Genomic DNA, 55,573 nt, shown 5'->3' with positions numbered 1-55,573 from the left:
GTGATCCTCGACCACGACGACTTGCATGCCATTGGACAGCTCGAAACTGGTGACCATATCCGAGGTGGCCCTGGTTTCCGTCGCCAGCGCCGGCAGCGCCAGGGTGCCGGCAAATGCCCCCGCCAGGGCGATTTTTCTGAACATGCGATACCCTCCAGTCGTCCGCGCAAAGTCACGTCACCGCGGACAACCTACGCCCGGAGGGGCAGGGTTCAAGCGGTGTATCGGAAATGTGAGCCGACCGGAGCCCGGTTTGCGCGAGGGAAGCCGGGATCTGACAGAGGCTGCCGCGCCGGGCGGCGCCCGGTCAGGGTTTTTCGGGCGGCGAGCTGGGCGTATCCGCCCCGGACGCGCGATAGGTCGCGGTGGTGGGGAAGGGATCGAGCGCCTGGCGGCGATAGGCCTGTTCGTAGCGGTCGACCCGGAACAGGCGCAAACGGGTCATGCGCGACTGGCGCTTGCGGAATTTGGCGTCCACTTCGGCCAGTTCCTGGCGCACGTTGGGATCGACCCCATTGCGGCTGGCGGCGGTGATCAGGGTCGCGTCCGAGGCGGGAATGCCATCGATGCTGCGGCCGCCAAGCGCGGCCATCGCATCGCCGGTGGGGGTGGGATCGACAAGGTTCTTGCCGCCGGGCGTCGGGGCCGGCAGTTCGGAGTAATTCTGCGGGGCGGTCAGCGGTTTGACCGGCAGAATCATGAATTCGTCCGGACCGGGACCCGCGCTGCGCAGCTGGCGCAATCCCTTGTTCGAGCATCCGGCGACTGCAACGGTCGCCAGCATCAGAATGATCATACCCAGAGGGCGCCGCATGGCCACCGTCTCCCGCCTGTTTCGGGCGCTTTTAGCGCATTTGCCCGCCGAGGTCACGGGGCCTTTTTCCGACGCGCGCCGCTCCGCCCCTCGAACAGGATCAGCCCGGCGGCGCCGACGAAGATGAAGATGTCGCCGACATTGAAGACGAAGGGGTTGTTGAAGCCGCAGCAGGACATGTTGAGAAAGTCCAGCACATAGCCGTAGAGCAGGCGGTCGATCACGTTCCCCAGCGCGCCGCCGACCAGCAGGCCGGCGGAGAGCTGCATCCAGCGCGCCGGCTGGGCACGCATCACCCAGGTTAGCACGATCAGGCAGACCAGGACGGAAAAGCCGATCAGCAGCCAGCGCGACAGATCGGCCCCGTTGTCCAGCAACCCGAAGTTGATGCCGCGATTCTCGCCATAGCGGAAGTTCAGCAGCGGCGGCAGCACGTCGATGCTGCGCAGCCGTGCCAGGCCCATCCAGTGGACGACCAGGTACTTGCTGGCCTGATCCAGCAGAAAGGCCCAGAAACCGGCCCAGAACAGGAGCGAGAAGCGCATCGGCGGCTCAGTGGCGGAAGTGGCGCATGCCGGTGAAGACCATGGCCAGCCCGGCCTCGTCCGCCGCGGCGATCACCTCGTTGTCGCGCATCGATCCACCCGGCTGGATGACGCAGGTGGCGCCGGCGGCGGCGGCCTCCATCAGCCCGTCGGGGAAGGGGAAGAAGGCGTCGGAGGCCACGGCCGACCCGATGGTCAGCGGCTGCGGCAGACCCAGCGCCTCAGCCATGCGTTCGGCCTTCTTGGCGGCGATCAGCGCGCTGTCCACCCGGCTCATCTGGCCGGCGCCGACCCCGACGGTGGCCTGATCCTTGACGTAGACGATGGCGTTCGACTTGACGTGTTTCGCGACTTTCCAGGCGAACAGAAGATCGCGCATCTGCTCTTCGGTCGGGGCGATCTTGGTCACCACCTTCAGATCGTCCATGCCGATAAAGCCGTTGTCCTTGTCCTGCAGCAGGAAGCCGCCGGCGACCTGGCGGAAGGTCTGGCCGCCGGCCATCACGTCGGGCAGCCCGTCGGTGGTCAGCAGGCGCAGGTTCTTCTTCTTGGCGAAGATTTCCTTGGCCTCCTCCGAGGCGCCGGGCGCGATCACCACTTCGGTGAAGATGCCGGTGATTTCCTCGGCGGTTTCGGCATCGAGCGGTTTGTTCAGCGCCACGATGCCGCCGAAGGCGGAGGTGCGGTCGCAGTCGAAGGCGGCCTTATAGGCCTCCAGCAGGGTCGCGCCCTTGGCCACGCCGCAGGGGTTGGCGTGTTTGATGATGGCGCAGGCCGCGGTGTCCTCGGGGTCGAATTCCGCCACCAGCTCGAAGGCCGCGTCGGTATCGTTGATGTTGTTGTAGCTCAGTTCCTTGCCCTGATGCTGCACCGCGGTGGCCACGCCCGGGCGGTTGCTGCCGTCGGTGTAGAAGGCGGCCTTCTGATGCGGGTTCTCGCCATAGCGCAGGGTCTGGGCCAGCTCGCCGGCAAAGGCGCGGCGGCGCGGCGCTTCCTCCTGCAGGGCGCCGGCCATCCAGGTCGAGACGGCAGCATCATAGGCGGCGGTGCGGGCATAGGCGGTCAGCGCCAGTTTCTGGCGGAAGCCATAGGTGGTCTGGCCGTCGTTGGCATCCAGCTCGGCCAGCAGCGCATCGTAATCCTGAACGTCCACCACGACGTTGACGAAGAGGTGGTTCTTGGACGCGGCGCGGATCATCGCCGGACCGCCGATGTCGATATTCTCGATGCAGGTGGCGTAATCGGCGCCCTTGGCGACGGTTTCCTCGAACGGGTAGAGGTTGACGACCAGCAGGTCGATTGGCGCGATCAGATGGGTTTCCATCGCCGCCACATGGGCGGCATCGTCGCGCAGCGCCAGCAGACCGCCATGCACCATCGGGTGCAGCGTTTTGACGCGGCCGTCCATCATTTCCGGGAAACCGGTGATCTCGGAGACATCGCGAACCTCCAGCCCGGCATCGCGCAGGGTGCGCGCGGTGCCGCCGGTGCTGATCAGTTCGACCCCGCGCTCGGCCAGTGCGCGGCCCAGGTCGATCAGGCCGGTTTTGTCGGACACGGAAAGCAGGGCACGGCGAACGGGGTACAGGTCGGTCATGAGTCAATCCTTGATCTCGGTGAGTTCCTGAGCGCGGCATAATCCATAACCCGGCGGGATAGAACCACCCGAATGCGCCAGAACACGCTGTTTTGCGGGGCTGAACGCGGTTTTTCGCGGCGAATCGGTGGTGTGGCGCGGTTTGCGGGGGGCCGGCTCAGTTGAAATAATCTGTCTCGTTGCGGTGCAGGTCGCGCACCGCGATGGCGGTATCCTGGGCCTTGCTCAGCGACCAGCGCACCCGGGTATGATAGCTGAGCGCCCGGCCGGAGAGGACGATCTGCTGGCTGGCGCGCGGTTTCAGGCGGCCCTTTTCCAGATAGACGCTGGGTTCCAGCGCCAGGCTGCAGCTGCCGTCATGGCGGAACACCCAGATCTCGCCGCTCTTCAGCGCCATCGACACCGCCGCACCGCCCAGATCGACGGTGGCGTCGACCTCGGGGTGGAGATGCAGGCGGATGTCGAAGCCGATGCCGGAGAGCACGGTGGCGTCCATTGCCTTGTCGAACCGCCGCTTGTCGGGGTCCTCGACCGCCAGCAACATGTCCTCGGCGGCCAGTCCGCGGCCATCGAAGGTCAGTTCGAGGCTGCGGGCATGGGTCAGGCCGAAGCCGCGCAGATAGCCGTCGTGACCGCCCTGGAACCGGATGCCATCGTCCATCTCGGAGATCTCGATCGGCACCCGCACCGGCTCGTCGACCAGGGATTCGCGCGCCGATCCGCGTTCCGGATCGCCGAGCCGGGCACTGGAATAGCCATCGAGGCAGAGCGTCGAATGCGATGGCGTCGCCCGCCCGGCGCGGCGCCATTCCACCCCGAAGGAGGCGCCGGAGCCGCAGTTGACCACCAGCGGTCGGCGGCCCGAGGTCAGCTCGAACGCCAGCGTCGAGGCATGGGCGTTATAGGAGGCCGCGCCCTTCGGCGGCGCACTGGCATCGACGATCAGCGTGGTGCGGCCGCCGGTCAGCCGGGCATAACCCATCGCCAGCCCATCGGAATGGCGCGGCTTGACGTGACTTGCGGCCAGCGCGTGATCCAGCCGGCCCTCCATCCCGCGGCCGCCGCCGTGAAACCGTGCCAGTCCGCCATCGGCGTGGCGCAGGGTGCGCAGCGTGGGGGCGATGCGCTCGATCGCCGCCTGATGCGGCACCGGTACCCCGCGCCCGGCATCGTGCAGCACGGCGGCGGCCCAGGTCAGCAGGGTGAAGACCTCCAGCAGCTCTTCGGGGTTGCGGGTGGGTAGCCCGCCCTGATGGTCGATCTGGCTGTCGCATTCGCGGGCCAGCGCCCGTACCGCCGGATCGGCCAGGCTTTCCTGCCCCTCCAGCGACAGGCCGGCATAGATCAGCCCGGTCAGCGCCTCGAACCTGGGCAGGCCGGGGGCGGCGCCCTGCCAGCGTTTCGACAGAAACCAGCTCTGGGCCGCGAGCGCGCGATAAAACCGGTCGCTGGCGGCCCGGTCCTGGCCGCGCAGCAGGAACAGCGCGTGGTTGATCCAGCGGATCACCCGGCGGCCCGCCAGATCCGGGGTCCAGCCGGGGCCGCGGCCATCGCCATGGGTGTCGATCCAGCCCCAGAGCCAGGCCTGCGCCCGGGCCCGTGCCGGCAGATCGCCGACGGCGGCCAGATCGTCCAGCCAGGCGAAACCGTGACGCTCGGCATCGAAGGCTGCATTCGGCGCCTCGACATCCCAGAGCGCGGTTTCGCGCGATTCGATCAGGTAACCAGCGAAGAGCAGGTTGCCGGCGATGAGCTGACGGCCGCGTGCGAAGGAGCCGATGGTGCGCGGTTCGGGCTGCGACACGAAGCCGGTCGCGGCCTTCTGCCGCCGGCTCAGCCGGGCATAGAGCCGGTTGAGGACACGTGTCCCGCGGCCGGCGAAACTGTCTGGACTCGACATGCGCGCTGCCTCTCACGCTCTCTGGCGTTTGCGCGGAGCATAGCGGCGGGCGAGGCGCAAGTCACTTATGAAACCCGGGGTCAGGGGGTTTTGCGCAGGCAAGCGATGTAAAATCCATCCATGCCGCCGCGCTCGGGCCAGTAATCGGGCCTGAGCCGCAGGCCGCCCTCCTCGGTGATCCACTCCGGATCGACGCCGGGCAGGCGCAGCGCATCGCGGTCGATCCGGGCGTCGGGGAGGATATCCAACGCCTCCTCGATCTGGACCTCGCCCTCGTCGGGCAGCAGCGAACAGGTGCAATAGACCAGCCGCCCGCCGGGTTTCAGCTGCGCCCAGGCATGCAGCAGCATTTGCGTCTGCAGTTCGATCAGCCCGCCGAAGTCGGAACCGTCCTTGGCGAAGGGCAGGTCGGGGTGGCGGCGGATGGTGCCGGTGGCCGAACAGGGCGCATCCAGCAGGATGGCATCGTAGTGCCCGGCATGCTCCAGCGCGTCCGAGACCACGACCCTGGCCTGCAGCCCGGTGCGCGACAGGTTCTCGCGCAGCCGGTTCAGCCGCGCGTCGGAGATGTCGAGCGCGGTGACATCGGCGCCGGCGGCGGCCAATTGCAGTGTCTTGCCGCCGGGGGCCGCGCACATGTCGAGGATGGTTTCGCCGGGCGCCGGCGCCAGCACCCGGGCGGGCAGGGCGGCGGCGGCATCCTGCACCCACCAGGTGCCCTGATCATAGCCCGGCAGGGTCGAGACCTGACCGGCATCGACCAGCCGGAGCGAGCCGGTCGGCAGCGCCTCGGCCTGTGGCAGGGCGGTCTCGGCACCCTCGGCACCGGGGCGCGGGGTGATGTCGAGCGGCGCGCCGGCCAGATGCGCGGTCTCCATCGCGGCGACGGCGGGGCCACCCCAGGCGGCGACCAGCGGGCTGCGCAGCCATTTTGGCAGCCGTGGCGCCCGCAGCGCTGCCCAAGCCTCGGGTCCGTCGGCGGCGATCTTGCGCAGCACCGCATTGACCAGCCCCTTGAGATGCGACAACCTACGGTTGCGGCCGACGATTTCGACCATCGCATTGACCACCCCATGGGCGGCGGCGCCATGGCAGAGCTCCATAGTGCCGAGCCTGAGCGCGTTGCGCACGGTCAGCGGCGGCATCCGTTTCAGGTGTTTCGCCAGCAGTCGGTCGGAACGTTCCAGCCCGCGCAGTGTGTCCAGCGCCAGCCGTTGGGCGCGGGCGCGGTCTGCGGGCTCCAGCCGGTCCAGCGCGCCGGCGGCCAGGCATTCGGACAGCAGCCGTTCCTCGCCCAGCACCTGATCAAGCAGATAGATCGCGCTGCGCCGCGCCGCTGTCGCGCTGTCGTCCATAATCGTTCCCATCAGGTTGCGCCGCCCGGCTTGTCCCCCGGCGACAGGGGCGTATATCACAGGCAGAGCACAAAGGAACCCGCCATGAGTGAACGCGACGATATCCCCGCCGACCTGCCCCCCGCCGCGCAGCGGGCGCTGGCCGAAGCGGCCGAGCGGCGCCGGAAGGCCGAGGCCGAGGCGAAGGCCAATCCGATGCCGAAGGAACTGGGCGGGCGCGACGGCCCCGAGCCGGTGCGCTACGGCGATTGGGAGAAAAAGGGCATCGCCATCGACTTCTGAGCCGGCGAATCAGCTCCGGGTCAGGGCCGTGGCGGCGCCGGGTCAGACTGGCCCGGGCCATCATGCCGGTCGGCGGCACCCGGAACCCGAGGCCGATCCGCCGCGCGTGGCGGCGGGGTCCGGCGGGCGGTTACAGCCCCAGCACATCCACCATGTCGTATTGGCCCGGGCCCTGTCCCTGTCCCCAGAGCGCGGCCTTGAGCGCGCCGCGGGCAAAGATTGCCCGGTCCGTCGCCACATGGCGCAGCACGATCCGCTCGCCATCCGCGGCGAAAAGCACGTCGTGTTCGCCGACGATATCGCCGCCACGGATCGCCGAGAACCCGATGTGTCCGCGTTCGCGCGCGCCGGTGATGCCGTCGCGGCCCCGGTCGGCCACTTCGCTCAGGGCGACGCCACGGCCTTCGGCGGCAGCTTCGCCCAGCATCAGCGCGGTGCCCGAGGGGGCGTCGACCTTATGGCGGTGGTGCGCCTCGATCACCTCGATATCGAAATCCTCGTCCAGCGCCGCGGCCACCCGTTTCGTCAATTGAACCAGCAGGTTGACCCCCAGGCTCATGTTGCCGGCGCGGATGATCGCCGCGTGGCGTGCCGCCGGTTCCAGCCGGGCGATCTGCGCCTCGGTCATGCCGGTGGTGCCGATCACATGCACGGCGCGGGCCTGGGCGGCAAGGGCGGCGAATTCCAGCGTCGCGTCCGGTGTGGTGAAATCGATCACCGCCTGGGCCTGGGCGAAGGCCTCCAGCGGCTGGTCGGTGACGGTGACGCCGAGCGGCGCGCCGCCCATCGCCTCGCCGACATCGCGGCCGACCCAGGAATGCCCGGCGCGTTCCACCGCGCCGACCAGATGCGCCTTGTCGCTGTCGCTGACGGTCCGGATCAGCATCTGCCCCATCCGGCCCGATGCCCCGGTCACCACGATCCCCGGCTTGAATGTCATCTCGGCGCCCTTTCGTTGCAAATCACCGGCAAATCCCTAACGCTTAAGGCGCCGCTTGGCAAAGCCTCGCCAAGCGCCTAGATCGGAACCATGGCAAAGAACAAATTCCACGATGGTGCAGGCCCCTCGCAGCGGCAATTGCGGGTGAGCGAGCTGATCCGGCGCACGTTGGCCGAGGTGCTGGCGCGCGGCGATATCCATGACCCGGACCTGAACCGCATGTCGGTGACCGTGGGCGAGGTGCGAATCTCTCCCGATCTGAAGATCGCCACCGCCTATGTGCTGCCGCTGGGCGGTCAGGGGCAGGACGACGTGCTGAAGCTGCTGGCCCGCAACAAGGGCGAGCTGCGGCGCATCATCGGCAAAAAGACCGGGCTGAAATACGCCCCCGATCTGCGGTTCCAGCTGGACCAGACCTTCGATCAGATGGACGACACCCGCCGGATGCTGTCGCAGGAGGCGGTGCGCCGGGACCTGGATACGTGATCCGCGCCGCGCTGATCCTGCTGGGGCTGAGCATTGCCTCTGCGGCCGGCGCGGTCGAGTGCCGGGACACCCGCTTTGAGGGCAATCTCTATACGCTCTGCGAAGTGGATGCCGCGCAGGAGGATCTGCGGCTGTTCCTGCGGGACGAGGCTGGCGAGATCCTCGGCCAGTTCGGCGCGGTGAACGATCGGTTGGCGGCGGCCGGCAAAAAGCTGGTCTTCGCGATGAACGCCGGCATGTATCATCAGGACCGCTCCCCCGTTGGCCATTATGTCGAGAACGGCGAGGAACTGATGCGGGTGATCCCCAATGCGGGGCCCGGAAATTTCGGCCTGCTGCCCAATGGCGTCTTCTGCATCCGGCCGGGGCGGGCGGATGTGTTCGAAACCCGCCGCTTCATCGAGGAAAAGCCCGCCTGCCGCGATGCCACGCAATCGGGGCCGATGCTGGTGATCGACGGGGAGCTGCACCCGCGGTTCCTGCCCGACAGTACATCGCATTACGTGCGCAACGGGGTCGGCACCAGCGCCGACGGCCGCCGTGCGGTGTTCGTCCTGTCGCGCAGCGCGGTGACCTTTTACGATTTCGGGCGGTTCTTCCGCGATGCGCTGCAGCTGCCGCAGGCGCTCTATTTCGATGGCAATGTCTCGCGGCTCTATGCGCCGGGGATCGGGCGCAACGATCCGGGGTTCGATCTGGGGCCGATCGTCGGCGTGGTGGAACCGGCGGGCTGAACGCCGGCATGCCGCAATTGCGAAATTGACAGCCGGCAGACCATGGGCTAGGCCCCCGGCCTCATCTTCAGGGGCTCGAACGGGGACGACATGGCACGCAAACGCAAGGGGCGCGATATTTCCGGCTGGCTGGTGGTGGACAAGCCTGCGGGCATGACCTCGACCGCCGTTGTGAACAAGGTACGCTGGGCGCTCGAGGCGAAGAAGGCGGGTCACGCCGGTACGCTTGACCCGGAGGCGACCGGGGTTCTGGCGGTGGCGCTGGGGGAGGCGACCAAGACGGTGCCCTATATCACCGATGCGCTGAAGGCCTATCGGTTCATCGTGCGGCTGGGGCAGGCGACCAACACTGACGATGCCGAGGGCGAGGTGATCGCGGAGAGCGATGCGCGCCCTTCGGACGAGGAGATCAAGGCGGCGCTCGGCGGGTTCATCGGCGATATCATGCAGGTGCCGCCGAAATTCTCGGCGGTGAAGATCGACGGCCAGCGCGCCTATAAGCTCGCCCGCGAGGGGGAGGATTTCGAGGTCGAGGCGCGGCCGCTCTGGGTCGAGGAGCTGGTGATGACGGATCGCCCCGATGCCGATCACGTCGAGCTGGAGATGACCTGCGGCAAGGGCGGCTATGTCCGCTCTATCGCCCGCGATCTGGGCGAGGCCCTGGGCTGTCATGGCCATGTGGTGCGGCTGCGCCGGATCTGGTCCGGGCCCTTCGAGGCCGAGGACGGCATCAGTATCGATCAGGTCGACGAACTGGCCCGGACCCCGGCGCTGGACGATCATCTGCTGCCGCTGGAACAGGGGTTGGCCGATCTGCCCGAGGTGAAATGCACCGCCGACGGCGCGGCCCGGCTGCGAAACGGCAACCCGGGAATCGTGATGCCGGGAGAGGTCGAATACGGTGACGAATGCTGGGCCTCTTATCAGGGCAAGGCTGTCGCGGTCGGCATCTTCAAGGCCGGAGAACTGCACCCCAGCCGGGTTTTCCTGACCTGAGCCGGCAGGCCCCGGGGCGGCGAGGGCGGCATCGCGTCGCTCCCCCGGGAATGTGATATATTCGATCTTGCGAATTCGTCTCTTTGGCGCGAGGCTCCGCGGCGCAGCGGGGCCTTTCCCCGCGTGAAAGGAGACTCACATGAAACCCGTGGATTTCGTCGCTACGCTGTTTGACGGCACCTCCAACCCGAACAAGATCACGGTTGCCTTCACCATGGCGCTGAACGCACTGAACAAGGGCCACAGCGCGATGGTGCTGCTGATGGTCGAAGCGGTGGAACTGGGCAAGCCCGGGATGCTGGACGGCATCGACATCGGCAAGCCGTTTTCGCCGGCGGGCGAGTTGCTGGAGCAGTTCCTGGCCGCTGGCGGCCGGATCGGGGTCTGCGGCTCCTGCATGATCCACAACGGCTTCACCGCCGAGGAGATGGTCCCGAGTTACGAGATCATCACCGCCCCCGATGTGGTCGATCTGCTGATGGAGGCCAAGGGCTCCCTGCAGATCACCTGAGCCTTTTCGCCGGGACGGGGGCCGGTTCCGGCTCGCCCGCCCCGGCGGAACTCACAACGCGCGCAGGTGCTTCTTGTAGGGGAAGGGATCCATGTCGACGACATCTATGCTGATGCTGTCGATTTCGGGGAACCGCTCTGCCAGCGCCGCGCGCAGGCCGATCGCCAGCTGTTCCTTCTGCTCCGGCGTGCGGCCGGAGAGCAGTTTGGCGGTCAGGTGCAGATAGCTCTGGCGCCCGTCCAGCATCAGAAAATCCGCCGTATCGCAAATCCGCAGCTTGATGTCGGAGGCCTCGATGAAATCGCAGGCGCCGCCCACCTCGCCGGCGATGCGCATCGCATCGGTGCGGGCCTCTGGGGTGGTCAGGGCGTTGCCCTGTTCGAGAATGAAATGCGGCATGGCCGTCTTGCCTCCGGGATCGTTGCGTTTCGTGCCTAGTCCGGCGCCGGGGCGGCGGCAAGGGCAACGGCCCTCAGCGCAGGATCAGCCGGCGCTCCGCCTCGCTCAGGTCTTCGGTCCGGGCGGGATTCAGCGCGCCGGTGCGGAACAGCCGGACAACGTGAATCTGGGCGTCCTGCAGATGCTCGCGCAGCTCTTCGCGCAGCCGGTCGACATCGCGGGCGCGCAGCGCGTCGATGATCGGATCGTGGGTGCGGGCAATCTCTGACGGATCGCTGTAGAGCTGGCCGACCAGCGCGATGCCTGCGCGCATCTCGGCGGCGATCTGATCGAACAGCCGCAGGATGCGGGAATTGCCGCCCAGTTCGCAGAGCATGCGGTGAAAGGCGAAATCCTGCACCACCTGTTCCTGGGTCTGCCCTTCGGTGGCCAGATCGTGCAGCAGCTTCACCTGCGCGGCGAGCCGGTCCAGATCCGCCGGGGTCATCCGGCTCATCGCCGCCTCTGCGGCGTGCAGCTCCAGGCATTCGCGCAGGTCGTAGACTTCCTTCAGCTCATCTGCATCGTAGGAATGCACGAAAAACCCGCGCCGGGGATGCGAAACGATCAGTCCCTGACTTTCCAGCAGGCGCAGGCCTTCCCGCACCGGGGCGCGGGAGATTCCCAGTTCCTTCGCCAGTCTTGCGTCCGCTACCTTGTCACCGGGACGCAGGCGGCCGTCGCCGATCGCGTCGAGCACTTCATCGGCAACCCGGGTTGCCAGATCGGCGGGTTGCAGGGCGTCGAACAACTGGCGGCCGGAGGGGCGCTGATCATGCATGGCGGTCGGTACTCCTCTCGCTCGGGTCAGTGGCGGGACCTCCTGCCGCCGATCCGTACTGATACTAAATGGCGCTGCCCGTTTTGGGGACAATATGTGCCTATTCACGGAAATTCCAGTGAAACTTCCAAACCGTCGATTGTCGACAGTTGAAATATAAAACATCGCATCGTAGCCTCATCATTAAGGACACTATGCCGCAGTCCTGAGCGTCCGCGGCAATGAAGGAGACACGAATGGGATTGCAAGAGCGACTCGCGACCGCTCATCCGACCGAACGGGTGGAACTGGCTGCCGCCTACCGGTTGATTGCCGAATTCGGCATGGACGACAGTATTTTCACGCATATTTCGGCCAAGGCCCCGAAATCCGAGGGCGAGCATGCCTTCCTGATCAACCCCTACGGCCTGCGCTTCGACGAGGTGACCGCCAGCACCCTGGTGACCATCAATATCGAGGGCGAGGTCCTGAACGACCCCTATGGTGCGGGGATCAATAAAGCCGGCTTCACCATCCATTCGGCGATCCATGCCGCCCGCCCGGAAATCGCCTGCGTGCTGCACACCCATACGGTGGCCGGCGTCGCGGTCGCCTCGATGAAGGAAGGGTTGCTGCCGCTGAACCAGTGGTCGGCGCCGTTCTTCAATCGACTCGCCTATCACGACTATGAGGGCATCGCGCTGAACCTTGAGGAGCGCGAACGGATCGTTGCCGACCTGGGCGACAAGCGGGCGATGATCCTGCGCAACCACGGGCTGCTGACCTGCGGTCGGACCGTGGGCGAGGCCTTCCGCACCATGATCGACCTCGACCGCGCCTGTCGGGCGCAGATCGCGGTGATGAGCAGCAGCCAGACCCCGAATGTCCTGTCCGACGAGCTGGCCGAGTTCACCGCCGCGCAGGAGGAGCACTGGATCGAGGCGCATCAGGCCGCCGGCAAGCCGGATTCGGAATGGGCCGCCTATCTGCGGATGTGCAAGAAACGCCATCCGGATTTCGATCAATGACCGACATGTCCGGGCGTTTCCCGATTCCGGTGGTGGCGCTCTCTTCGGTGTTCGATCTGGCGGGCCGGCTCGGCGAGGCGGATCATCCCGAAATTCGCCTGCTGCGCCCCGAGGAAATCGACGATCCCGCGTCGATTGAGGTGGCCTTGGCCTGGGCGCCGACCGAGAACGCCTTTGCCGCCTATCCCAACCTCCGGCTGGTCTCGTCCATCGCCGCGGGGGTGGATTCGATCCTGGCCTGCCCGTCGCTGCCGCAGGACGCGGTGGTGGTGCGTATCCGCGACGAGGAACAGGCGCTGATGATGGCCGGTTTCGCGGCCTGGAGCGTGGTCTGGTGCCACCGGCACATGGGCACCTATGTGGAGAACCAGAAGACCCGCAGCTGGGATCGCGAATTCCGCCCGGTGCTGCCGTCGCAGGTGACGGTCGGGGTTCTTGGCTTTGGCCTGATGGGGCGGGCCTGCGCCCGAGCCATCGCGGCGATGGGCTATCGCGTGGTGGCGGCGCGGCGCTCCGACGGGGCGGGCGAGCCTGGGGTCGAGCTGATCTCGGGGCCGGACGCGCCGCAGCGGGTGGCCGCCCAGTCGCAGATCGTGGTCAACGTGCTGCCGCTGACCGAAGAGACCCGCGACCTGCTGGACCGCGATTTCTTCGCGCTGATGCCCGAGGGCGCCTCGTTGGTGCAGATCGGCCGGGGGGAGCATCTGGTCGAGGCCGATTTCCTGGCCGCATTGGACGAGGGACGCATCGCCTCTGCGGTGATGGACGTGTTTCGGCAGGAGCCGCTGCCCGAGGATCACCCGTTCTGGGGACGGCCGGAGATCCTGATCACCCCGCATAAGGCCTCTGACACCACCCGGTCGGAAATCCTGCGCCAGTTGGCCGAGAATTTTGCCGCGCTGACCGAGGGGATGGCACCGCCCGGCGCCGTCGACCGCGGCGCCGGTTACTGAACGGCGCCGTCATGACCCCGGCCCATCCGACAAGCTTCCATTGAAAGGTTCGCAAATGACCACCCCCACCCGCATTCTCACCAACGGCAAGATCTGGTGTGGCCTGAAGGAGGGCTTCGCCGAGGCGATCGCCTTCGACGGCGACAAGGTGCTGGCGACCGGGTCCGCCGAGGAGATCGGTGCCCTGGCCGGGGCCGAGACCGATGTGATCGACCTGACCGGCAAATTTGCCGTGCCGGGACTGAACGATGCGCATCTTCACCTCTATCTCTACGGCCAGAACCTGCTGCAGGTCGATCTGCGCCCGGTTATCGGGGTGCGCAGCATCGACGCCATCCTGGCGCGGGTGAAAGCGGCGGCGGAACAGTTGCCTCCGGGGGCCTGGATCATCGGTCGCGGTTATGATCACGACAAGTTGGCCGAGCTGCGCCACCCCCACAAGGCCGAGCTGGACGCCGCCGCGCCGAACAATCCGGTGATGCTGTCGCGGGCCTGTGGCCATGCCGCTGTCGCCAACACCTTGGCGCTGCAGGCCGGCGGGCTGGGGCACAACACCCCCGATCCCTACGGCGGCCATATCGGCCGCGACGACGACAGCCAGCTGAGTGGCCTGCTGCTGGAAAACGCCCGCGTGCCGGTGATGCAGGCGCAGCCGCAGCCGACCGTCGACGATCTGGTCGACGCCATCGAGCGTGGCGGCAAGGAGCTGCTGAAACTCGGCGTCACCTCGGTGATGGAGGCCGCCATCGGCATGGGCATCGGCGAAGGCGAACTCGACGCCTATCTCAAGGCGAATGAAACCGGCCGCCTGCCAGTGCGTGTCGCCGGGACGCTGATGGGCGATCTGGAACGCAACATCCTGGATTACGCCTATGGCAAGGGGCTGGTGACCGGCGCCGGCGATAACATGTTCCGCATCGGGCCGGTGAAGATTTTCACCGACGGCTCGATCGGCGGCTACTCCGCCTGGATGAGCGAGCCCTATTACAAGCAACCCGACAATTACGGCGTGCCCTGCCTGAACCAGGAGCAGACCGACGAGCTGGTGATGAAGGCTCACAAGATGGGTTATCAGATGGCGCCGCATGCCATCGGCGATGCCGCCATCGGCATGGTGCTGTCGGCCTATGAAAAGGCCTATGCCGCCGAACCGGCCGAGGACCGTCGCCACCGGATCGAACATTGCGGCTGGCACACGCCGGAGCAGCTGGAACAGATGAAGGCGATGAAGGTGATCCCCGCCGGTCAGCCGTCGTTCCTGTATTTCTTCGGTGACGGCTATTTCATGTGCATGGGGCCGGACAAGCCGAAGAAGAGCTATCCGTTCAAGACCTGGTACGACTCCGGCCTGCACCCCTCCGGCTCCACCGATTGCCCGGTCACCGATCCCAACCCGCTCAGCTCGCTCTACGGGATGATCGCGCGCAAGTCCGACACCGGCCAGTCGATGGGCGAGGAGGAGCGTCTGAGCGTCGCCGAGGCGCTGCACTGCTACACCTACGAGAGCGCCTATGGCGTCCACGACGAAGAGATCAAGGGCCGCCTGATCCCCGGGCAGCTGGCCGATGTCTCGGTCTTCGACACCGATTTCTTCGAGGTCGCGCCGGAGGCGCTGCTGGACGCCAAATGCGAGATGACCATTCTGGGCGGTGAAGTCGTCTACAGCCGTGAGGGTGCGGCCTGATGGGACGCGCCATCATCGACCGACTGCTGCTGTCGATCCCGGTTCTGATCGGGGTGCTGCTGTTCGGCTTCCTGTTGCTGCAACTGGTCCCGGGCGATCCAGCCCGGGTGGTCGCGGGCCCCACCGCAACGCCCGAGGTCGTGGCCCAGATCCGCGAGGAGATGGGGCTCGACCGGCCGGTTCTGGTCCAGTTCTGGTCCTATCTGGAACGGATGGCGGTGGGCGACATGGGACGGTCGATGATTTCAAACAAGGCCGTCACCGAAGAGCTGGGCGCCGCCATCGGCCCGACGGTGGAGCTGATGCTGGCCAGCCTGATCTGGTCGGTGCCGATGGGCGTCGCGATGGGGACGCTGGCGGCAGTGCTGCGCGGTTCCATCGCCGACCGTGTCGTGATGGGGCTGTCGGTGGCCGGCGTGTCGCTGCCGATCTTCTTCATCAGCCTGCTGCTGATCCAGTATCTGGGCGTGGTCTGGCCGATCTTCCCCTTCATCGGCAGGCCGGGGCCCTGGTACACGCCTGAGGGCTTCATGGCGCTGTTCCTGCCGGCGCTGTCGCTGGGGCTGATCCTAATCGGCCCGGTGGCACGGATGACGCGGTCCTCGGTGCTGGAGGTTCTCAAGCTCGATCATGTGCGCACGGCGCGGGCCAAGGGGCTGTCCGAAATCCACGTGGTGCTGAAACACGGGCTGCGGAACGCGCTGATCCCGGTGGTCACCCTGATCGGCCTGCAGGCCGGCTATCTGCTGGGTGGCGCCGTGGTGACCGAGTCGATCTTTTCCTGGCCCGGGCTGGGGCGTCTGGCGGTGGGGGCGATCCTGTCCTCCGACTTCACCGTCGCGCAGGGCACCGTCCTGCTGTTCGCCCTGGGCTTCATCACCATCAACCTGATCGTCGATATTCTCTATTCGATCCTTGACCCGAGGGTACGCAAGTGACTTTGGCAGCAACCGACCCCGAAGAGATTACCGCCGCCACCGAGGACGGCACCGCCAGCGCTGCGCCGCCGGCCCGGGCCCACTGGTTCCGCCGCCTGCTGCGCGACCGCGCCGCCGCGCTGGCGCTGCTGGTGCTGGCGCTGATCATCCTCGGCGCGCTGCTGGCGCCCTGGATCGCGCCCTTCGATCCGGCGCTGAACTCGCGGTCGGTGATGACGCCGCCGGCCTGGAGCGCGATGGGGGAATCGCAGTATCTGCTGGGCACCGACGGGCAGGGACGGGATATCCTGTCGCGGCTGCTCTACGGATCGCGGCTGACGCTGCTGATCGGTTTCATCTCGGTCGGGCTGGGCGGTGCCATCGGATCGCTGATCGGGCTGTTGTCGGCCTTCTATGCCAAGCTGGACCCCTGGGTGATGCGCGGCGTCGACATCCTGCTATCCTTCCCGGCGATCCTGCTGGGTCTGGCGCTGGTGGCGGTGATGGGTCAGGGCATCGTGCCGGTGATCATCGCGCTGGCGGTGTCCTCGGTGCCCGACTGCGCCCGGATCGCCCGCGGCATCGCGGTGGGCGTGATGAAGCAGGAGTTCATCGAGGCCGGTCGCGCCGTCGGCCTGTCGGATCTGACGCTGTTCAGCCGCTACCTGCTGCGCAACTGCATTTCCTCGATCATGATCTTCATCTCGCTGCGCTTCGGCCAGGTGGTGCTGATCGGGGCGACGCTGTCCTTCCTCGGCCTCGGCGCCCGTCCGCCCACCGCCGAGCTTGGCATGATGGCCTCTCAGGGGCGGGAGTTCCTGCTCTTCGCGCCGCATATCGCGGTGATCCCCTCGGTCTTGATTTTCGTCATCGTCCTTTCCGCGAATGTGGCGGGCGATGCTCTGCGGGATGTGCTCGACCCGCGCCTTCAGGCCTGATCCGCGGATGCGGGCAGCCAAACGATAACATCCGAGCGACCCAACAAGGAGATCCTTCCACAATGACCCTTTCCCGCCTCCCCTCCCTCAGGACGCGCCTGCGTCTCGGGCTTGCCGCCATGGCGACGGCCGTCGCCCTGCCGGCCACGGCCCAGGAACTGACCATCATCCGCGAGATCGACTCGAACCACTACGACGCGCCGCGCACCGCCGCGCTGGCCGCCTCCGAAGTGCTGTTCATGCTGGCCGATACCATCGTCGGCCTGGCCGAGGACATGAAGACCATCGAACCGCTGCTGGCGGAAAGCTGGACGGTGTCCGAGGACGGCCTGACCTATACCTTCAAAATCCGGGACGATGTCACCTTCTGCGACGGCAAGAAGATGACCGCCGATGATGTCGCTTATTCGCTGAACCGCTGGCAGGACCCGGAGACCAAATCGCCGGTGCGCTGGCGGATGGGCGATGTGAAATCGATCACCGCACCCGATGCCACCACCGTCGTCTACGAGCTGAACGCGCCGCATTCGGAACTGCTCTACCAGCTGGCGCAGAGCTTCGGCTCGATCGTCGACAAGGACACGGTCGAGAAACTGGGCAAGGACTTCGGGGTGACCGGCTTCAACGGCACCGGCCCGTTCTGCTGGGAAAGCTGGACCCCGCGCGACAAGCTGGTGATGACCCGGCACGACGATTACACTTGGGGCCCGGCGAACTACGAAAATCGGGGCCCGGCGCAGGTGGAGAAGGTGACCTGGCAGGTCGTGCCCGAGGCCGCGACCCGCACCGTCGCGCTGCTGACCGGCCAGGCGCAGGTCAGCCCCTATGTGCCCTTCATCGGCGTCGACAAGCTGCGCAAGGCGCCGATGGTCGATGTCGTCCGCTCGGACGAGGCGTTCTGGACCAACTTCATCGGCTTCAAGATCGACAAGGACATGGTTGATGACGTGAAGGTCCGCGAAGCGATCAACCTGGCGGTCAATCAGGAGGCCATGGCCGAGGATCTGTTCTTCGGTGAGGTCGAGCCGGCCTATTCCTACATCTCGTCGGGCGCGCTGGACTACAACCCCGAGATCGACTCGATCCTGCTGAAGTACGATCCCGAGAAGGCCGCCGCCCTGCTGGACGAAGCCGGCTGGACCCTGAATGCCGACGGCAAGCGTGAAAAGGACGGCAAGCTGCTGCAGCCGATCGCCTATTCCTTCACCGGCTCGTGGCAGCAGGTGGTCGAGGCGGTGCAGGCGGACCTGCTGAAGGTCGGTATCGACCTGCAGATCCAGGCCTTCGATGCCACCGTTGCCTGGGGCAAGCTGGCGACGCAGGAATTCGACCTGTTCACCATGGGCTTCCCCTATATCTCGGCCGGGGATGCGCTGAACCTCTACTTCCGGTCGGCCAACATGCCGTCGCCGAACCGGATGAACTGGAACGATCCGGAAACCGACACGCTGCTTTATGAAGGCTCCACCGCCGTCAGTGCCGCCGAGCGAGCCGAGGACTACGGCAAGGTCCTGAAGAAGGTGCACGAAGCCGCCGTCTGGCTGCCGATCTATCACAAGCCGATGCAGATCGCCTATGTGAACAAGCTCAAGCCGTTCGAGGCGCACAACATCTACGGTGCCGGTCTCTATAAGGGCCTGCAGCTGGCCTACAAGTGATCGCCGGTCTTCCCCGGGCGCGGTGATGCGTCCGGGGAAGCAGCGATCCCCGGCGGGGCCGCTCCGGCCCTGCCTTTCCCCGCCTGACGAAACGCTCCGAGGACGCCGCCGCGCATGACCGAGACGCCCACGCCCGCCACCGTGATCCGCAACGCCGCCTTTATCGTGGCCTGGGACGAGACCACGGGACACCATCGGCTGATCGAAGGGCAGGACCTGGCCTTCGCCGGCGACCGCATCCTGCAGGTCGGCGGCCATTGGGACGGGCCCGTCGCCGAGGAGATCGACGGCCGCGACCGGCTGGTCTGCCCCGGTCTGGTGGATATCCATTCGCATCCCTCCTCCGAGCCGATGAACAAGGGGATGCTGGACGAACTCGGCTCTCCCGGGCTGAGGATGTCGTCGCTTTACGAATTCATGCCGCTCTTCCGCCCGGATTTGAAGGGCACGCTGGCCGCCTCGAAAGTGGCCTTCAGCGAACTGGCCCTGTCCGGGGTCACCACCATCGTCGATCTGACGGTCGCCTATGACGGCTGGGTCGATCTGCTGGCCGCATCGGGGCTGCGCGCGGTGGCGGCGCCGATGTATCGCTCTGCCCGCTGGTTCACCGGCACCGGCCATTCGGTGGAGTATGACTGGGCCGAGGATGACGGCCGCACCGCCATGGCCGAGGCGCTGGATGTGATCGACGCCGCCACCGCCCATCCCTCCGGCCGGTTGTCGGGGATGATTGCGCCGGCGCAGATCGACACCTGCTCGGCCGAGCTGATCCGCGACAGTTTCGCCGAGGCGCAGGCCCGTGGCATCAAGATGCAGATCCATGCCGCCCAGAGCATGGTGGAATTCAACGAGATCACCGCGCGCCATGGCCGTACCCCGATCGAATGGCTGGACGATCTGGGGGTGCTGACCGACGGGCTGATCATCGGCCACGGCATCTTTCTGAACGATCACCCCTGGGCCGGCTGGCCGGGGTCGCAGGATTTCGACCGGCTCGTCGCCTCGGGCGCGGCGGTGGCTCATTGTCCCACGGTGTTCCAGCGCCGAGGCGTGGCGATGCGCAGCTTCGGCCGCTATCTGCGCGCCGGCATCCCGATGGGCATCGGCACCGACACCTATCCCCACAACATGCTGGAAGAGATCCGTCACGCGCTGATCAATTCGCGGCTGATGACCGGCGACGTCTATGACATCCGCGCTGCGGACGCCTTCGATGCCGCGACCATCGGCGGCGCCAAGGTGCTGGGCATGCCCGATATCGGCCGGCTCGCCCCGGGGATGAAGGCCGATCTGTTCCTGGCCGACATCAAACACCGGGCGATGCGTCCGCTGCGCGATCCGCTGAATTCGCTGATCTATGTCGCCGGCGAACGGGCGGTGACCGATACCTTCGTCGACGGCCGCGCCGTGGTGCGCGACGGCGTGGCGCTCGCCTTCGATCTCGACACCGAACTGGAGGCGCTGGAAGCGGCGCAGCGCCGGGCCGAGGCACAGTTCCGCGAGCTGGATTTCCGCCACCGCAGCCATGAAGAGGCCGCCCCCATCACCTATGCAGACCGGAGAGACGACGCATGAGCCCCGATAGCCAGGCCACCGACGCCCCGCTCCTGGAGGTGAAAGACCTCCAGATCGAATTCAAGACCGAGGGCGGCGTGTTCCGCGCCGTCGACGGCGTCAGCTTTTCTCTGAAGCGGGGGGCGACGCTGGGGGTGGTGGGCGAATCCGGCTGCGGCAAGTCGGTGACCTCGCTGGGTATCATGGGGCTGATCCCGACACCGCCGGGCCGCTATGCCGGGGGCGAGGTGCTGTTCGAGGGGCGCAATCTGCTGACCATGTCGGCGCGGGAACGCCGGGCGTTGCGCGGTGGCCGCATGGGGATGATCTTTCAGGAACCGATGACCTCGCTGAACCCGGTCTACACCATCGGCGATCAGATCATCGAAAGCCTGCGCGCCCATGGTGAGCGCAACCGCAAGGCGGCGCGCGACCGGGCGATCGAGCTGCTCGATCTGGTGCGGCTGCCATCTCCGTCGAAACGGGTCGACGATTTTCCGCACCAGCTTTCAGGCGGGCAGCGGCAGCGGGTGATGATCGCGCTGGCGCTGGCCAACGATCCCGAACTGCTGATCGCGGATGAGCCGACCACCGCGCTGGACGTGACGATCCAGGCCCAGATCCTCGATCTGATGCGCGATCTGTCCGATCGCACCGGCGCGGCGATCATGCTGATCACCCACGATCTGGGCGTGGTGGCGGAGACCTGCGACGAGGTGGTGGTGATGTATGCCGGCAAGGTGGTCGAGCGCGCCTCTGCCCGCGATCTCTTTGAGGCGCCGATGCATCCCTATACGCTGGGGCTGATGGCGGCGGTGCCGCGGCTGGATGAAAAGGGCTCGCGGCTGGAAACCATCCCCGGATCGGTGCCGCCGCCCTGGGCAATGCCGAAAGGTTGCCGCTTCGCCTCGCGCTGCCCGCTGGCCACCCAGCAATGCCGGATGGAACAACCGCCCCTGCGCCAGATCGGCGACGACCGGCTGGTCGCCTGCTGGCGCGCGCCCATCGAGGAGATCGCGGCATGAAACCCCTGGTTCTCGAAGTCGAGTCGCTGACCAAGCATTTCCCCCTGGGCGGCGGCATGTTCCGTAAGGTGAAGAATGTGGTGCAGGCGGTCTCTGATGTCTCCTTCACCGTCGCAGCCGGCGAGACGCTGGCCATCGTCGGCGAATCCGGCTGCGGCAAGTCCACCACCGGCCGCGCCATCATGCGGTTGCTGGAGCCGACGGCAGGGTCGGTCAAGCTCGACGGCGAAGAGATCACCGAGATGTCGCCGGGCAAGCTGCAGGCGGCCCGGCGCAACATGCAGATGGTGTTTCAGGATCCCTTCGGATCGCTGAACCCCCGGATGACGGTGCGCGAAACCCTGATGGAGCCGATCCTGCTGCATGGCGTCGCCTCGGGCGAGCGGGCGCAGAAATGGGTGACCGACCTGCTGAAGACGGTGGGCCTGTCAGAGCATCACGCCGACCGTTACCCGCACGAGTTCTCCGGCGGTCAGCGGCAGCGGATCTGCATCGCCCGGGCGCTGTCGACCCGGCCGCGGCTGATCGTCTGCGACGAACCGGTCTCGGCGCTTGACGTGTCGGTGCAGGCGCAGATCGTGAACCTGCTGCAGGATCTGCAGCAGAAGCTCGGGCTGGCCTATGTCTTCATCAGCCACGACCTGTCGGTGGTGCGCCATATCGCTGACCGCGTGGCGGTGATGTATCTGGGCCGGATCGTTGAGCAGGCACCGGCCGAACAGCTGTTCGCCGATCCGCGCCACCCCTATACCCGGGCGCTGATCTCGGCGGCGCCGCGGCCGGTGCCGGGCCTGCGGACCGCGGTCGAGGCGGCCGAAGGGGATGCCCCCTCGGCGTTGAACCCGCCGTCGGGCTGCGCCTTCCACCCGCGTTGTCCGCTGGCCACCGCCGAATGCAGCCAGGCCCGGCCGGAGCTGCGCCAGGTCGGCGACGGTGGCGCGCTGGTCGCCTGTCATCACGCGGATGAGCCTGCGCCGGTGGTTCTGGAAACCGCGCCACCGGCCTCCGCCACGCTGAGCGCACGGTTGGGGGTGCTCGCTGCGGCGCGCGCGGCGGCGGCAGAAACGGCAAAGGCCTGAGGCGTATCGTCCTCAGGCCCCCGGCCAGACTTTCGATCAGCTCTCAGGAGCTTTGGGATCAGGCGGCGGCCTTGGCTGCCGCGCCGCGATCCAGGACCAGGTTGACGTAGATATTCGCCCCCACCGGCAGCATCGCATCGTCGATGAAGAACCCGGGGTTGTGCAGCTGCACATCGCCGCCGTGGCCGACGGTGCAATAGGCGCCCGGCACCACCCGCAGCATGTCGGCGAAATCTTCCGATCCCATAACCAGTTCGTCGCTCAGCGCGGCCTTGTCGCTGCCCACCACCGGGGCGGCGGCGGCGACCACCGCATCGGCCAGTGTCGCGTCGTTCTCCAGCACGTCGAAGACATTGCGGATCTGGACATCGACCTCGACCTCATAGCCCTTGGCGATGCCGGCGCAGAGCGCGCGGATCCGCTCCGAGATCAGCTCGCCGACCTCGCGGTGGAAGAACCGGATGGTGCCACCCAGCGTGGCGCTGTTGGGGATCACGTTATAGGCGGCGCCGGCGTTGATCTTGGTGACCGAGATCACTGCCGGTTTGGTCGGCGGTACATTGCGCGACACGATCGACTGAATCTGCTGCACCAGCGTGGTGGCGATGACGATGGGGTCGCGGCTGCCCTCGGGGCGGGCGCCATGGCTGCCCCGGCCGGTAATGGTGATGTCGAAGAAATCCGAACCGGCCATCGCCTTGCCCTTCTTCACCCCGACGATGCCGGCGTCGTGATGCGGCGCGTTATGCATGCCGTAGATCTCGTCGCAGGGGAATTTCTCGAACAACCCGTCGGCCAGCATCGCGCGGGCGCCGCCCAGACCTTCTTCCGCCGGTTGGAAGATGAAGACGGCGGTGCCGGCGAAATCGCGATGCTCGCTGAGGTATTTGGCGGCCCCCAGCAGCATGGTGGTGTGGGCGTCGTGGCCGCAGGCATGCATCACCCCGGGCGTTTTCGAGGAGAAGGGCAGGTTGGTTTCCTCGTGGATCGGCAGCGCATCCATATCGGCGCGCAGGCCGATGGTCTTGCCGGGCCGCTCGCCCTTCAGCACGCCGACGACGCCGGTCTTGCCGATGCCGGTGGTGACCTCGATGCCCCAGCTCCTCAGTTTCTCGGCGACGATGCCGGAGGTCCGCACCTCTTCGAACCCGAGCTCGGGGTGTTCGTGGAAATCGTGGCGGATGTCGTTCAGCTCTCCGGCGAAGGCGGCGATATCGTCGAGGACGGGCATGGTCGGGCTCCTTGTTCTGTTGCGCGAAGTGTTGCGGATTTTGCCCGGAAGACAAGCGCTTTGGCGGTTTTCGCGGGGCTGCCGGTGCGGCGGAGACGCGGCCTGCATCCGATCGGGCAGAGCGCGTCGGATGGGGAGGGGCATGGTCAAATCCACCGCAGTCCGTGAAAACGCACCTTTCGCTGAGCAGAATTAATTTGCGCTATGCGAGAACTGTCATAAAACTGTTACAAATGGAACCTGTCGCACATATTCCGGCCCCCGGGCGGCCCGGGCCGGGCCCCGCGCCCTTCCGGCCCCGCGCGAGGGATCTTTCTCCCCCCGCAAACCTCTCAGACAAAGCGCAGTTTTGTCACATTCAGTTAACAGCGACACCCTATGCAGCGGCCACGCTCTGCCAATGAGGATTACCTAATGACCATGTTTCGCACCACCGTCCTGACGGCGCTTCTGACGTCCGCCGCGCTGGCCTCCCCGGCGCTGGCCGCCGGCACCCTGCGCATCGGCACCCAGCAGGAGCCGACGGTTCTGGACCCGACCAGCGATGCGACCGCCTCGATTTCCGGCATGTTGGCCCATAACGTCTATGAGGCGCTGACCACCGTTGACGAAAGCGGTGCGGTGCAGCCGAACCTGGCGAAAAGCTGGACGATTTCCGACGACGGGCTGACCTATACCTTCAGCTTGGTCGAAGGGGCGCAGTTTCATGACGGCACCGGCTTCGACGCCGAGGACGTGAAATTCAGCTTCGACCGCGCGATGGCGGAGGACTCGGTCAATCCGACCAAGAAGATCTTCGAACCGATCGAAAGCGTCACCGTGATCGACCCGCTGACGGTCGAGATGAAGCTGAAGCGCAAGGACGCCTTCTTCCTGTTCAACATCGCCCAGGGCGCGGCCTCGATCGTGGCGCCGGAAAGTGCCGCCGACGATGTGACCCATCCGGTCGGCACCGGCCCCTTCGCCTTTGCCGGCTGGACCCGCGGCGATCGCCTGACGCTGGAGAAATTCGCCGGCTACCGCGACGCGGACTCGGTTTCGCTGGACAAGGTGGAGTTCCGCTTCATCTCCGACCCGGCGGCCGCCACTGCCGCGCTGATGGCCGAGGAACTGGATGCCTTCCCCGGCTTCCCGGCGCCGGAGCTGCTGGAACAGTTCGAGATGGACCCGCGGTTCAAGGTCGTCGTCGGGTCGACCGAGGGTGAGGTGATCCTGGCGCTGAACAACGGCAAGCCGCCGTTCAACGATCTGAACGCCCGGCGCGGGGTCTCCTATGCCATCGATCGCAACGAGATCATCGAGGGCGCGATGTACGGCCGCGCGGTGCCGATCGGTTCGTTCTACCCGCCGCATGGCCCGGCCTATGTCGATCTGACCGGCATGTACCCGCACGATACCGCGAAGGCGAAGGAACTGTTCACCGAATCCGGCCTGGAAGGCGGCGAAGTCACCCTGCGGGTGCCGCCCTTCCCCTATGCCACCCGCTCGGCCGAGATCGTGCAGGCGGAACTGGCCCGGGCCGGCGTCACCGTGAAGGTGGAGAATGTCGAATGGGGCTTCTGGATCGACGAGGTCTACAAGAAGCAGAACTACGACATGACCATCATCGCCCATACCTCGCCCAACGACCTGAGCAACTTTGCCCGCGGGCCGAAGTACTTCTACGGGTATCAGTCGGATGCCTTCGACAACCTCTGGGACGAGATCAAGACCGAGGCCGACCCGGCCAAACGCCATGAACTGGAAAAGCAGGCGCAGACCTATCTGGCCGAAAACGCCGTGCATGCCTTCCTGTTCCAGCTGCCGAAGCTGGGGGTCTATCGTGACGGCGTCGACGGCTTCTGGGCCTCTTCGCCGGTGCTGTTCCAGCCGCTGGCCGGCGTCAGCATCCAGTAAGTCCCGTTCCTGAAACCTGTGCCGGGGGTGATTGCCCCCGGCGCTTTGGCGTTTTTGCATGCAAGTATTCCTTCTCAGACGTACGCTGGGGTTTCTGGCCACCATCCTGGCGATCTCGGTCATTGTGTTCCTGGTGATGAACGTTCTTCCCGGCGATCCGTCCGTGACCATCCTCGGCATCGATTCCACCGAGGATGCCCGCGCCGCGCTCAGGGCGCAGCTCGGCCTCGATGACCCGATCTGGCTGCGCTATCTGCATTGGATCTGGGGCGCGGTCCGGGGCGATTTCGGAACTAGCTACTTCTTCCGGGTACCGGTCTCGGACCTGATCCTGGAGCGGCTGCCGCTGACCCTGTCGCTGGCCGCCTTCGGCACGCTGGCCACCGTGACCCTGGGCATCCTGCTGGGGGTGATCGCGGCGGCCAACCACGGCCGGGCCGGCGACTGGCTGATCATGCTGGTCAGCCAGCTGGGCATCGCGGTGCCGGCCTTCTGGCTGTCGATGCTGCTGGTGCTGCTCTTTGCGGTGAAACTGCGCTGGCTGCCGCCCGGCGGCTTTCCCGGCTGGGACGATCCGGTGGCGGCGCTGAGGTCGCTGATCCTGCCGACCACGGCGCTGGCGCTGGTGCAATCGGCGGTGCTGGCCCGGGTGACGCGGTCCTCTGCGCTGGAGGTGATGCGGCTGGATTTCGTCCGCACCGCCCGCGCCTCCGGCATGACGCGGGGCCGTATCCTCGGCCGTCACATCCTGCCCAACGCGCTGGTGCCCATCGTCACCATCGTCGGCATGCAGGTGGCGGGCGTGGTGACCGGCACCATCGTGATCGAGAACGTCTTTTACCTGCCCGGGCTGGGACGGCTGGTGTTCCAGTCGATCGCCAACCGGGACCTGTTCACCGTGCAGGCGCTGGTGGTGCTGTTCGCCGCCATCGTGGTGACCACGAACTTCCTGGTCGATATCGCCTATGTGCTGATCGACCCGCGCCTGAAAGGACGGCTGTCATGACGACCCGGGCGATCAACCTGCGGATCGGGGCCTTTCTGGTCATCGTGCTGAGCGCGGTGGCCCTGCTGTCGCTGGTCTGGACCCCCTATGATCACACCATGCTGAGCGTGACGGAGAAGTTCCGCCCCACCTCGGCGGCGCATTGGCTGGGCACCGATCAGCTGGGCCGCGACGTGCTGAGCCTGCTGATGGCGGCTTCGGTCAACTCCCTGGCGGTAGCCTTCATCGCGGTCGGGGTCGGCGGCGCCATCGGCACAGCGCTGGGGCTGACCGCCTCTGCCTGCGGCGGCTGGGTGGAAACCGCGATCATGCGGCTGGCGGATCTGGGCTTCGCGTTTCCGGCGCTGCTGTTCGCGATCATGCTGGCGGCGGCCTTCGGCCCGTCGCTGTCGAATGCGATCCTGGCGATCGCTTTCATCAACGTGCCGATCTTCGCACGGGTGGCGCGGGGGGCGGCGAACCAGATCTGGACCCGCGATTACGTGCTGGCGGGCCGGGCGGCCGGCGCCAGCCAGTTCAGTCTGACCGTGGAACATGTGCTGCCCAACATCTCTGCCGCGCTGATCGTGCAGGCGACCATCGAATTCGCCGTCGCCATCCTGGCCGAGGCGGCGCTGAGCTATCTGGGCCTTGGTGCGCAGCCGCCGATGCCCTCCTGGGGGCGGATGCTGAACGAGGCGCAGACGCTGATGTATCTGGCGCCGCAGCTGGCGATCTATCCGGGGCTTTGCATCATCGCGGCGGTGCTGGGCTTCGGTCTTCTGGGCGACGGGCTGCGCGATGTCTCCGATCCCCGGCTGGCACGGGGGCGCGCATGATCGAGGTTCAGGACCTTTCCGTCCGCTTCGGCGAGGCCGAGGCGCTGCGCCGGATCAGCCTGACGCTGACGCCCGGCGAACGGCTGGGGCTGGTCGGCGAAAGCGGCTCGGGCAAGTCGATGCTGGGGCTGGCACTGATGGGCATGCTGCCGGAGCAGGCGGCGATGAGCGGCCGGCTGACGATCGACGCGCACGACCTGTCCGGCGCCGCCGACCGCGAGTGGCGCGAGATGCGCGCGCGCAAGGTGGCGATGATCTTTCAGGAGCCGATGATGGCGCTCAATCCGCTGCGGCGGGTGGGCGACACGGTGATGGAGCCGCTGCGGCTGCATCTGGGCCTGAGCAAATCCGACGCTCGCCGCCGGGCGCTGGAGTTGTTCGAGGAGACCGGCATCCAGGACCCGGAGGAGAAGCTGCGGCAGTATCCGCACGAGCTGTCCGGCGGACAACGGCAGCGGGTGCTGATCGCGCTGGCGCTGGCCTGCGATCCCGGCATCCTGATCGCGGATGAACCGACCACCGCGCTTGATGCGCATGTCGCGCTCAGGATCACCGATCTGCTGACCCGGCTGGCACGGGATCGGGGCATGATGCTTGTCTTCATCAGCCACGACCTGGCCGCCGTCGCCCGCACCGCGGAGACGGTGGCGGTGATGTATGGCGGCGAGATCGTCGAGATGGGGCCGGTGGGGCAGGTGCTCTCCGACCCGAAACACCCCTATACCAAGGGATTGCTGCATGCCCGCCCGACCATCACCGGCGGTGAGCTGCGCAAGCGGCTGCCGATGATCCCGGGCAATGTGCCGGCGCTGGCCGATCTGCCGCCGGGCTGCCGCTTTTCCGGCCGCTGCGCGGTGGAGCTGCCGCATTGCGCCGGGACGCGCCCGGCGATCCATGCGGTGGGTGGATCCCGGAGTTGTGCCTGCCACCGGGTGCCCGAAGTGATGGATGGGGCGATGGAATGAGCGTTCTTCTCGATATCCGTGGCGTCACCCGCCGCTATCCGCGCCCGCGCAAGCGACTGTTTCAGGAGGAAGCGCCGCTGGTGGCGGTCGATAACGTCTCGGTTCAGATCGCGCAGGGGCGGACCCTGGGCATTGTCGGCGAAAGCGGGTCTGGCAAATCGACGCTGGCGCGGATGGTGATGGCCTTCGAGGCGCCGGACGCGGGCGAGGTGCTGTTCGAGGGCAAGAACATCCACGCGCTGACCCGGCGCGAGCTGCAGGCGCTGCGGCCCGAGTTCCAGATGATTTTTCAGGACCCCTTCGGATCGCTGGACCCACGCCGCTCGGTTGGCTGGTCGGTGGCGCAGCCGCTGCGCGCCGCGGGGCGTACGGCCGATCCGGCGCTGATCGCCCGCACGCTGGAGCAGGTGGGGCTGCGGGCGGCGGATGTCGACCGCTTCCCGCATCAGTTCTCAGGCGGGCAGCGGCAGCGGATCGCGATCGCCCGGGCCATCGTCACCCGGCCGAAGCTTCTGGTCGCGGATGAGGCGGTCTCGGCGCTGGATGTCTCGGTGCGGGCGCAGATCCTGAACCTGCTGATGGACCTGCAGGAGGAAATGGGGCTCGGCATCCTTTTCATCAGCCACGATCTGGCGGTGGTCTCCAGCCTCTGCGACGATCTTCTGGTGTTGAGAAATGGTGTGGTCGTCGAACAGGGATCGGCGGCGGGAATCCTCAATGCACCGGGGCACGAATACACCCATACCCTGCTGACGGCGGCGCGGCTGGAGCTGCAGGGCGAGGGCGCGGCATGACCCGGATCCTGCATCTGACCGATATCCACCTGACCGCGCCGGAGACCGAGGACAGCCATCAGTATGCCGATACCGTCGCCACGCTGGAGCGGATGGTGGGCATTATCGCGGCGATGACTCCGGCGCCCGATGCGGTGGTGGCCTCCGGCGATCTGACCAATATCGGCGATCCGGCCTCCTACCGGTTGCTGGCACGGATGATGGCCGGGCTGAAGATGCCGGTCCTTTATACACTGGGCAATCATGACCGGCGGGAGGCGTTTTTCACCACCTTCCCGGATCACCCGGCCGGGCCGGAGGCGACGGTCGATCATGACGCGGTGATCGGCGATCTGCATCTGGTGCTGCTGGACAGCCTGCAGCCCGGGCAGGTCAGCGGCGGGCTCAGCCCGGCGCAGCTGGACTATGCGGAGGAGATGCTGGCGCGGCACCCGGATCTGCCGAAGATTGTGGCGATCCACCATCCGCCACGGCTCGATCCCGACGCACCCTATGCCTGGGAAACCCTCGATGCCGGCACCACCGCGCGGCTGGGCGATCTGCTGGCCGGGCGCGGCGTAGCGGCGGTGCTGACCGGCCATATCCACACCAACCGGGTGACGCTGTGGCGCGGCATCCCGGTGGTCTCCACCATCGGCCAGCAATCCGGCGTCGACGAGACCCGGGCGCGCGGCATGACGATCCTGGAGGATGGCGGTTTCGCCATCTGCGACCTGCTGCCTGAGGGGGTTCAGGTCACCTTCTCCTCGCTGCGGCCGCGTTCGCTGATCCGGGAGCTGCCCGACGATCTGCTGAGCGGGTTTTCCTGACCGGGAAGGAGCGGGGCCACGGGCTCCGTTCGCGGTGCGCCGGGCTCAGTGCGCCGGGGCGGGAGGGGAATCGCCGGCATGGTCCGGCGGTGTTTCCGGGCGCTCCGGCGGCCCGTTGTGCAGGCGGTCGGCAGCAAATCCGGCGGTGGCCGGGCTCGTTAAAGTTATATCAAAATAGTTTTGAAACGTCTGAAACCCTGTGGAAATCCCGTAGATCGCGCGCCGGTTACTGACCCCGCAGGCCGAGGCGGGGAAATGTATGCAACTTGAGGTGGTATTTTTCCGACTTGGGTTTTCACGGCCTCGGGCCTAGCCTGCGGCAGGATCAGGAAGGGAGCGCGACATGCGGCATGGCTGGGCTGACAGGCGGAGAGCAGGAGGCACAGTTGGCTGTGCGCTGGCGCTGGCCGTGGCGGGGGCGATGCCCGTGGCCGCTGCCGGGGCAGGTGACCCGCCAACGCCGCTGGGGGCCAGCCCCTTGCCTGAACAGGCAGAAATGCGGTTCTGCTTTTTCTCGGGTCTGGCCTATTCCGCCGGGGCGCTGGTGACGGTCGAGGTGCCGGTTCGGCCGGATGTGGTGACCGACCGGCCGCGCCGGCTGATGCGCTGCGTCTCCGACGGTGGCCCCGACGGGCTGTTCTACTGGCTGGACCTGGACCCCGACGCGGGGGACCCGTTCCGCAACTGACGCGGGAACCGGTGCGGGCGGCGCGGTTCGTCCAGGGGTGGGCTGCCTTCGGCCCGCGCGGGTTTTCTGCAGATGCGAAGCTTCCGTGACGGCAATCGCAACTGATCCCAAAGTCGGTCAAATTTGCGCCATATTCTTCCCCCCTTATGCAACCTTAAGCGTAGAGCTGAGCTACCTCACCGGTCGAATCGAGCCATATAAGTGAGGGCCAATGGGAACACGGGCGCAGAAGCGCCGAGCGAGACGTAACTGCCGGGTCACAAGCGGCGGAACGACTGGAGAGCGATATGAAAATCCTTGCTGTCGATGACGACGAACTGATCCGTGAACTCCTCCTCGCCACGCTCGAAGCACATGGGTACAGCGATGTCGTCCTCGCCGAGAGCGGCGAAGACGCGCTGCGCAAGATCGCTTCCGCCGGGGTGCCCTTCGACGCGTTCATGTTCGATATCCAGATGCCGGGGATGGATGGGATCGAACTGACCCGCCGGGTCCGCGACATGGAAATCTATCGCAGTGCGCCGGTGGTGATGATCACCGCGATGAACCAGAAGGATTATATCGACCGGGCGTTCCTGGCCGGGGCCACCGATTATGTGACCAAGCCCTTCGACACCACAGAGCTGATGACGCGCATTCGCCTGGCCGACCGGCTACAGGCCGAAACCCGCCGCGCCGCCGCCGCTCTGGCGCCGCGGCCGGAAAAGCCGCAGGCCGCCTTCACGCATCCGATCACCATCGAGGAAATCAAGGGCTACGTATCGAATGGCGTGCTCAAGAACTACGTGATGATCATGAAGGAGCAGAAGCAGTTCGCCATCGGCGCCTTCGCGATCCGGGTGCCGGAGCTGGAGCAGGTGCATGCCGGGTCCACCGCCGAGGAATTCGCCTATGTCGTCACCGATGTGGCCGAGGTGATCTCGGACGTGTTGGTCGGCAGCCAGGCCTTCGTGACCTATATCGGCGATGGAGTCTTCCTCTGCGTCGGGCCGAAACGGTCGCTGCCGCAGATGGAAACGGTGCAGGATCAGCTGATCTCCATGCTGAACGATCCCGATCTGGTCTATTGCGACGAGGTTCCGACCAGTTTCTCCGCCCAGGTCGGCGCCGTGGCCGCGCCCAAGCTGCTGGAGCGTCGCGACGATCTGCGATTTCTGGATCGGGCGGTGGACAATCTGAAACAGGGCGCGCGGATCGAGGCCCCGGCACCGGCGCGCAGCGCCGGCGGATTCATGGCGGTGCATGCGGCCTGATCGGGCGTCACGGGGGCTGAGGTTTCGGGGAACCCGGATCGTCGGGGCGCGGGAATACGGATGCGCGGTGTGGCGCGGGCAGGCTGACAGACCCCGTGTTTTGGTGCGCTTGCGTGTCTAATCGGCATCAAGACGGCGGGTTTGTTAACAAATTCGCGGTTTTTTATATCGCCCTTTAACCGCGCTGGTTTATGAGCGAAGCGCCGCCTGTGCCTGCGGGCACTGCGATGGCCAATGAGAACGACATGCGACGCCGGTGTCAGAAGACGCCTCAGGGACGTCGCGGGCGATTGAGCGGAACGGGTTGGTACGGTCGGATGGTTCAGGGGTTGGACGCCGCCAGGGCGGCGCAGCTTGACGCAGGGCTTGCGCGCATCCGCGCGAGATTTGTCGAGTCGCTCTCGGACCGGATCGACGCGCTTTACGAACATCTGGACGCGCTGCAGGACATCGAAGGCTGGACCGCCGCGACGGCGGCGCTACGCGCGCAGGCACACAAGCTGCACGGGATTTGCGGCAGCGTCGGCTTTCCCCGGATCGGAGAGCGCGCGGCGCAGCTGGAACACCGGATCGACAGTCTGACGGATTTGTCCGGCCCACAGGTGCGTGACGAGCTGCGCGAGCTGGTGAACCGGCTTCTCGACGAGATGGAGCGCAGTCTGGATGCGAAATGAGACGGCGGAGCGGCGGAGCATGCGGCCTGGGCTGAGCGGCCTGGCACTGGCGCTGCTATGCCTGCTCGGGCTGTCCCTGACCGCGACGGCGCAGCAGGCGCCGGAGCCGCCGCAACAGCTTCAGATCGGTGTGGTGTCGACCGAAGGGGCGACCCGTACGCTCGAAGCCTGGGCGCCGACGGCGGCGTTTCTCAACCGCACCGCCGCCGCGCAGGATCTGCCCTATCGCTTCGCCATCGCGCCGCAGACGCTGGCGTCGATGACGCAGGCGGTCGAGGAGGGCCGGCTGGATTTCACCCTGAGCGATCCGGCCTCCTATGTCGCCGCCGAGGTGGAAAGCGGTGCGCGGGCGCTGCTCTCTGTCGGTAAGCACTGGCAGGGCCACACCTATGACGCCACCGGGGCGCTGATCTTCGCCCGCGCCGATAGCCCGCTGCGCGATATCCGCCAGCTCGAGGGGCGGCGGGTGATGGCGGTGGAGCGCGGCGATTTCGGCGGTTGGTGGCTGGCGGCGCAGGAATTCCGCAAGCGGCGGATGGATCCGGACAGCGCCCTGTCCGAGCTGATCTTTTCCGGCGGCAATCAGCGCGAAGTGGTCTATGCGGTGCAATCCGGGCTGGTCGATGCCGGTGTGATCCGGGCCGGTCTGCTGGAGGAGCTGGCGGCGGCCGGCGCCATCGATCTGGACGATTTCGCGCCGGTCTCTGCCCTGCCGGCAGAGGGCTATCCGTTCTGGGTCTCCACCCCGCTCTATCCACAATGGGTGCTGTCGGCGCTGCCCGATGTGCCCGAGCCGGTGCTGGCGATGGTGATCAACGCGTTGCTGACGCTGGATGTCGCCGGGCCGGAGGCGACGGCGGCGGGGGGCGTGGTCTGGCTGGCGCCGCAGAACTATCAGCCGGTGCATGATCTGCTGATCTCGCTGCGTGTCCGGCCCTATGAGAATTATCTGCTGCAGGCCGCCAACCGCATTTTCCGCAGCTATCGCGCGCCGATTGTCGGTGGCATGGCGCTGATCCTGCTGTCGCTGCTGTTCCTGGCCTATGAGTTGCGCCGCAATATCCGGCTGGCCGAAGCGCGGCGCAATGTGCTGCAATCCGAGGTGCGGTCGAAAATCTTCTATCGCAACGCGATCGAGGATCACACGGTGTTCTGCATGCTGACGCAGGACGGCGTCATCTCGCATGTCAACGACCGCTTCTGCACCACCATCGACCGCCGGCGCCAGGGGCTGCTCAGCCACCGGCTGTCCGATCTTCTGGGTGCGGGCGACCGCGATCTGCTGATGGGCGATATCATGGCCGCGATGAAGGCGGGGGCGCCGTGGAACGGGGCGCTGACCCTGCTGCGCGAGGATGGATCCTCAGCCTTCGTGCAATGCACCTGCATTCCGGTCACCGGCAGCGGCGATGCCCTGAGCGAGATCGCCGTGGTTGCCACCGATGTGACCCAGACCCGCAAGGGGATTTCCGAGGAACGGTTCAACGACACGCTGGAGCTGATCGAGGATCAGGTTCTGGTGCTGCGCCCGGCGTCGCTGGAAATACTCTATTGCAACCAGGCCGCGCAGGAAATGATCCGGCCCCGGGTCGGCGACCGCTGGAAGGGCCGGCGGGTCGGGGAGTTCATCCCGGCAGAGGAGCTGCGGGCGCTGGAGATGCGCCGTGACGCGCTGGTCGAAGGGCCGGAGCGGCGGATCACCTGGGAGGTCACCACCCGGTCCGGCACGCCCTATGAGATCAGCCTGGAATACGTCCGCCCGGATCAGGATGAACCGCGGCTGGTGGCGATCTATCGCGATATCACCCAGCGCAAGGTGGCGGAGAAGGCGAAGACCGAATTCATCTCGACCGTCAGCCACGAATTGCGCACGCCGCTGACCTCGATGAAAGGCGCGCTGGGGTTGGCGATGTCGGGCTCCATCGGCGACATGTCCGACCCGGTGAAGAAGATGGTGTCTATGGCCAGTACCAACTGCGACCGGCTGGTGATGCTGATCAACGATATCCTCGATCTCGAGAAGATCGAGGCCGGTAAGATGGACTTCAAGATGGAGCCGCTGGATCTGGCCGATCTGGTGGCCGCGGCGATCGAGGCGAACAGCTTCTACGCCGACAAGTTCGGCGTCACGCTGCGGGCGGAGATCGATGGCGAACCGGGGACCCTGATGACGCTGGGCGATCGCAACCGGCTGATGCAGGTGATGGATAATCTGCTGTCGAATGCCTCCAAGTTCTCGCACAAGGGGTCGGAGGTCGTGATCCGGCTGCAGCCGCATCGGGGGGCGCTGCGGCTGTCGGTGCGCGATTTCGGCACCGGCATTCCGAAGGCGGCGCAGCCGACGATCTTCGACAAGTTCACCCAGGCCGACAGCTCCGACACCCGCTCGAAAGGCGGCACCGGGCTGGGGCTGTCGATCGTCAGGCTGATCGTGGAGGAACACGAGGGCGCGATCTTCTTCGCCAGCGAGGTGGACATGGGGACGGAGTTCTTCGTCGATCTGCCGCGGCTGGAGGGCGACGCGCTGATCGCGGTGGACCGGACCGAGGCCGAGAGCCAGGCGGCCGCCTTCTCGGACATCGCCGCGCCGCCGTTGCGCGAGGAAGAGCTGGCCGATTCCTTCCTGCAGCTGGTGGCGTTGCTGCGGCAGCGCGGCGCCCGGGTCAGCATCGAAAGCGCCCGGGTTACCGCCGGCCAGGTGATAAAGGGGGTCGGCGTTCTGGGTCAGTCCTCGGCGCTGATGTGGCTGAGCGAACAGGGCCGGTCGCTGCTGGCGTCGCTCTGTGAGGCGGACGTGCTGGAAAACCGCCCGGTCAGCGTGGTCGAGGCCAGTGGCAAGGGCGGGGTCGAGGTCGAGGGCATGCTGCGCCCGGTCGGCCAGGCGGATCTGCTGTCGGAGTGGCTGGAACAGCAGCGCCAGGACAATCTGCTGCGGGTCATGCAGATCGAGGGCGAGACCGGTGCGCTGCCGCCGCGGGAAGGCGTGGTGATCGCCCGGGTCGCCAGCACTGCCCAGGCGCTGTCGCTGGTCCGCGAGGACCGGTTCGATCTGATGATGTTCGGCGAATTCAGTGGCGACACCTGGGTCAGCGTGCTGATGCCGCTGGCCGGTGGCCGGATGGCGGCGGACATGCCGATCACGGTGATCGCCGCCCGCGGGGCCGAGGTCGAGGCCAGCCGTGGTGTGGTGTCGAAATTCGCCCGCCCGGCGGCGGGATCGGCGCGGGGCAAGGCGCGACGCTGGGCCGGCCGGTCATGACCGGGGGTGGCCGGGCCGGGCGCCTGCCGCGATAGGGACGTCAGCAAGAGGAAGACGGAGATGGCGGAACTCAGCAGGATCCTGCATGTCGAGGATGAGGCCGATATTCGCGAGATCGCCCAGATGGCGCTGGAGCTGATCGGCGGTTTCGAGGTGCGCCAGGCCGGGGACGGCGCCGAGGCGCTGGCCATGGTAGCCGATTTCGCGCCGCAGCTGATCCTGACCGATGTGCAGATGCCCGGCATGACCGGGCCGGAGACGCTGGCGGCGATCCGGGCGCTGCCGGGCTATCAGACGGTGCCGGGGGTCTATATGACCGCCAAGGTGATGGAGGCGGACAAGGATGCCCTGCTCGGCGCCCACGATCTGGGGGTGATCGCCAAGCCGTTCGATCCGACCACGCTGGCCGCCGATCTGCGCGCGATCTGGGCCGGGAACTAGGCCGGAAACTAGGCCGGGGGCGGCCGGTCAGCGGCGCCTGGTCCTGAGAAAGACGGTCCGGGCGATTTCCTCGGTCGCGGCGCGGTCCTGCCGGTCGTGGTGATCCTGCTGCCGGTCCTGCGCCTGATCCAGCACCGTGTCATTGACCTTGGCGTCGCGGAATGCTTCCATCAGCTGGTGTTCCAGTGCGGCGGCCTTGCGGTCGGCCTTGCTCAGCTGGGTCTGCAGATGCGCCCGCCGGGCGCCGGCGGCACGCAGGAAGCTGGCCAGATAGGCGGCGGTCTCCGGGGTGGTGACGCGTCCCTCCGCATCGACCTGAGTGTCGAGCGCGGCGATCTCCGCCTGCAGCCGGGTCTGTTCGTCGCGTACCACGGCCATGCGCGCGGCATGGCCGTCGATCTCGTGCTGGCGGATCCGCTGGATCAGTTGCAGCGCGGCGATCCGGCGCCGGTGCGGCATCGGCTCAGGCGGCCTCGGCCATGTCCTGGCGCGCCTCTTCCATCTCGTAGAAATTCGGCTGCAGCTTGGTGGGAATGTTGCCGCGGCCGATCTCGACGCAGATGGTGGGCGAGTGATTGTGCAGGATGGCGATGAAGATGTCGCGGATCACCGCATAGAAGGCGCTGTCCTGTTCCTCGATATCGGTCAGCCGGCTGGAGACCGGGGCAACGAAGAGATAGGCCAGAAACACCCCCAGAAAGGTTCCGACCAGGGCGCCGCCGATCATCTCGCCCAGCACCGCCGGCGGCTTGTCGATCGACCCCATGGTCTTGATCACCCCCAGAACGGCGGCGACGATACCGATGGCGGGCAGGGCGTCGGCCACGGTGGTCAGCCCGTGCGGGGCGGCGAGCGCCTCGTGATGGTGTTTCTTCAGCTTCTTGTTGATCACGTCCTCGGTCTGGAACGGATCGTCGAACTGCAGCGCCAGCATGCGAAAGCTGTCGGTGATCAGATCGATGGCGAAGTGATCCTTCTGCAGCTTGGGAAAGCGGGAGAAGATCGCGCTGTCCTTGGGATTCTCGATATGCTCGTCCAGGGCCAGGATGCCGTCACGCTGATACATCTTGGTCAGCGTGTACATCAGGTTCAGCAGGTCGATGTAATCCTTCTCCTTCCACTTCGGCCCTTTGAAGGCCTTCAGCACCGATTTGGCGGTGCCGAAGATATGGCCGAAGGAATTCGCCGCGATGAAGGACCCCAGCGCCGCGCCGCCGATCATCATGCCCTCGAAGGGCATGGCATGCAGGATCACCCCCATTTCCCCGCCCGAGAGCACATAGCCGCCGAAGACGAGGGCGATGACGATGATAAAGCCGAGGATGATGGTCATAGCGCGGTAATATCCATGGGGCCGCTGCGGCATGCGGGCGGCAAGGCTGCATCTCTGCTCACTTTCGGCACAGTATACGGAGATTAGGCAAGAATAAAATCAAAATCTATTTTTGATCTTTTGAGATTGGCGGGAGAAACAAGGATAATTGACAAGTTGAACGGGCGTGGTACAGGTTTATTCATGAATTTCTGGCCCGAAGGGGGCGCGCCGCATGTCTGCCAGCGAACAGGTAATGATCGTCCTGATGGGGCCGGCCGAGGTGCGCCAGACGTTCCGCGACTGGCCGGCGGACATGTGCCTGGCGGTCTGCCTGATGGAGAGCGGCGATTGCCAGCTGGTGGTCTTCCGCCATGACGAGGTCGCTGCGTTTCCGCGCCGGCTGCAGCGGCAGTTGGGGGTTGCGGCCGATGCGCTGTGCTTCTTTCCGGCGGTTACCGGCTACGCCACCCGGCCGTTGCTCTATTCCGACGAACGCCGGCTGATGGCGCTGGTGGCGGAGGCGCCGGAGATCGTCGAAGAAGCGGCGGATTATTCGGTCAACTACGCCTATGCGCTGGACGAGGGGCTGGACCCGGCGGTCTTTCTCGGGGTCGAGACGCCGGTGCCGCCGGCCCCGGAGACCGGGGCAGACGCGCCGGACGGCGCGCGGACGGCGGCGCGACCGGTACCGGTGGCGCATCTGGATGCCGATGGCCATGCCTCTTTCGTGACGCGGCGGACGCGGCCGCTGCCGCCGCAATCCTCCGGCCGGGTGCGCAAGGCGCTGCTGCCGGGCTTCATGCAGAAGCCGGAGGCGCCGGGTCCGGGGCCGCATTTTCGCTCTGCCCGGGAGCTCGACGTGGTCGCCGATCAGCCGGTGATCTGCGATCTGCTGCCTGAGCACGACGGCTGGATCCTGATCGCGCAGCACGGCCAGGGCGGCGCCGACATCCGGATCGGCAACCCCGATCTGATCTATCTGCGCGACGATCGCAGCGTGGTGGCGATCCGGCTTGAGCCGCCCTGGCCCGGCGGTGGCCCGCTGCCCGGGCGCATCTGGATCCGGACCGATCGGCTGCCGCAGAGCCTGCGCGGGGTATTCGCCGATTGCACTGGCGCGGCGGAGCTGACCGGAACCGGTGATTTCCTCTATCTGCACCTGCGGCCGCGGGCGCTGCAGGCTGGGGGACCACGGCCTCCGGCGCCGTTTGATCCGATGCCGGTCGCGGCGGAGCCGGTGACCGCCGCCGATGCGCTGGCCGAGCCTGCGGGTGCCGATGCGCCAGGCGGTATCGGTGAGGGAGAGGCGTCTGCCGTGATGGCCCCGAAGCCGGTCGTCGTGGCGCCGAAGGCGGAGGCACCGTTGTCGGCGCCGCGCAAGCGCCTGCGCCGACGCTGGCTGGCGGCGGTCAGTGCAGCCGCCTCTGTCCTGATCCTTGTGCAGATCGGCCTGCAACTGGGCGGCGAGGGTGCCCTGACGCGCGATTGGGGGCTGCTGCGGTCCGACTGGCAGGCGGCGCGGGCCGACTAGCGCGCCTACGGAAACGACCCCACCCGGAGGCGGGGCCGTCCCAAAGCCGCAGACCCGTCGTCCGCCGCTCAGCGCAGGGCGCTGCGCAGGTTTTCGAATACGGTCTCATCCAGTTCGCTCACTCTTTGCGGTAGGGGAGCGATGGGCGCTTCTGCGCGGCGGCTTTTCACGGGGCCGGCGGTGGCGGGCTGGGCCGGCGCGGTCTGATGCGGGGCCAGGGCGGCACCGGGTTCGCCGGCCGCAGGGGCTGCGGCGGCGGGCAGGGGTTGTGCCGGTTTGCGATATTCCAGCAGCACCGAAATCCGCCGGTTCGACGGTGCGCGAGGGTCCTCCGGCACCAGCAGCTCGGTATCGGCCATGCCCGAGACGCGGGTGATCCGGTCGGGGGAGACGCCGGCGCCCAGCAGCACTCGGCGCATCGCGTTGGCGCGGTCCGAAGACAGATCCCAGTTGTCGTAGTTGCGGGCGTTGCTGAACGGCACCGCGTCGGTATGGCCGGAAATCACCATCTCGTTCGGCAGCTTGGCCAGCGATTGCCCCAGCGTCTGCATCAGCGTCCGGGTCGCCGGCGCCAGATTGGCGCTGCCGCTTGCGAACATCGCCTTGCCGTCCTGATCGACCACCTGGATACGCATGCCCTCCGGGGTGCGTTCGAAAATCACGTTCTGGACCAGCGGGCGCAGATCGGGATTGGCCTGGATCGCCTGGGTCAGCTCCTGCTGCAGCGCATCGAAGCTGGCGGTATCGCCCTCCTGCAGCGCCTCTGCCTCGGCCTGCGCCTGCGCGGCTGCTGCCGGGTCATTCGCGGGCGCTCCGGCGGCCTGATAGGCGTGATCGCCCTCGGCCTGACCCTCGCGGTTGCTCATCGTGGCGGGGGCGGGCTCCTGTTCCGAAATCGCCCCGGTCGCCGGATTGTCGAAGGCGCCCTTGTAGGTGCCCTTGATCAGATCGTCGGGATCGGCAGCCTGGGTCATGTCCATCACCTCCCAGCGGGCCGGGCTGGGATCGTCGATCTCGCCCATTTCGGCACCACGGGCGACGACCGTGCCGGTCGAGGCATTCAGCGTTCCGGGCGGGCCGAAGGTGGCCCCGTCCAGCAGCCCGCTGCCGTTCGGCATGGTGGCATTGGTGAAATACTCCGCGATCCCGCGCAGTTTCTGCTCGTCCGAAGAGGAGAGGATCCAGAGGAGAAGGAAGAACGCCATCATGGCGGTCATGAAGTCCGCATAAGCGACCTTCCAGGCGCCGCCGTGGTGGCTGTCACCCTCGGTGATTTCCACCTTGCGAATGATGTTCGTGCTCTTCGTTGCTGCCATGTCTTACGCCTCGTGCGGGCCGGTGTACCGGCTGTGCGTCACGGGCCGCGCCTTCTGCGCAGACCGAGCCTGTGGCAGTGATCGGCGAAGAACATGCGCTCAGATGGGCGCAAATGGGACATGTTTGGGGCGAAAGCCGTGGAATTGCGGCGTTCGGGGGGTCAGCCCTCGGCGGTGTCGCGCTGGTATTTGCCGAGGCCGACCTGCTTGGCATAGGCCGCCTTGCGTTCGGAATAGTTCGGCGCGACCAGCGGCATATCCTCCGGCAGGCCATAAAGCGCGCGATACTCGTCCTCGGTCAGGCCGTGTTCGGCCTTCAGGTGCCGCTTCAGCATGGTGAAGCCGCGACCGCAGCAGAGGCAATAGACCTTGTCGTCGGTGACCGCCTGCTCGATCGGCAGCGCCGGGGTCGGACGGTCACGGGCGGGACTGGGGGTGGCGGCTGCGGCGACCGGTGTCGGCGTGGTGACGGCGGTCATCCCGGTCCCGGCGAAGAGCGGCAGCAGCCGGCGGCTCAGCGCGACGATGTCATCGGCACTGGTGTCGCTGCGCCCGGCATAGGCGGCGACTACGCGGGCGACGGCCTCCGCAGCGCGGCGCGTATCGTCGGTATCGGCAAGAGACGGCGGTGCGTCGCGCGTATCCATACGGGGGGGTCCGGATTTGAAAGGCCGCAGTTCAAGTCCGGACACGTTATGTAAGTGGCTTGGGGAAAGTCAACAAAGCTGCACTGCAGCGACGGGATTTCGCCGATCAGCCGCGCCCGCCTGAGCGGCCGCGCAGCATCCAGCTGGCGCGCCGGGCACGGGTGTCGGGATCCGGGGCGCCGCGACCGGGGCAGCCGCCGGGGCCGGCGTTGCCGCGCAGCCCGTCCATGGTGCGGTCGGCGCTGTGGAGCACTTCGGTCAGAAAGGCGTCGTCCTCGACCACCTCGAGCAGCAACCGCACCCGATCCGCCGCCGCCAGGGCCGCGGCCCGTCCGGCGCTGCTGGTCTTCTTGTCTGACATTACCCCTCCGAAAATGCCCGCCGGTTCTGCGGAATGACGCGTTCTGCCATGTGACTTTTATATGGGGTGTTAGGTTAAAGGCAGGTCAAAGTTCTTCGGTGGCCTTAAGTATTTGGTTACATCCAAGTTAAAGCGGCGGCTTGTGAGGGGCGGATTCATGCCTGTTCATGGCTGTCCTTGGATTGATGCGAAAATGGAAACCTTACCTAAGGTCATGCGGGTATAGTGTCTGGCCACCGGCTTGCGGCTTTGTCTAAAGTCGCCTCGATACAGCAGCTTGGGTCGGTCGGCGGGGGATCGCGGCGGCCCGGCGGTAACCATCGGCCGTGGACAGACGACGTGGATGGATCGCGAGACAGAGAGACCCGACAGCATGCCGTGCTGATCGTCGAGACGGATATCGCCAGCCGTCTCGCGCTGGAGCATTTGTTCAGCGTCATCCTGCGTCAGCCGCTGCGGGCTTGCGCCGACTGTTCGGAGGCGATGGGTTTGCTGGCCGAAGGCTGCCGCCCGGCGATGGCGATCGTTGGCAAATGCGATCGCGCCGGCGCCGATCTGGAGCTGATCGCCTGTGCCGCGGCGGTCGGCGTGCGGGTGATCGCGCTGGATTGGCTGGAGCGTCCGGAACAGGCGGCAGAGGCCTTTCTGGCGGGGGCCTGCGATGTGGTCCGGGTGCCCTTTACCCTGAAGGAAATGGCACTGCGGTTCCGGGCCCGGCTGGTTGGGAGCCCGGGAGTCGGGCTGGCGGGCAACTGGAGCGATGAGCTGGATTTCGACGCGGATTGGGAGGCCGAGGCGGATATTGCGCTGCGCGCCGGGCTCACCGCGGCAGAGGCTCAGGTGGTTCATATCCTGATCAGTCGCAGCGGTCATATCGTCACCCGGGACGAGCTGAGCCATGCCATAGACCAGCGGCCCTGGGCCTATGGGGATCGCAAATTCGATGTCCATATCGCCAAGATCCGCAAGAAGCTTACGGCTGCTTTCGGGCATCGGATCGCGGTGCGAACCGAACGTGCCTCGGGATATCGGATGACATGGGCCAGCGACGAGAGCCCCGCCTCCGGGACGTAAATCGGGAAAACTGGTAAATTTCCGTCCGCCCGGCTGGGGCGGGCGTTGGTTGACGCGCGGGTCAAGTACGGAAATGTAAATCTTTGCTTTCGCTCTGGAGCCGCGCCTAGGTGTGGGGCGGACCTCTACCTCTGGTGGGTGGGGCTGAAATACTGCGCATATGTTGAAAACCCGCCGTGTCTGAGCGGTTTTGCCCGCTCTGTGGGCGATCTGAGTGTCGCGCGCGAGGGCTGGCGGCAACCCGGAGCCGGTGGGGGGCTGCCAAGGCCTGTGGGTAAGTTTAGCGCCCGGTTTACAAATGCAGCGTTCTCCTGGGGATCGAAACAAAATATATTGGTTTACATGCGTTGACCGGCAAAATGTGGGGGATCGGACTATGCAAAACGAAACGTTGTTGGAGTTGATCTGGAGTGGTGCGATCGAGAGCCGGAACGCGAATGGGGATTCGCCTCTGGCTGGTTTGCTCGACGCGCTGCTGACCGTACCGGCCATCGGGCTGGTCGGGGATCTCGGGGATGGGCGCGCGCATGCGTTCATGGAAAGCACAGAATTGATGCCCGGCGTTTCGCTGGGCGATGTGCTGGATCAGGAAATGGGTCTGGATGTGCCGCAGGACGCTGTGGTGCTGATCGAGCCGGCCTGTTCCGCCGATGCGGAGGTCTATTCCGGGAACCATCTGGGCCAGGTTCTGGGCGGCATCCTGATGCAGCTTGCGGGGGCGGGTGCCTCGCCTTTGATCCGGACCGAGGCGCTGCAGGCGACGGCGGGCGAACCGATGCGCGGTGCCATGCGGCCGGCGCTGCGGGACAGTGCGCGCCTTTATGCAGAGCCCGACCGGCGTGGTTTCCAGGAAGGTGCGCGGGCCTGATCGCAGCTGCGGTTGAGGGTCGCAATGCGCCGGTGTGGCCGGCGCCGCAAGGCCGCGTTAAGCGGCCTTTAATCACTTAAGCCTTTGCGAAACCATCGGCTTGTGGTCTTCTGCGGGCCATCAGGACGGCGGGTTCAGACACGCGGCGACAGGCGCGCGGCGTCGGAAATAATCGCCGCGGCAGAGGGGTGGGACGGAGCATCCGGCGGCCCGATTGAGGTAAGGCAGGACATGAGCGGTATCGGCACTTTGCTGTCTGTTCTGGTCACCGCACCGGCGGCCGGGCGCGGCCTTCCGGCTGTGGAACAGGATGGCTTTGCCGCGCTGTTTTCCGCCAGCCTGCCGGAGGGCGTGGTGCCGGCCAACAGTGGCGGTGCCGGCGATCCCGGGTCGCAGGCGGCGCAGGCGGACCTGGCGCAGCGGCTCGACACGATGGGCCGCCAGCTGGACCGGCTTTGGACCCGGGACCTGACGCCGGAAGAGGAGGCCGCGGAAGTGGCCGGGCTGTCGAACGATCTGGCGCAGGCGCTTGAGGATTTCACCGAGAAAGAGGGCGCTGTCCTGCTCACCCTGCTTGCGGCGCAGACGATCGTGGCGACGCCGGCGGCGACCGAGGCCGCTGCCACGGCGCCGGACACCTCGGCGCGGGCGCTTTTCGCCGGGGCCCTGCGGGCGGTGGGTCAGGCGCTGGGGCAACTGACCTCGCTCACGGCGGAGAGCCCTGCGCCGGACCTGGCGATGGGCACGGTCGGTGCCGCCAAGGTTGCGGGTCTGGAACCGGCGCCCACGGTGGTGGCGTCTGATGCGGAGGAGGCGCCGGCGGTTGCCATGGCCGCGTCGGCGTCTGGTCCGGACATCGCCGAACCCCTCGCGGCGCCGGCTAAGGACGGCGATGTCGCCGCCCGGATCGGGGCCTTCATCCCGTCTGTCCCGGACCGGGACGGCCCGGCATCGGAGGGCGCGGAGGTGTCGGAGGATGGCGTGCTGCCCGAGGATCTGGTGCTGTCCCGTGCGCTCGGTCGGGCGGCGGTCCCGGCGCCGGAAGGGGCTGAATTGCTGTCGCGGATCGTGGCGCTGGCCGGCGGGGCGGAGCATCGCGATGAACCCATGGCGGAGCGACGGATCAGCGATGCCGATATCCTCGCCATGGTGCAACAAGACGGTGGTCGCCCTTCCGTCCCGGACAGTCCCGGGCGGGTGGAGAGCGGCCGGGCCGAGCCGGCGCGGTTTGCCCAGGTGCTGGCCGACCAGGTCCGCGTGGCGGAGGTGAGCGAGGGGCGCACCCGGATCGAGCTGGCCCCGCGCGGGCTGGGCGGGCTGGAGGTGGATGTGACGACGGCGGATGACGGCACGCTCTCTGTCGTGGTGCGGGCCGAGAACAGCCAGGTGCTGAACGCGCTGCGGGCCGACCGCGAGACGCTGGCGCTGGCCCTGGGCGATCTCGGTGGCGGCAGTCTCGATCTGCAGGGCTTCTCGCCGCAGGGCGATTCCGGCGGAACGGACCGGGGCGGCGGCTCCGGCGAGCCGGGGGCCGAGGGGGCGGCGGATGCCACGGCCCCGATCGGGAGCGTCGCGGCGCATGAGGATGTGATCGGCCGTGGCCGGCTGGATATTGTGACCTGAGGGGGTAGACGATGGTGGATTTGGTCAGTGCGAGCGCAGGCAGCACGGCAACGGGCAGCACCAATTCGCTGTCGGCGTTGAGCGAGGATTATACCCGCTTTCTGACCCTGTTGACGGCGCAGATCGAAAACCAGGATCCGCTGGCGCCGATGGACAGCACCCAATTCGTGTCGCAGCTGGCGCAGTTGAGCCAGGTGGAACAGTCGGTGAAGACCAACAGCAATCTGGAAACGCTCTCGGCGCAGTTCTCGGCGCTGACCGCCACCACCGGGGCGCAGATGATCGGGCGGGAAGTGACGGTCTATTCCGAAACTCTGGTGCTTTCGGACGGGGCCAGCGACGGCTATTATCTGGTGGGCGACGGCGCCACCGAGGTGACGGCGGAGATCTACGATCCGCTGACCGAACGGGTGGTGCGGACCCTGACCGGGCTGTCGACCGAGGCGGGAGAGCTGCAGGCCATCGATTGGGACGGGTTGGACGATAGCGGCGAAAAGGTTCTGGACGGCACCTACAGCGTGACGCTGACCGCGGTCGGCAGCGAGGGGGAGGACGTCAGCGTCTATCCCTATCGCCGCACCACGGTGAACGAGGCGTTGTTTTCCGATGGTGAACTCTATTACCGGCTGCTCGGCGGCGGCACCGTGGCCTCCGGCGACGTGATGGCGGTGCGCTCATCGACCGGGGCGCCTAGTTGCTGCGGGGCACGGTCTGGGTCTGCAGCTCGTTGATACGGGCGGAGCGGACGGCGGGCAGGCTGCTGTTCAGCTTCAGAACGATCTGATCGGCGAGCGCCTGCTGATCGATCTGCACCGCCTGTCCCGGCGCGGTCCACAGCAGGGTCTCGGCCAGATCGGAGGTTGCGGCGATGGTCGCATCGCGCAGCCGGGCCCGGCCCTGGGCATCGCCCAGCCGTTCGAAGCTGGCGGCATCGGCGATGAACACATCCATGTCGATCACCACATGCAGGATCCGTTCGGGTTGCAGCACCTGAATGGTGAACCGCCCCAGCGGCATGACATAGGAGGTGCCGCCGCGCGCCGGTTGCTGCGTGCTGAGGCCGGCGGCCTGCTGCGGTCGGGGCATCAGCGCCCAGCCGACGGCAAAGCCGATGGCGCCCATCAGCAGGGGCGCCAGCAGGATGAGGAGCAGTTTTTTCATGCTCCGGCTCCGGTCAGTAGGGCAGGACCACGTCCAGCATATCCTCGCCGTAGCGCGGTTGCTGCACCCGGCTCAGCTGACCGCGGCCGCCATAGGCGATCCGCGCCTCGGCGATCTGGTCGTAGGAGATGGTGTTGTCGATGTTGATGTCGACCGGGCGGATCACGCCGGCCACGCGCAATTCGCGCAGCTCGTAGTTCACCTTGACCTCCTGCCGGCCGCCGATGATGAAATTGCCGTTGGGCAGTTCCTTGACGATCATCGCCGCGACGCGCAGCTCGATGGTCTCGTTGCGCTTGATCGAGCCTTCGCCGGACGAGGAGGAGGCGGAATCCAGATCAATGATATTGCCGCCGGTGGGCAGGTCGTTTTCGTCGACACCGGGCAGGATCTTGGAGATCTGGCCGCCATAGCCCAGGAACACCGGGTCGGCGGCGGTCTGCCCGCCGGTGCGGGAGCGTTCCGAAGCGTTCTTCAGCTGCGCCTGGTCGTCGATATCGATCACCACGGTCAAGAGGTCGCCCACCGCCTGCGCCCGCCGGTCGCCGAAGAAGCTGCGGGTGTTCTTTCCCCAGAGCCCGGAAGCTTCGGCCCGTTTCGGCGGCATCGCCGGTTCGACATCCGGCATCGGCACGCTGATGCGGTTGACCTCGGGCATGGTTTCGCCGTCGAGCACGACACCGCTCAATTGCGGATCGCGGTGCTTGCTGTACTGGCCGCAGGCAGAGAGGGCGAGCAGCGCGCTCAGCGCGGCGATGCCCAGCCGGCGGCGGGCGGGGTCACGATGGCGGATCAAAAGCTGGCCTCCACTACTCCGTCGGCGCGGGCGATGCCCACGATGGTCTTGTTGCTGCTGAGGTTCACCACCCGTACCTCCTGGCCCAGATGCGCGTCAGAGATCGCCCGGCCCTTGGCCGACAGCTGCAGCCCGCCGTAGCTGAGCTGGATCACCACCCGCTCCCCGCGTGAGATGATCACCGGCGGGATCACCGACTGCAGCTGCACCGGCCGGCCCGGGCTGAGCATCCGGCGCACCTGCATGCCGACCAGGTCCTCGCGTTCGGTTACGGCAAAGGCGTTGATGCGGACCCAGGGTAGCTCCACCATCTCGACGTCTTCGGGCTGCACGATGGTATCCGGCATCAGCCGGCGCACCGGCACTGGCACCGGCAGGGTCAGCGTCGCCAGGCCCCAGACGCGGGTGACCTCTCCGCTGTCGCGCACCACGTTGGCGATGAACTGGCCGGTATCGCGATCGATCCAGAATTCGCGGATAAATTCGCCCTCGGTCGGCAGATCGGCCGACATCCGGACGTTGAAAGTGCCCTTCGCGGGCATCTCGCTGCCATATTCCCGGGTCGCGCGTTCGGCCACCAGATCGGCGATCTCGGCCGCCGGCAGGGTGGCGGGAACCAGCCCGGCGACCATCGCCAGCGCGGCCAGCCAGCGGCGGGCGCGGCCGGGGCGCAGGACACTGCAGAGGAGGGCGGGGCGCGACATCGGGATTATTTGATCTCGTTGGCGGTGGACAGCATCTGGTCGGCAGTCTCGATCGCCTTGGAGTTCATCTCATAGGCCCGCTGGGCCGAGATCAGATCGGTGATCTGCTGGATGATGTTGACGTTGGAATTCTCCAGATAGCCCTGGCGGATGATCCCGACCCCGGCCTCTCCCGGGGTGGTCAGCGTCGGCTCGCCCGAGGCGGTGGTTTCCTCCAGCATGTTGTTGCCGATCGGTTTCATCCCGGCTTCGTTCAGGAAGATCGCCATGGTCATTTGGCCCAGTTCCACCGGCTCCGGATCACTGTCGACATAGGCCATCACCACGCCTTCGCTGTTGATCTCGATCTTGGTGCTGTTGTCGGGGATGGTGATGCCCGGATCGATTTCATAGCCGTCGAGAGTGACGATCTGCCCTTCCGAGCTGACCTGGAAGCTGCCGGCGCGGGTATAGGCCTGGGTGCCGTCGGGCCGGTTGATCACGAAGAACCCCTTGCCCTCGATCGCCATGTCCAGTTCGTTCTCGGTCTGCGACAGGCCGCCCTGGGTGTTCAGCCGGACGACGCCGACGCTTTGCACCCCGAGGCCGACATTCATGCCGACCGGCCGGGCGGTGCCCTCGGTCGAGGTCAGCGCGCCTTCGGAATGCACCGACTGATAGATCAGGTCCTGAAAGGCGGCGCGGCCGCTCTTGAAGCCGGTGGTATTGGCGTTGGCGATGTTGTTGGCGATCACATCGACATTGGTCTGCTGTGCCAGCATCCCCGTTGCCGCAATCCCGAGTGCTTTCATTGTCTTGCCCTTCCTGTTCGCCTGCCTGGGGGCCGCGGATCAGACCACGTTGCCCAGCCGTTGGATCGCCTGCTTGGTCAGATCGTTTTCGTCTGTCATCAGTTTCGAGGCGCGCTCATAGGCGCGCTGGATATCCATCAGCCGGGTCATCTCCAGGATCGGCCTGACGTTGCTCTGCTCGATAAACCCCTGCGACAGCCGGGTATCGGTCTCCGGGATGACTTCGCCCAGGTCCTCGCCGGAGAGGTAGAGCCCGTTGCCCATCGGCACCAGCTGGTTGACATCGGGCAGGCGGAAGATGCCGATCTGCCCCAGTACCCCGCCTTCGAGGTCGGTGATCGTGCCGTCCTGGGTGAAGATGATCTGCTGCCCCAGCGCCTGCGGCAGGGTGATCGGATTGCCGGCGCGGTTCAGCACCGGTGCGCCGCTCAGCGTGGCGAGCTGGCCGTCGGCATTCACCGTCAGCCGGCCGTCGCGGCCATAGGCGGTGGCGCCGCCCTCGGTCTGATAGGACAGCCAGCCCTCGCCGGTCAGGGCGATGTCCAGCGGGTTGCCGGTGGCGATCAGCGCCCCCTGGCTCATGTCGGTATAGGTGCCGTTGTCCTGCACATAGCTGGTCGCCATGTCGGGGTCGCCGCCCTCGGGCTCGATCGATTCAAACAGCGCCTGGGTCGATTTGTAGCCGGCGGTCGAGGCGTTCGCCATGTTGTGCGCCGCCAGATCCATGCTGCGCTCTAGCGCGGTGGCGAGAGACAGCGAGACGTAATTTCCGTTGCCCATCTGCGCGCCAACCCCCTAACACGTCTCTGGCAAGAACAAATCCGAAAGATTATCGGTGCAATACGCGGTTTTCTATGGCAGACTATCCATCAATGTAAGTATTAAGGCAAGGTATATTTGGATACTGCCAAGAACAACTGATGGCGTGCATGAAGAAACCGATGGCACTGGGGGGTGCGGGGCTGGTTGTCCTGCTGATGGGCGGGCTCGTTGCCGGCCCGGCCCGGCCGTCGGGCGCGCCCGAGGGTGACGGGCTGGCGATGCCGCCGCTTGCGGCGCGACCCGAACCCGGGGTGGGCGCCATCACCGTCCTGAACCTCACCCGCTGGCCGCAGCAGCGGTTCCATGAACAGCTCAGCCAGCGGATCGATGCGCTCAGCACCGCGCATGGGCCGGAGCGGCCGGGCGTGCTGCTGGATATGGCGGAGATGTTTCTGGCGCAGATGATGCTCTACGAGGCGGGATCGGTGCTGGACGGGGTCGAACCGCAGGGCGTGCGGGACCGGCGCCGCTGGCGGGCGATGCGCGATGCCACCGATCTGCTGTCGGGTCAGGCGGTGACCGATCTGGCGGAGTCGCCGCTCAGCGATCCGGCGCGTCCGGACCGGGGGCTGTGGCAGGTGCTGCAGGCGATCGCGGCCGGCGAGGCCGGGCGGTTGCGCGACAATCTCACCGCCCTGCCCGGGGCGCTGGCGGCGCAGCCGCGGGCGGTGCGCCGTGCCCTGCTGCCCGGTCTGGCGGAGGCGGCGATCGAGGCCGGCGATCAGGCCGTGGTGGCGGAAATGCTGATGATGGTGGCAGAGCTGCCCGATCTCTCCACCGGGCCGGTCGGGGCGTTCCTGCGTGGCCGCTCGGCGGAACTGACCGGGCGGGCGAGCTCGGCGCTGGAGGCCTATTTCGACGCCGCCCGTGGCTGGGATCGCTATGCCGCCCGGGCGCGACTGGGGCTGGCGGGCATGGCGCTGGAGAATGGTGGCACCGGGGCGCTGCTGGCGGCGCGCGATGTGCTGGAACATGGTGCCGACGCCTGGCGTGGCGACCGCTACGAGCTGGAGGTGCTGCAACGGCTGGCCGAGGTCTATGGCAGGATCGGCGACAATGTCGGCGCGCTGCTGGTTCTGGGCAAGCTGATGCTGCATTTCCCGGACACGCCGGAGGCAGAGGTGGCAGCGGAGCAGGCGCGCGGCGATCTGGCGGCGGTCTATGGCGACGGGGCAGAGGGGCGCCTGCCGCTGGCGAAATGGCTCTCTGTGCATCTGCAGCTGGTGCCGCTTTATCGCTACTTCCCCGATTTCGCGCTGCAGACCGAAGTGCTCGCGGATCGCGCGCTGGAGATCGGCGGCACCGATCTGGCGACGGTGGAATACCGGCGGGCGTTGGCATTGACCGCGGAGCTGGCAGAGGGCGCCGAGGCTTCGGAGGCCGCGGAGTTGGCCGCGCATGCGCCGCGGCTGCAACTGAAACTGGCCGGGGCGCTGGCCCGGGGCGGACAGCTGGCCGAGGCGCGTGCGGTGCTGACGCAGATCGACGGCAGCCCGGACCCGATGCTGAGGCAGGAGGCCAATGCGCTGAAATCGCGCATTCTGGCGGAGCTGGGCGAGACGGCCGAGGTGCTGCGCACCCATGTGCCGGCGCCGGCCGCACAGGATTTGCGCAATGTCGCCCGGGCGCTGTGGCAAGGGGAGAACTGGCTGGAGGCGGTGCAGTTTTACCGCCGCCTCTGGACCGATTTTCCGCAGGATTTCGGCGCCCGCGACGCCTCCTATCTGCTTTTGGCGGCGCGCCGGACCGGCGACGAGCGGACGGCGGCGATGGTGATCGAGGCTTTCCCCGATCTGACTGCCTCGGCCAGCTGGATCGAGATTGCCCAGAGCCTGATGGAGCAGCCGGCGCCGATCGCGCCGCTGAGCGAGGACAGCGCGGCCCAGCGTCTCGACAGTCTGGAGCGGGCACTGGGGACGATCAGCGACACCGGGCTGTAACCGGCGGGGCGCAGGGCGCTACCAGACCTTGGGGGATGCCCGATATCTGCAGGCTCCGATCCCCGAAATCCCGAGATATTGCGGTTTTTCCAGTTTTTTAAACCGGGTTTAAAACCGGGTGCTGTATCTCTGAAGCAAAATACTCAATCACCAGAAGAGTGGGCGGCGGTCAGATGAGCATTTCCAGTGCATTGCAGACAGGGGTGAGCGGGCTCAAGGCCAACTCCGAAGCGGTTGGCAGTATTTCCGAGAACATCGCCAACGCGAATACCGTGGGCTACAAGCGCGGCTTTGCGGCCTATGTCACCACCTCGGCCTCGGGCGGGTCTGATACCACCGTGCGGTCGGTGGGCACGGTCGCGCAGAGCACGGTGAGCGAGGCGGGCAGCCTGCTGTCCACCAGTTCCTCCACCGATCTGGCGATCGCGGGCGAGGGGTTCTTCATCGTTTCGGTCCGGCCCGACGAGTCGGTCGAGACCAACTATCTGCTGACCCGCGCCGGATCGTTCGAGGCCGACGAAGACGGTAATCTGGTCAATGCGGCAGGCTATTATCTGGCCGGCTACCGCTATGACCTGAATGGCGAGCTCGCCGATGTCGACCGCACCACCTTCGGGAACATGGAAACGGTCAACGTCGCCGACATCACCCTGACCGCTGAGGCCACCACCGAAATCACCGTTGGCGGCAACCTGCCGTCGCAGGACACCGGGCTGGCCGATCCGGGCGCGGCCTTCACCTCTTCGTCGGAATATTACACTGCTCTGGGCGAGGCGCAGCGGCTGAACTTCTCCTGGCAGCCGACCGCCACCGAGAACGAATGGCTGGTTACCATCTCCGATGCCGACGGGGCGGAGCTGGGTTCGGTGACCATCGATTACAACGATTCCGGGGCACTGGCCGGATCGCCTGCCGGTTATTCCGATGCGACCTCAGCCGCGACGGCGCCTTCGGCCTTCGATTTTGACACCGCGACCGGGGTGGCGACGCTGACGCTCGACACCGGGGCGACACCGCAGACCCTGTCGGTCAACTTCGGGGCGCCGGATACCTTCGATGGCCTGACCCAGTTCTCCGGCGATTTCTCGCAATCCTTCGATCGCGACGGCTCCAGCGTCGGCGAGTTGACCAGTACCGAGATCGACGAGGACGGCACGCTCTACGGCGTCTTCGACAACGGCCAGCGCCGCGCGCTCTATCAGATCCCGGTGGGGACCGTTGCCAACCCGAACGGGCTGAAAGAGGTGCAGGGCAACGCCTATGCGCTGACCAAGGATACCGGCAACTTCATCGCGCTTGAGGCCGATACCGGTGCCACCGGCGCGGTCACCTCCTTCGCGCTGGAGGCCTCCAACGTCGATATCGCCGAGGAAATGACCGAGCTGATCAAGGCGCAGCGATCGTTCTCGACCAATGCCAAGATCATCACCACCGTCGATGAGATGATGGATGAGACCACGCAGCTGAAACGCTGATCCACCTCAGCGTTCAGGGGATAGAAGATGAGCCTTTCCAGGGCGTTGAATGTTGCCTCCAGCGGGTTGGCGACGGCGCAGTTCCAGACTCAGGTCGTGTCGGAGAACATCGCCAACGCGATGTCGGAGGACTACGTCCGCCGCGAGGCGGTGCTGATCACCACCCATGGTGGTGCCTCATCGGTGGCGGCGGTCCAGCGTGAGGTCGACAGCGCGCTGATCCGCATGTCGCGCGCCGAGAGCGCCAAGATGGCACATCAGCAGGCGATCTACGAGGCGCTGGACGATTACACCGTGTATCTGGGCCAGCCCGGTGACGGGCTTTCGGTGTCGGACAAGTTTTCCGATTTCAACACCGCGCTGACGACGCTGGTGAACATGCCGTCCTCGACCGAGGCGCAGTCGGCGGCGGTCTATGCCGCCGAGGATCTGGCGACCTCGATCCGCGATCTCAGCGGCACCCTTTCCGAGGTGCGCTCGGACGTGGAGATGGAAATCCGCTATGAGGTCTCCGACCTCAATCAGGCGCTCTACGATCTGGCTGATCTGAACAGCCAGATGGGCAGCATGCCGGCCGGCACCCTGGCGGCGGCAGAGGTGGCCGACCAGATGGACGCGCTGCTGGACCAGGTCTCCGGCATCGTCGGCGTGCGGATCAGTTATAACTCCGACAGCACGGTCAGCGTCTATACCACCGGCGGCGCCGCGCTGCTGGAAGGCACCCAGGTGCAGGACGTGAGCTATAACGCGGGCGAGGGCACCTTCTTCGCCGGTGAGGTCGAGATCACCCCGAACAAGGACGGTGTGCGCGGGATCGAGGAAGGCAGCCTGGTCGGTTTCGCCGAACTGACCAATGAGATTCTGCCGCAGTTCCAGCTGCAGCTCGACGAATACGCCCGGGCGCTGATACAGGCGTTCGAAAGCTCGGACACATCGCTCGCGGCAGGGGAGGCCGGGCTCTTCACCGACAACGGGGCGGCCTACGATCCCGACGCGCTGGACGGGCTGGCCAGCCGGCTGACGGTGAACAGCAAGGTTTCGCACGACGGCGATGCGGAGATCTGGCGGATCCGCGATGGCATGGGGGTGACCTCGGAAGGGGCCGCGGCCGATGCGACCCAGATCCAGAGGTTCATCGATGTGTTCGATACCAAGGTGGATGCCGATCCCGCCACGGGGCTGAGCGCCTCCATTTCGCTGGCCGATTTCGCTTCGGAACTGGTCAGTGCACAGGCGTCGGAAAGCACCCGCGCCGAGAACAGTTACAGCGCGGCGAGTTCCGCCGCAGAGCTGGTGGCCGCCTCGCGCGAGAGCGTCGAGGGCGTCAATATCGATGACGAGCTGCAGAAGCTGCTCCTGATCGAGCAGAGCTATGCCGCCAATTCCAAGATGCTGACAGCCGTGGCCGAGATGCTCGACACGCTGCTGGCCGCCGTCTGAGGAGACTGACATGAGCTGGAACATCAGCCGGGTATCGTCCCTGCAGCTCAATACCGCCAACCGCAGCTATGTGGCCAGTGCCACCAAGCTGTTGCAGACCGCCGGTCAGGAGCTGTCCACCGGGGTGAAGGCCGATATCTTCGCCGATCTGGGCGCCAGCGCGGCGCTGGATCTGACCCTGCGCGCGCGGGAGGCCAATACCCAGGCCTATCTGACCTCGAACGATATCCTCGACAGCAAGCTGCAGGCGATGCTGACCTCGGTCGATGCCGCGCGGGAGAGCGCCGACAGCGTGCTGCAGACCTCGATCGTCAACGCCTCGCGCGGGACCACCGGGGTCAGCGCGCTGAACGAGGAGGCCGAAGCCGCGCTGGAAAGCATCATCGCCTCGCTCAACATCAGCTTCAACGGCGATTACCTGTTCTCCGGCATCGACAGCGACGCCCAGCCGCTCAGCCGCTGGGACGAGATCGATACCGAGACGGGCACCTCGCCGGCACAGCTGTTGTCCGGGATCGTCGGCAGCGGGCCTGCCACCCTGGCCGAGGCGGAAGACATGATCGCCCGTTTCGACGCCTTCTTCGACTCCGCCAATGCGGATGCGTCGGAGAATTTCGAAGGGGTGTTCTTCAACGGCACGCCGGCGCAGGCCGCGGATGGCACGCCCTCGGCGCGGGTCACCGCCCGGCTGGATGCGGATCAGTCGCTGGAATACGGCGTGCAGGCCAACGATCAGGGCTTTCGCGATATCCTGAAGGGGCTGGCGATGCTGGCGGTGGTCGATGTCTCCACCATCGAGGACGACGCGACCTACAAGGCCTGGATGGAGGCGGCGAATACCGCACTGGGCAATGGGGTCGAGGGCGCGCTGGGTGCCTCTGCCGACATCGGCTTCAACCAGCAGGTGGTGGAGAATGCCAGCACCCGGCTGGGCGATCTCTCGCTGGTGCAGCAGACCCAGATCGCCGCCTATGAGAACGTCGATCCCTATGAGGCCGCGACGCGGGTGGAGAACCTGCAATACCAGCTGGAGGCCAGCTATACGGTCACCGCGAAACTGTCGCAGATGTCGTTGCTGAATTATCTCTGATCGGGCGCGCGGCGGCCGCGCTCAGGCGCGCGCCTGCAGCGGCGGCTGGCGGCTGTCGGCCTGCACCTCCGGCGCCGGCAGTTCCAGCTGCTCCGGCGCGCTCAACTTGTAGCCGCGGCCATGCACCGTCTCGATATACTGCGCGCCGCTGCTGGCGGCGGCGGCGATCTTCTTGCGCAGCTTGCAGATATAGACGTCGATCACCTTGTCGAAGGGCTGATCCGCGCTCATCCCGTAGACCGCGTCATAGATCGCGTTCTTGGAAATCACCTTGTTCGAATTCAGCGCCAGATGCTGGAAGATCGAATGTTCTCGCTTGGACAGCTTGATCCGCGCGCCGGAGACGATGGGATCGCGGCCGTCGAAGAAGGCCGTCAGCTCTCCGACCTCGACGCATTCGGCGGCGTGCCCATGCGACCGACGCAGGATCGAGTTGATGCGCGACATCACCTCGCTGCCCTTGATCGGGCTGACAATGACGTCATCCGCGCCGCGATCAAGGGCTGCCGAGGTATCCTGGGAATTGCGGAAGTCCCGCAACACGATCATCGGATTGGTGCATCCGGCCCGGCGCACCGCCCGGATCTGATC

Annotated in this window: 55 protein-coding genes (2 of these 55 cut by a window edge); 34 read left to right on the top strand and 21 right to left on the bottom strand. The window is 66.5% G+C overall.

All coding sequences use genetic code 11. From position 1 onward, the window contains the following. The 6 genes from QO033_RS03740 to QO033_RS03715 all read right to left on the bottom strand — a co-directional run. Positions 1-144, bottom strand: partial view of a M16 family metallopeptidase gene (locus QO033_RS03740; protein WP_407682088.1) — the beginning only. 1,218 nt of this gene lie to the left of the window's left edge; the window shows 144 of its 1,362 coding nt (coding positions 1-144); the start codon lies at positions 142-144; the stop codon falls past the left edge of the window. 163 nt (positions 145-307) lie between these two features. After that, positions 308-814: a DUF3035 domain-containing protein gene (locus QO033_RS03735; protein ID WP_284479589.1), complete on the bottom strand. Its 507-nt coding sequence runs from the start codon at positions 812-814 to the stop codon at positions 308-310. A gap of 53 nt (positions 815-867) precedes the next feature. Continuing rightward, positions 868-1,359 carry a signal peptidase II gene (gene lspA, locus QO033_RS03730; protein ID WP_284479588.1) on the bottom strand — a complete coding sequence of 164 codons (492 nt, stop codon included), beginning with the start codon at positions 1,357-1,359 and terminating at the stop codon, positions 868-870. A gap of 7 nt (positions 1,360-1,366) precedes the next feature. Then, positions 1,367-2,956 (bottom strand): bifunctional phosphoribosylaminoimidazolecarboxamide formyltransferase/IMP cyclohydrolase, encoded by a 1,590-nt coding sequence (purH, locus tag QO033_RS03725; protein ID WP_284479587.1) that lies wholly within the window; start codon positions 2,954-2,956, stop codon positions 1,367-1,369. A gap of 157 nt (positions 2,957-3,113) precedes the next feature. After that, positions 3,114-4,856 (bottom strand): heparinase II/III family protein, encoded by a 1,743-nt coding sequence (locus tag QO033_RS03720; protein WP_284479586.1) that lies wholly within the window; start codon positions 4,854-4,856, stop codon positions 3,114-3,116. 80 nt (positions 4,857-4,936) lie between these two features. Further along, entirely contained in the window at positions 4,937-6,211 is a 1,275-nt protein-coding gene (locus QO033_RS03715; RefSeq protein WP_284479743.1) for an RsmB/NOP family class I SAM-dependent RNA methyltransferase, read from the bottom strand. Between the two features lie 84 nt (positions 6,212-6,295). Between QO033_RS03715 and QO033_RS03710 the strand changes: the two genes are divergently transcribed. After that, complete coding sequence (locus QO033_RS03710) at positions 6,296-6,493, top strand: DUF1674 domain-containing protein (RefSeq protein WP_284479585.1); 198 nt, start codon at positions 6,296-6,298, stop codon at positions 6,491-6,493. 130 nt (positions 6,494-6,623) lie between these two features. Here QO033_RS03710 and dapB read toward each other — a convergent pair whose 3' ends face one another. Continuing rightward, positions 6,624-7,433, bottom strand: a complete 810-nt coding sequence (gene dapB / locus QO033_RS03705; protein WP_284479584.1) for a 4-hydroxy-tetrahydrodipicolinate reductase — start codon at positions 7,431-7,433, stop codon at positions 6,624-6,626. 90 nt (positions 7,434-7,523) lie between these two features. On the opposite strand from dapB, the gene rbfA reads away from it, so the two are divergent. The 4 genes from rbfA (at position 7,524) to QO033_RS03685 (ending at position 10,160) form a co-directional block, all read left to right on the top strand. Then, positions 7,524-7,919 carry a 30S ribosome-binding factor RbfA gene (gene rbfA, locus QO033_RS03700; protein ID WP_284479583.1) on the top strand — a complete coding sequence of 132 codons (396 nt, stop codon included), beginning with the start codon at positions 7,524-7,526 and terminating at the stop codon, positions 7,917-7,919. After that, positions 7,916-8,653 (top strand): phosphodiester glycosidase family protein, encoded by a 738-nt coding sequence (locus QO033_RS03695; protein WP_284479582.1) that lies wholly within the window; start codon positions 7,916-7,918, stop codon positions 8,651-8,653. Before rbfA ends, QO033_RS03695 begins: the two co-directional genes overlap by 4 nt. 90 nt (positions 8,654-8,743) lie before the next feature. After that, on the top strand, positions 8,744-9,649 hold the full coding sequence (gene truB / locus QO033_RS03690) for a tRNA pseudouridine(55) synthase TruB (protein ID WP_284479581.1): 906 nt from the start codon (positions 8,744-8,746) through the stop codon (positions 9,647-9,649). 139 nt (positions 9,650-9,788) lie between these two features. Then, a complete protein-coding gene (locus QO033_RS03685; RefSeq protein ID WP_284479580.1) occupies positions 9,789-10,160 on the top strand; it encodes a DsrE family protein in 372 nt (123 codons plus the stop codon). Between the two features lie 51 nt (positions 10,161-10,211). On the opposite strand, the gene QO033_RS03680 is transcribed toward QO033_RS03685, so the two are convergent. Further along, a complete protein-coding gene (locus QO033_RS03680) occupies positions 10,212-10,559 on the bottom strand; it encodes a tautomerase family protein (protein WP_284479579.1) in 348 nt (115 codons plus the stop codon). A gap of 73 nt (positions 10,560-10,632) precedes the next feature. After that, the gene (locus tag QO033_RS03675; protein ID WP_284479578.1) at positions 10,633-11,379 is read right to left on the bottom strand and encodes a GntR family transcriptional regulator; all 747 of its coding nucleotides are present in this window, start codon (positions 11,377-11,379) and stop codon (positions 10,633-10,635) included. 236 nt (positions 11,380-11,615) lie between these two features. Here QO033_RS03675 and QO033_RS03670 point away from each other — a divergent pair, with 236 nt between their 5' ends. The 9 genes from QO033_RS03670 (at position 11,616) to QO033_RS03630 (ending at position 22,194) form a co-directional block, all read left to right on the top strand. Beyond that, positions 11,616-12,386, top strand: a complete 771-nt coding sequence (locus QO033_RS03670) for a class II aldolase/adducin family protein (RefSeq protein ID WP_284479577.1) — start codon at positions 11,616-11,618, stop codon at positions 12,384-12,386. After that, positions 12,383-13,339: a 2-hydroxyacid dehydrogenase gene (locus QO033_RS03665; RefSeq protein ID WP_284479576.1), complete on the top strand. Its 957-nt coding sequence runs from the start codon at positions 12,383-12,385 to the stop codon at positions 13,337-13,339. Before QO033_RS03670 ends, QO033_RS03665 begins: the two co-directional genes overlap by 4 nt. Positions 13,340-13,394: 55 nt before the next feature. After that, entirely contained in the window at positions 13,395-15,023 is a 1,629-nt protein-coding gene (locus QO033_RS03660; protein WP_284479575.1) for an amidohydrolase, read from the top strand. Then, on the top strand, positions 15,023-15,961 hold the full coding sequence (locus QO033_RS03655; RefSeq protein WP_284479574.1) for an ABC transporter permease: 939 nt from the start codon (positions 15,023-15,025) through the stop codon (positions 15,959-15,961). The genes QO033_RS03660 and QO033_RS03655 overlap by 1 nt, the downstream gene beginning before the upstream one ends. Further along, positions 15,958-16,878 carry an ABC transporter permease gene (locus QO033_RS03650; protein ID WP_284479573.1) on the top strand — a complete coding sequence of 307 codons (921 nt, stop codon included), beginning with the start codon at positions 15,958-15,960 and terminating at the stop codon, positions 16,876-16,878. The genes QO033_RS03655 and QO033_RS03650 overlap by 4 nt, the downstream gene beginning before the upstream one ends. 62 nt (positions 16,879-16,940) lie before the next feature. Continuing rightward, positions 16,941-18,536 carry an ABC transporter substrate-binding protein gene (locus tag QO033_RS03645; RefSeq protein WP_284479572.1) on the top strand — a complete coding sequence of 532 codons (1,596 nt, stop codon included), beginning with the start codon at positions 16,941-16,943 and terminating at the stop codon, positions 18,534-18,536. Positions 18,537-18,650: 114 nt separating this feature from the next. After that, complete coding sequence (locus tag QO033_RS03640) at positions 18,651-20,111, top strand: amidohydrolase family protein (RefSeq protein WP_284479571.1); 1,461 nt, start codon at positions 18,651-18,653, stop codon at positions 20,109-20,111. After that, positions 20,108-21,115, top strand: a complete 1,008-nt coding sequence (locus QO033_RS03635) for an ABC transporter ATP-binding protein (protein ID WP_284479570.1) — start codon at positions 20,108-20,110, stop codon at positions 21,113-21,115. Before QO033_RS03640 ends, QO033_RS03635 begins: the two co-directional genes overlap by 4 nt. After that, positions 21,112-22,194: an ABC transporter ATP-binding protein gene (locus QO033_RS03630; RefSeq protein ID WP_284479569.1), complete on the top strand. Its 1,083-nt coding sequence runs from the start codon at positions 21,112-21,114 to the stop codon at positions 22,192-22,194. Before QO033_RS03635 ends, QO033_RS03630 begins: the two co-directional genes overlap by 4 nt. A gap of 58 nt (positions 22,195-22,252) precedes the next feature. Here the strand turns inward: QO033_RS03630 and QO033_RS03625 are convergent, their stop codons facing one another. After that, entirely contained in the window at positions 22,253-23,425 is a 1,173-nt protein-coding gene (locus QO033_RS03625) for a M20 aminoacylase family protein (protein WP_284479568.1), read from the bottom strand. A 414-nt stretch (positions 23,426-23,839) separates the two neighbouring features. Here QO033_RS03625 and QO033_RS03620 point away from each other — a divergent pair, with 414 nt between their 5' ends. The 11 genes from QO033_RS03620 (at position 23,840) to QO033_RS03570 (ending at position 36,028) form a co-directional block, all read left to right on the top strand. Further along, positions 23,840-25,321 carry an ABC transporter substrate-binding protein gene (locus QO033_RS03620; protein WP_284479567.1) on the top strand — a complete coding sequence of 494 codons (1,482 nt, stop codon included), beginning with the start codon at positions 23,840-23,842 and terminating at the stop codon, positions 25,319-25,321. 58 nt (positions 25,322-25,379) lie between these two features. Then, on the top strand, positions 25,380-26,327 hold the full coding sequence (locus tag QO033_RS03615; RefSeq protein ID WP_284479566.1) for an ABC transporter permease: 948 nt from the start codon (positions 25,380-25,382) through the stop codon (positions 26,325-26,327). Beyond that, the gene (locus QO033_RS03610) at positions 26,324-27,145 is read left to right on the top strand and encodes an ABC transporter permease (protein WP_284479565.1); all 822 of its coding nucleotides are present in this window, start codon (positions 26,324-26,326) and stop codon (positions 27,143-27,145) included. Before QO033_RS03615 ends, QO033_RS03610 begins: the two co-directional genes overlap by 4 nt. Beyond that, the gene (locus QO033_RS03605; RefSeq protein WP_284479564.1) at positions 27,142-28,110 is read left to right on the top strand and encodes an ABC transporter ATP-binding protein; all 969 of its coding nucleotides are present in this window, start codon (positions 27,142-27,144) and stop codon (positions 28,108-28,110) included. The genes QO033_RS03610 and QO033_RS03605 overlap by 4 nt, the downstream gene beginning before the upstream one ends. Then, a complete protein-coding gene (locus QO033_RS03600) occupies positions 28,107-28,904 on the top strand; it encodes an ATP-binding cassette domain-containing protein (protein WP_284479563.1) in 798 nt (265 codons plus the stop codon). Before QO033_RS03605 ends, QO033_RS03600 begins: the two co-directional genes overlap by 4 nt. Further along, the gene (locus QO033_RS03595; protein ID WP_284479562.1) at positions 28,901-29,713 is read left to right on the top strand and encodes a metallophosphoesterase family protein; all 813 of its coding nucleotides are present in this window, start codon (positions 28,901-28,903) and stop codon (positions 29,711-29,713) included. Before QO033_RS03600 ends, QO033_RS03595 begins: the two co-directional genes overlap by 4 nt. Positions 29,714-30,209: 496 nt before the next feature. Next, positions 30,210-30,401, top strand: a complete 192-nt coding sequence (locus QO033_RS03590; RefSeq protein WP_284479561.1) for a hypothetical protein — start codon at positions 30,210-30,212, stop codon at positions 30,399-30,401. Positions 30,402-30,688: 287 nt separating this feature from the next. Beyond that, a complete protein-coding gene (locus QO033_RS03585; RefSeq protein WP_284479560.1) occupies positions 30,689-31,654 on the top strand; it encodes a response regulator transcription factor in 966 nt (321 codons plus the stop codon). A gap of 290 nt (positions 31,655-31,944) precedes the next feature. Further along, the gene (locus tag QO033_RS03580) at positions 31,945-32,328 is read left to right on the top strand and encodes an Hpt domain-containing protein (RefSeq protein WP_284479559.1); all 384 of its coding nucleotides are present in this window, start codon (positions 31,945-31,947) and stop codon (positions 32,326-32,328) included. Beyond that, the gene (locus QO033_RS03575; protein WP_284479558.1) at positions 32,318-35,587 is read left to right on the top strand and encodes a PhnD/SsuA/transferrin family substrate-binding protein; all 3,270 of its coding nucleotides are present in this window, start codon (positions 32,318-32,320) and stop codon (positions 35,585-35,587) included. Before QO033_RS03580 ends, QO033_RS03575 begins: the two co-directional genes overlap by 11 nt. Positions 35,588-35,647: 60 nt before the next feature. After that, a complete protein-coding gene (locus tag QO033_RS03570) occupies positions 35,648-36,028 on the top strand; it encodes a response regulator (RefSeq protein WP_284479557.1) in 381 nt (126 codons plus the stop codon). 27 nt (positions 36,029-36,055) lie between these two features. Here QO033_RS03570 and QO033_RS03565 read toward each other — a convergent pair whose 3' ends face one another. Together QO033_RS03565 and motA are read right to left on the bottom strand one after the other, a co-directional pair. After that, positions 36,056-36,487, bottom strand: coding sequence for a hypothetical protein (locus tag QO033_RS03565; RefSeq protein ID WP_284479556.1), 432 nt, complete (start codon positions 36,485-36,487; stop codon positions 36,056-36,058). 4 nt (positions 36,488-36,491) lie between these two features. Continuing rightward, positions 36,492-37,361, bottom strand: a complete 870-nt coding sequence (gene motA / locus QO033_RS03560) for a flagellar motor stator protein MotA (RefSeq protein WP_284479555.1) — start codon at positions 37,359-37,361, stop codon at positions 36,492-36,494. Positions 37,362-37,575: 214 nt separating this feature from the next. On the opposite strand from motA, the gene QO033_RS03555 reads away from it, so the two are divergent. After that, positions 37,576-38,874 (top strand): hypothetical protein, encoded by a 1,299-nt coding sequence (locus tag QO033_RS03555; protein ID WP_284479554.1) that lies wholly within the window; start codon positions 37,576-37,578, stop codon positions 38,872-38,874. A 68-nt stretch (positions 38,875-38,942) separates the two neighbouring features. Here the strand turns inward: QO033_RS03555 and QO033_RS03550 are convergent, their stop codons facing one another. The 3 genes from QO033_RS03550 to QO033_RS03540 all read right to left on the bottom strand — a co-directional run bounded on the left by QO033_RS03550 (position 38,943) and on the right by QO033_RS03540 (position 41,198). Beyond that, positions 38,943-40,190, bottom strand: a complete 1,248-nt coding sequence (locus QO033_RS03550; RefSeq protein ID WP_284479553.1) for a flagellar motor protein MotB — start codon at positions 40,188-40,190, stop codon at positions 38,943-38,945. 161 nt (positions 40,191-40,351) lie between these two features. After that, positions 40,352-40,837 carry a MucR family transcriptional regulator gene (locus QO033_RS03545; RefSeq protein WP_284479552.1) on the bottom strand — a complete coding sequence of 162 codons (486 nt, stop codon included), beginning with the start codon at positions 40,835-40,837 and terminating at the stop codon, positions 40,352-40,354. A 106-nt stretch (positions 40,838-40,943) separates the two neighbouring features. Further along, a complete protein-coding gene (locus QO033_RS03540; RefSeq protein WP_284479551.1) occupies positions 40,944-41,198 on the bottom strand; it encodes a hypothetical protein in 255 nt (84 codons plus the stop codon). 339 nt (positions 41,199-41,537) lie between these two features. On the opposite strand from QO033_RS03540, the gene QO033_RS03535 reads away from it, so the two are divergent. From QO033_RS03535 to QO033_RS03520, 4 genes are all read left to right on the top strand, one after another. Then, positions 41,538-42,272 (top strand): winged helix-turn-helix domain-containing protein, encoded by a 735-nt coding sequence (locus QO033_RS03535; RefSeq protein ID WP_284479550.1) that lies wholly within the window; start codon positions 41,538-41,540, stop codon positions 42,270-42,272. Positions 42,273-42,648: 376 nt separating this feature from the next. Further along, on the top strand, positions 42,649-43,140 hold the full coding sequence (locus tag QO033_RS03530; protein WP_284479549.1) for a hypothetical protein: 492 nt from the start codon (positions 42,649-42,651) through the stop codon (positions 43,138-43,140). 231 nt (positions 43,141-43,371) lie between these two features. Continuing rightward, entirely contained in the window at positions 43,372-44,763 is a 1,392-nt protein-coding gene (locus QO033_RS03525) for a flagellar hook-length control protein FliK (RefSeq protein ID WP_284479548.1), read from the top strand. Between the two features lie 11 nt (positions 44,764-44,774). Beyond that, the gene (locus QO033_RS03520; protein WP_284479547.1) at positions 44,775-45,494 is read left to right on the top strand and encodes a flagellar hook assembly protein FlgD; all 720 of its coding nucleotides are present in this window, start codon (positions 44,775-44,777) and stop codon (positions 45,492-45,494) included. Here QO033_RS03520 and QO033_RS03515 read toward each other — a convergent pair. From QO033_RS03515 to flgF, 5 genes are read right to left on the bottom strand one after another with little or no spacing between them, the layout of a single operon-like run. Continuing rightward, positions 45,454-45,924 carry a flagellar biosynthesis protein FlgH gene (locus QO033_RS03515; RefSeq protein ID WP_284479546.1) on the bottom strand — a complete coding sequence of 157 codons (471 nt, stop codon included), beginning with the start codon at positions 45,922-45,924 and terminating at the stop codon, positions 45,454-45,456. The genes QO033_RS03520 and QO033_RS03515 overlap by 41 nt on opposite strands. A gap of 13 nt (positions 45,925-45,937) precedes the next feature. Continuing rightward, positions 45,938-46,720 carry a flagellar basal body L-ring protein FlgH gene (gene flgH, locus QO033_RS03510; protein WP_284479545.1) on the bottom strand — a complete coding sequence of 261 codons (783 nt, stop codon included), beginning with the start codon at positions 46,718-46,720 and terminating at the stop codon, positions 45,938-45,940. After that, positions 46,717-47,424 (bottom strand): flagellar basal body P-ring formation chaperone FlgA, encoded by a 708-nt coding sequence (gene flgA / locus QO033_RS03505; RefSeq protein WP_284479544.1) that lies wholly within the window; start codon positions 47,422-47,424, stop codon positions 46,717-46,719. Before flgA ends, flgH begins: the two co-directional genes overlap by 4 nt. Before the next feature lie 5 nt (positions 47,425-47,429). Continuing rightward, positions 47,430-48,215: a flagellar basal-body rod protein FlgG gene (flgG, locus tag QO033_RS03500; RefSeq protein WP_284479543.1), complete on the bottom strand. Its 786-nt coding sequence runs from the start codon at positions 48,213-48,215 to the stop codon at positions 47,430-47,432. A gap of 39 nt (positions 48,216-48,254) precedes the next feature. Next, positions 48,255-48,995 carry a flagellar basal-body rod protein FlgF gene (gene flgF, locus QO033_RS03495; protein ID WP_284479542.1) on the bottom strand — a complete coding sequence of 247 codons (741 nt, stop codon included), beginning with the start codon at positions 48,993-48,995 and terminating at the stop codon, positions 48,255-48,257. Between the two features lie 149 nt (positions 48,996-49,144). On the opposite strand from flgF, the gene QO033_RS03490 reads away from it, so the two are divergent. The 4 genes from QO033_RS03490 (at position 49,145) to QO033_RS03475 (ending at position 54,982) form a co-directional block, all read left to right on the top strand. After that, positions 49,145-50,977, top strand: a complete 1,833-nt coding sequence (locus QO033_RS03490; RefSeq protein ID WP_284479541.1) for a hypothetical protein — start codon at positions 49,145-49,147, stop codon at positions 50,975-50,977. A gap of 173 nt (positions 50,978-51,150) precedes the next feature. Then, positions 51,151-52,452 (top strand): flagellar hook protein FlgE, encoded by a 1,302-nt coding sequence (locus QO033_RS03485; protein ID WP_284479540.1) that lies wholly within the window; start codon positions 51,151-51,153, stop codon positions 52,450-52,452. Positions 52,453-52,479: 27 nt separating this feature from the next. Next, positions 52,480-53,892 carry a flagellar hook-associated protein FlgK gene (flgK, locus tag QO033_RS03480; protein WP_284479539.1) on the top strand — a complete coding sequence of 471 codons (1,413 nt, stop codon included), beginning with the start codon at positions 52,480-52,482 and terminating at the stop codon, positions 53,890-53,892. A gap of 10 nt (positions 53,893-53,902) precedes the next feature. Next, complete coding sequence (locus QO033_RS03475) at positions 53,903-54,982, top strand: flagellin (protein WP_284479538.1); 1,080 nt, start codon at positions 53,903-53,905, stop codon at positions 54,980-54,982. A 21-nt stretch (positions 54,983-55,003) separates the two neighbouring features. Here the strand turns inward: QO033_RS03475 and QO033_RS03470 are convergent, their stop codons facing one another. Then, positions 55,004-55,573 carry the 3' portion of a response regulator transcription factor gene (locus QO033_RS03470; protein ID WP_284479537.1) on the bottom strand. 183 nt of this gene lie beyond the right edge of the window, so 570 of the gene's 753 nt are visible here — the last part of the coding sequence; its start codon lies beyond the right edge, outside the window; its stop codon occupies positions 55,004-55,006.

It is taken from the genome of Pseudodonghicola flavimaris, assembly GCF_030164425.1.
Taxonomy (GTDB): Bacteria; Pseudomonadota; Alphaproteobacteria; order Rhodobacterales; family Rhodobacteraceae; genus Pseudodonghicola; species Pseudodonghicola flavimaris.
This window is presented reverse-complemented; position numbering and strand designations above follow the sequence as displayed.

Excerpts from the sequence above, each read along its gene's own strand:
- QO033_RS03735 (WP_284479589.1), bottom strand. The coding sequence starts at position 814 with ATGCGGCGCCCTCTGGGTATGATCATTCTGATGCTGGCGACCGTTGCA.
- lspA (WP_284479588.1), bottom strand. The coding sequence starts at position 1,359 with ATGCGCTTCTCGCTCCTGTTCTGGGCCGGTTTCTGGGCCTTTCTGCTG.
- purH (WP_284479587.1), bottom strand. The coding sequence starts at position 2,956 with ATGACCGACCTGTACCCCGTTCGCCGTGCCCTGCTTTCCGTGTCCGAC.
- QO033_RS03720 (WP_284479586.1), bottom strand. The coding sequence starts at position 4,856 with ATGTCGAGTCCAGACAGTTTCGCCGGCCGCGGGACACGTGTCCTCAAC.
- QO033_RS03715 (WP_284479743.1), bottom strand. The coding sequence starts at position 6,211 with ATGGACGACAGCGCGACAGCGGCGCGGCGCAGCGCGATCTATCTGCTT.
- QO033_RS03710 (WP_284479585.1), top strand. The coding sequence starts at position 6,296 with ATGAGTGAACGCGACGATATCCCCGCCGACCTGCCCCCCGCCGCGCAG.
- dapB (WP_284479584.1), bottom strand. The coding sequence starts at position 7,433 with ATGACATTCAAGCCGGGGATCGTGGTGACCGGGGCATCGGGCCGGATG.
- rbfA (WP_284479583.1), top strand. The coding sequence starts at position 7,524 with ATGGCAAAGAACAAATTCCACGATGGTGCAGGCCCCTCGCAGCGGCAA.
- truB (WP_284479581.1), top strand. The coding sequence starts at position 8,744 with ATGGCACGCAAACGCAAGGGGCGCGATATTTCCGGCTGGCTGGTGGTG.
- QO033_RS03685 (WP_284479580.1), top strand. The coding sequence starts at position 9,789 with ATGAAACCCGTGGATTTCGTCGCTACGCTGTTTGACGGCACCTCCAAC.
- QO033_RS03680 (WP_284479579.1), bottom strand. The coding sequence starts at position 10,559 with ATGCCGCATTTCATTCTCGAACAGGGCAACGCCCTGACCACCCCAGAG.
- QO033_RS03675 (WP_284479578.1), bottom strand. The coding sequence starts at position 11,379 with ATGCATGATCAGCGCCCCTCCGGCCGCCAGTTGTTCGACGCCCTGCAA.
- QO033_RS03670 (WP_284479577.1), top strand. The coding sequence starts at position 11,616 with ATGGGATTGCAAGAGCGACTCGCGACCGCTCATCCGACCGAACGGGTG.
- QO033_RS03665 (WP_284479576.1), top strand. The coding sequence starts at position 12,383 with ATGACCGACATGTCCGGGCGTTTCCCGATTCCGGTGGTGGCGCTCTCT.
- QO033_RS03660 (WP_284479575.1), top strand. The coding sequence starts at position 13,395 with ATGACCACCCCCACCCGCATTCTCACCAACGGCAAGATCTGGTGTGGC.
- QO033_RS03655 (WP_284479574.1), top strand. The coding sequence starts at position 15,023 with ATGGGACGCGCCATCATCGACCGACTGCTGCTGTCGATCCCGGTTCTG.
- QO033_RS03645 (WP_284479572.1), top strand. The coding sequence starts at position 16,941 with ATGACCCTTTCCCGCCTCCCCTCCCTCAGGACGCGCCTGCGTCTCGGG.
- QO033_RS03640 (WP_284479571.1), top strand. The coding sequence starts at position 18,651 with ATGACCGAGACGCCCACGCCCGCCACCGTGATCCGCAACGCCGCCTTT.
- QO033_RS03635 (WP_284479570.1), top strand. The coding sequence starts at position 20,108 with ATGAGCCCCGATAGCCAGGCCACCGACGCCCCGCTCCTGGAGGTGAAA.
- QO033_RS03630 (WP_284479569.1), top strand. The coding sequence starts at position 21,112 with ATGAAACCCCTGGTTCTCGAAGTCGAGTCGCTGACCAAGCATTTCCCC.
- QO033_RS03625 (WP_284479568.1), bottom strand. The coding sequence starts at position 23,425 with ATGCCCGTCCTCGACGATATCGCCGCCTTCGCCGGAGAGCTGAACGAC.
- QO033_RS03620 (WP_284479567.1), top strand. The coding sequence starts at position 23,840 with ATGACCATGTTTCGCACCACCGTCCTGACGGCGCTTCTGACGTCCGCC.
- QO033_RS03615 (WP_284479566.1), top strand. The coding sequence starts at position 25,380 with ATGCAAGTATTCCTTCTCAGACGTACGCTGGGGTTTCTGGCCACCATC.
- QO033_RS03610 (WP_284479565.1), top strand. The coding sequence starts at position 26,324 with ATGACGACCCGGGCGATCAACCTGCGGATCGGGGCCTTTCTGGTCATC.
- QO033_RS03605 (WP_284479564.1), top strand. The coding sequence starts at position 27,142 with ATGATCGAGGTTCAGGACCTTTCCGTCCGCTTCGGCGAGGCCGAGGCG.
- QO033_RS03600 (WP_284479563.1), top strand. The coding sequence starts at position 28,107 with ATGAGCGTTCTTCTCGATATCCGTGGCGTCACCCGCCGCTATCCGCGC.
- QO033_RS03595 (WP_284479562.1), top strand. The coding sequence starts at position 28,901 with ATGACCCGGATCCTGCATCTGACCGATATCCACCTGACCGCGCCGGAG.
- QO033_RS03590 (WP_284479561.1), top strand. The coding sequence starts at position 30,210 with ATGCGGTTCTGCTTTTTCTCGGGTCTGGCCTATTCCGCCGGGGCGCTG.
- QO033_RS03585 (WP_284479560.1), top strand. The coding sequence starts at position 30,689 with ATGAAAATCCTTGCTGTCGATGACGACGAACTGATCCGTGAACTCCTC.
- QO033_RS03575 (WP_284479558.1), top strand. The coding sequence starts at position 32,318 with ATGCGAAATGAGACGGCGGAGCGGCGGAGCATGCGGCCTGGGCTGAGC.
- QO033_RS03570 (WP_284479557.1), top strand. The coding sequence starts at position 35,648 with ATGGCGGAACTCAGCAGGATCCTGCATGTCGAGGATGAGGCCGATATT.
- QO033_RS03565 (WP_284479556.1), bottom strand. The coding sequence starts at position 36,487 with ATGCCGCACCGGCGCCGGATCGCCGCGCTGCAACTGATCCAGCGGATC.
- motA (WP_284479555.1), bottom strand. The coding sequence starts at position 37,361 with ATGACCATCATCCTCGGCTTTATCATCGTCATCGCCCTCGTCTTCGGC.
- QO033_RS03555 (WP_284479554.1), top strand. The coding sequence starts at position 37,576 with ATGTCTGCCAGCGAACAGGTAATGATCGTCCTGATGGGGCCGGCCGAG.
- QO033_RS03550 (WP_284479553.1), bottom strand. The coding sequence starts at position 40,190 with ATGGCAGCAACGAAGAGCACGAACATCATTCGCAAGGTGGAAATCACC.
- QO033_RS03545 (WP_284479552.1), bottom strand. The coding sequence starts at position 40,837 with ATGGATACGCGCGACGCACCGCCGTCTCTTGCCGATACCGACGATACG.
- QO033_RS03540 (WP_284479551.1), bottom strand. The coding sequence starts at position 41,198 with ATGTCAGACAAGAAGACCAGCAGCGCCGGACGGGCCGCGGCCCTGGCG.
- QO033_RS03530 (WP_284479549.1), top strand. The coding sequence starts at position 42,649 with ATGCAAAACGAAACGTTGTTGGAGTTGATCTGGAGTGGTGCGATCGAG.
- QO033_RS03525 (WP_284479548.1), top strand. The coding sequence starts at position 43,372 with ATGAGCGGTATCGGCACTTTGCTGTCTGTTCTGGTCACCGCACCGGCG.
- QO033_RS03520 (WP_284479547.1), top strand. The coding sequence starts at position 44,775 with ATGGTGGATTTGGTCAGTGCGAGCGCAGGCAGCACGGCAACGGGCAGC.
- QO033_RS03515 (WP_284479546.1), bottom strand. The coding sequence starts at position 45,924 with ATGAAAAAACTGCTCCTCATCCTGCTGGCGCCCCTGCTGATGGGCGCC.
- flgA (WP_284479544.1), bottom strand. The coding sequence starts at position 47,424 with ATGTCGCGCCCCGCCCTCCTCTGCAGTGTCCTGCGCCCCGGCCGCGCC.
- flgG (WP_284479543.1), bottom strand. The coding sequence starts at position 48,215 with ATGAAAGCACTCGGGATTGCGGCAACGGGGATGCTGGCACAGCAGACC.
- flgF (WP_284479542.1), bottom strand. The coding sequence starts at position 48,995 with ATGGGCAACGGAAATTACGTCTCGCTGTCTCTCGCCACCGCGCTAGAG.
- QO033_RS03490 (WP_284479541.1), top strand. The coding sequence starts at position 49,145 with ATGAAGAAACCGATGGCACTGGGGGGTGCGGGGCTGGTTGTCCTGCTG.
- QO033_RS03485 (WP_284479540.1), top strand. The coding sequence starts at position 51,151 with ATGAGCATTTCCAGTGCATTGCAGACAGGGGTGAGCGGGCTCAAGGCC.
- flgK (WP_284479539.1), top strand. The coding sequence starts at position 52,480 with ATGAGCCTTTCCAGGGCGTTGAATGTTGCCTCCAGCGGGTTGGCGACG.
- QO033_RS03475 (WP_284479538.1), top strand. The coding sequence starts at position 53,903 with ATGAGCTGGAACATCAGCCGGGTATCGTCCCTGCAGCTCAATACCGCC.